We start from the raw sequence: 57,671 nt of genomic DNA, 5'->3' as shown, positions 1-57,671 counted from the left end.
AGGATCGTGCTTAAGATCGATACCTTGCTCTTTTTTGAACTCATCTGCTAAGTAGTTGATTAAACGTGTATCGAAGTCTTCACCACCAAGATGTGTATCACCATTAGTTGCTAGAACTTCAAATGTTTTCTCGCCTTCAACTTCATCGATTTCGATGATTGAGATATCAAAAGTACCGCCACCAAGGTCGTAAACAGCGATAGTACGGTCGCCGCCAGTCTTATCAAGACCGTAAGCTAGAGCTGCCGCTGTTGGTTCGTTGATGATACGTTTAACATCTAGACCTGCGATACGGCCAGCATCTTTTGTTGCTTGACGCTGTGCATCGTTAAAGTAAGCAGGTACTGTGATAACAGCGCCAGTAACTTCCTCACCAAGGAAATCTTCAGCTGTTTTCTTCATTTTCTTTAGGATTTCAGCAGATACTTGAGGAGCAGCCATTTTTTGGCCTTTCGCTTCTACCCATGCATCACCGTTGTCAGCCTTAACAATTTTGTAAGGCATGATTTCGATATCACGCTGAACTTCTTCGTCTTCAAAGCGACGACCAATTAGACGCTTGATAGCGAATAATGTGTTTTCAGGGTTAGTTACCGCCTGACGTTTTGCTGGTTGACCAACGAGTGTTTCACCATCTTGCGTGTATGCAACAACTGATGCTGTTGTACGCTCGCCTTCTGCGTTCTCAATTACACGTGGCTTGTCGCCGTCAAGTACTGCTACACAAGAGTTAGTTGTACCTAAGTCAATACCAATGATCTTACCCATCAGACAATCTCCGAAATTCGTTATATGTTCTTAACTACACCCAATATCAAATGGGTTAGCGGTTCGGGATAACCCCGTGACAAATACATTTAATGTCTTATGACTACTAGATAAGGCCGCCAGATTACTTTTCAAGGGGCGATCCCAAAAAAAATGCAAAAAAACAAAAAAACCCACCAAAGTAGGCCTTATTTTGCGTCATTATCAAGTAAGCCTTGAATCATTCGCTGTAAATTACGCTTGAGTATTCACGTTACCCGCAGCGGCTTTTGATACCATTACCATTGCAGGACGGATCACACGACCATTTAGCTCGTAACCTTTTTGCATTACAGCCATGACAGTATTAGGTTCAAAATCAGCACTTTCTTGCATAGCCATTGCTTGATGGAATTCAGGATTAAAAGCTTCACCTTGTGGATCAATCACTTTTAGACCAAATTTACCAACGGTTGTTGTCATTGTCATCAATGTCAATTCAACCCCTTCCATCATAGCTTTGGTTGCTTCGTTATTCTTGTCGGCCATTTCAATAGCACGCTCAAGGTTATCAATAACAGGCAGCAATTCTTCAGCAAATTTGTTTAATGCGTATTTACGTGCTTTATCAATTTCTTGCTCAGAACGACGACGAATATTCTCGCCTTCAGCACGTGCGCGTAATGCTGCATCTTTTACTTCATTAACTTCTGCATCTTTTGCTAATAAAGCAGCTTCAAGTTCTGCAATACGAGCTACGTATAACTCTTGCTCAGATTCAACAAACTCACCCTCGACAGCTTCGACTTCAGCAGCTTCAACTGCATCGTTTAGCTGCTCATCCTGTACATCGTGTTTTTTGTTAGTCATGCGTTGGTTCTCCGCCAAGATAAAAGGGTTTTATTCACTCAGTAGTCTTATTAGATAAGCACCACTTTTAAAATACTCTTGAGCATATTATGGGGATGAAGTTCAATGATTCAAGCCAATATTGACAACAAACCACGACAAGTTGTTTTTTCTAAGGCTATACTGAGCCACCATCATTTGTCGGAACAGGGACATGAAGCGTATTTTTGATACTATCGCGTTAATTGGCAAACCACGTAATCCTGAGGCATTACAAACTCACTCAAGCTTATATGAGTGGTTAACCGCGCAAGGCTATAACGTGTTAGTCGATCATCGATTAGCCAACGATATTGACGTACCTGAGCATTGTTTTTGTGATTTGCTCACCATTGGTGATAAAGCAGATCTCGCGGTTGTTGTTGGTGGTGACGGCAATATGCTCGGTGCCGCTCGCGTTTTATCACGGTTTGATATTTCAGTCATTGGCGTTAACCGTGGCAATCTTGGTTTCCTGACTGATCTTGATCCTGAAGATTTTGAGCAACAGCTTGCTCTCGTATTGGCTGGCGAATTTATCAAAGAAGATCGATTTTTACTTGAAGCTGAAGTGCATCGTCACGGGCAAATAAAAAGCCGTAATGCCGCCTTAAACGAAGCGGTGTTACATCCAGATAAAATTGCCCATATGATAGAATTTGAAGTTTATATTGATGATTGCTTTGCTTTCTCGCAACGTTCTGATGGCTTAATTATTGCGACCCCAACAGGTTCAACAGCCTATTCACTGTCAGGTGGTGGCCCAATTTTATCAACCAGTTTAAACGCTATTGCACTGGTGCCAATGTTTCCTCACACCCTGTCATCTCGCCCATTAGTCGTTGATGGCGATCGTTGTATTAAACTGCTGGTGTCCCCCAATAATGGCAGCACCCTAGAAGTCAGTTGTGATGGTCAAGTATCGCTTCCCGTAAGTCCTGGTGATGAAATTCATATTTATCAAAGTGAAGATCGCCTGCAACTGATCCACCCTAAGAATTACAGTTACTACAATGTCTTACGTGGAAAATTAGGCTGGTCGAGTCGACTATTTTAAAATAAATACCACTTTTTCCCCTCAAAACCAGCACACTTAAGCGGCTGGTTTTTTGTCATTACTCCAAAAGTTAATCTAAGTCACATTTTATCTGAATAATTATCTCCCCAGTCTTTACTGGTTATAAATACAGTATATACTGTATGAAAAAACAGGTGTTGATTTAAACAGGTGAACACAATGCTCGCGCATATGACGATCTCTAATTTTGCTATTGTCAAAACTCTTCAATTTGAACTAAAACCCGGCATGACCACTATTACAGGTGAAACCGGTGCAGGTAAATCTATTGCTATTGATGCCTTAGGTTTATGTTTAGGTGATCGCGCTGAAGCCTCTATGGTGCGACCAAATGAAGATAAAGCTGAAATTTCAGCCGCATTTTTATTGGCAAATAACCAAGCTGCTCGACGTTGGCTCGAAGATAATGAGCTCATTGATGGCGAAGAGTGTATTTTGCGCCGTGTGATCACCAAAGAAGGCCGCTCACGTGGTTTTATTAATGGCAGCCCTGTTCCCGCATCGCAGCAAAAAGCGTTAGGGCAACTGCTGATTAATATTCATGGCCAACACGCACACCAACAGCTAATGCGCCCTGAATATCAACAACACATGCTTGATCAATATGCAGGTCATCATCTCTTAATTGATCGTACTCGCAGTGCTTATCAACGCTGGCGTCAAGCACATAACGAGCTAAAACGCTTAACCCAAAGCCGTGATGAAAACGAAGCACAAAAACAACTCTTACAATACCAAGTTAAAGAGCTTGATGAATTAGCCCTTGGCGAAGAAGAATTCATTGAGATCGAAGAAGAACATAAGCGTCTATCAAATTCAGGTGAACTGGCTATTTCAAGTCAAACCGCCTTATCGATGCTTTATGACAACGATGATGGTAACGCGCTGCAACTGTTACAAATGGCTTGTCAGCAAGTGAACAATCTTGGTGAATATGACAGCAGTTTAAGTGCGATTCCGCAAATGCTGGAAGAAGCGATTATTCAAGTTCAAGAAGCAAGCCAAGAGCTACGTAGCTATCTTGATAACTTAGACATGGACCCACATCGGTTAATTTATCTTGAAGAGCGTTTAGCTAAAATCATGTCGATGGCACGTAAACATTATGTAATGCCAGCCGAGCTTTATCAAAAGCACCATGATTTACTAAAAGAACTTGATAACCTTGATTGTAGCGATGAACGCCTAGAAGACATGGCAGCTAACGTTGAAAATCTACGTCAACAATGCATTGAAGCGGCTGAAAAGCTAAGTAAAAGCCGCCAACGTTACGCCAAAGAGCTTGATCAAAAAATCACTGAAAGTATGCATATGTTAAGTATGGAACACGGTGAATTTGAAATTGCACTGACCAGTGATCCTGAGCGCATGTTAAGCCCATTAGGTTACGACAGCATTAATTTCTTAGTTTCAACCAACCCCGGCCAACCGTTACAACCATTAGGCAAAGTGGCCTCAGGTGGTGAGCTTTCCCGTATTTCACTTGCGATTCAAGTGATCACCGCTCAAAAAGTTGAAACTCCAAGTTTAATTTTCGATGAAGTCGATGTGGGTATCAGTGGTCCAACAGCCGCTATCGTCGGTAAAATGCTACGCAAACTAGGTAAATCAACCCAAGTTATGTGTGTGACTCACTTACCACAAGTTGCGGGGTGTGGTCATCAGCAAATGTTTGTCGCCAAGAAAACCACCGATGGTCAAACTGAAACACAGATGCGTCCATTAAGCACTGATGATCGTATTGCTGAGCTAGCACGTCTATTAGGCGGCAGTGAGATTACTGAGCGCACTCTCGCAAATGCGAAAGAACTGCTGGTTGCGGCATGATTTAATTTCGCATCTTGCGCGAATATGAAATAAACTAAAACCTTGATGCAACTATTGCGGCCAGCAGTAGTCGAATATCAAAATATATTACTTTTTTTCTTTACCGCTTTTTACTTCTGCCAAGACCTTGTTTATCATCGCAGCAGTTAAAGCTAAAAAGCCAGGATGCTATGAGTTGGAAAAACATTGCAGCCCTAACCTTAGTGTTGGGCTTACTTAGTGGCTGTTCGGTCACTGAACGTTTGGTTTATCGTATTGATATTGACCAAGGCAACTATGTAGAACAAAAAAGTGTTAATACCTTGCGTGTTGGCATGACGAAAACGCAAGTTCAATATGTGCTGGGTACACCTATGTTAGTTGACCCAAGTTACCCCAATACATGGAACTACATTTTCTACGAACAAAATGGTCATGATAAACCGGTTCAAAAGAACTTGTTCTTAACCTTCAACCAACAGGCACAGCTTGTTAGTATGAAAGGTGATTACAAGCAAGGCCCTAACTTCATGGATTCTATGAATTAATTCCATTCATAGAAAATGGTTGTTTTCAAAGTAATAAAAAAGCTCGCTATAATGGCGAGCTTTTTATTATCTGCAATAAAATAAGTATTACTTTTCAGCGTCTTTTTTAGCTTGTTCTGCACGCTTGCGGCGGATCTCTCGTGGATCTGCCACTAATGGACGATAAATTTCAATCCGATCGCCATCGCGCGCGGTCGCATCTAATTTCACATTACGACTGTAGATACCGACTTTATTGATGATTAGATCAATCTCAGGGTACATGGTTAATATCCCTGATTGTTCGATGATCGCTTGAATCGGGGTTTCAGCAACAACCGCCAGCTTTAACACCCGCTGCACGTTGGGCAGTGCAAAAACAACCTCAACATGAATTAAGGGTTGATCAGAATGCATACACTTCTCTTGCTCGCTGTGTGAACGCCTGCACCATATTACTGGTCAGATCGCGAAAAACTTTACCAAAAGCAACATCAATTAGCCCACTGGTAAATTCAAACTCTAAGTTTAATTCAATCTTACAAGCAGTGGCATCAAGCTCAGTAAATGTCCATCCGCCGACTAATTTTCGAAAAGGGCCATCCACCAGCTGCATTTGAATCTGGTTAAAATCGACCAATTTATTATGCGTCACAAATGTTTTGCGTATACCGGCTTTGGCAACATCAACCGACGCCATCATATGACTGGCAGAACTCTCAATGATCTTACTGCCCGCACAACCGGGTAAAAACATCGGGTAAGACTCAACATCATTCACCAAGTTAAACATTTGTTGGGCACTAAAAGGCACCAGTGCCGAACGACTAATTTGTGGCATAGCTTCTCCTTCATCGAACGCATCCTCACTCTGAAGATAAAATCTATTCGCTGCGTTTAGTCAATGATACCATTACTGGGCTATCGACCAAAATAACAGTTACCATCAAGCGGTATTATGGTAACGTCAATAGCTTATTCGACCAGAAAAATCACTGATATTAGATTTTGTTCTGGGACTGCAACAATGACTCTACGAGGTCAACATGGCTAAAAAACCAAAGCAAAGTAGCAATACTATTGCAAAAAATAAAAGCGCTCGTTTTGAATTTGCCATCGGCGACGAATACGAAGCAGGTATGGTATTACAGGGTTGGGAAGTAAAAGCTATCCGTGACGGTAAAGTAAACATGACTGAAAGCTATGTTTTCTTACGTAACGGTGAAGCATTCATTTCAGGCTTAACCATTGCGCCATTAAACGCGGCATCAACTCACGTTGTGGCTGATCCAACCCGTGTACGTAAGCTATTGCTTAACCGTCGTGAACTGAGAAAACTAGAAGATTCAGTGAACCGCGAAGGCGATACTATCGTGGCATTGGTGATGTACTGGAGCACTTCTTTCGTAAAAGTGAAGATCGGTACTGCACGCGGTAAGAAACTGCATGATAAACGCGCTGACAGCAAAGCCAAAGATTGGCAACGTGATAAAGCCCGTATCATGAAAGGCAATAACCGTTAAGACACCTATGCAACATGATGTTAGCATTTGAATAGTAATCAATCACTTGGTCAGTGAATAATAATAAAGCTATTGACCTAGTTAAATATTCTGCTAACATCAAACGCATCTGGGGCTGATTCAGGATTCGACAGGATCACGAAGGCTTGTGGAGCATGTCGAGGTGCGGTTTGCCTCGTTAAACAACCGCAAAAAAATAGTCGCAAACGACGAAAACTTCGCACTAGCAGCTTAATACCCTGCTAAGAGCGCTCCTGCCCTAGCTTCCGCTTGTAAGACGGGGAATAACAGGGGTTCAAACCCAAACGAGATAGCGAGGGATTCTTTGACTAGAGAGATGAACCGCGAAATAGAATTCTGGTATGTATTAGCATAGCGTGTCAATTCGCAGTGTGGATACGAGAATAAAGATTGACTAAGCATGTAGCGCCATCTGTTAGACTGATTTTGGACGCGGGTTCAAATCCCGCCAGCTCCACCAAACGTTTGGAAAGGGCCACTTCTTTGGAAGTGGCCTTTTTTAATGCCTAAAATTCAGTAAAATCATCACGTTAGCTTGTTTTATTTCCTTATATATCCTCAGTTAACTTACTTTAGCCCGTTGAACCGTACTAGGGTTGCATCCTACTTTCATGGCCACTTCTCGAACGGATAAGCCTTGTTCTAACAGTTCGATAATCTTTGCCTTACGTTCCATATTTGGTTTACGTCCTGAAAATTTTTCAGCCCATAACTTCGGATCTTTCTTAATTGCTTGGCGCCCAGCTTCAGCACTTGCTAAACGGTTCTTACGTTCTGCAGCAGCCATTGCGGTGATCATGGTTAATTGAATATTAGTTGTCATGTCTTGCATATCATTACCAGAGTAAGCAAAGGTCATATTCTGATTAATGGTTTTGATTGTGACACCACGTTTTAACAGCTCGCGGATAGTTGTTTCTGAATCGTGATAGTCACGGCCTAAGCGATCTATCCACCAAACGACCAGCACATCATCTTTTCTTAATTTATCGAGTAACCGGCTTAATTGTTCACGCTCTGTTGCGGGTACTGTTCCGCTACAAACATCAGTTGATATCTCGATGCCAGGATATGACTTTTGAATGTCGCTAACTTGGCTATCTGTTGTTTGTGTGGTTGTTGATACTCGGGCGTATGCAAATTCCATTTTATCTCCCCAGTTGTGTGCTTATGGTTGTCATGTGCTAAATATAGTGTGTGCATATCGAAAAGTAAACACCAAAAGCGTACGCGATAGGGGATGTTTACACGTATGCAGTAGGGCATGATTAAAAGCATACGGGGTTTTAAGGGAATACGGACTAGGGGCGTTTATTGTGTTGAAGTGGTGATTTATGAATTAGGTAACATGGTTAACAAAATAACAATGTGGATTTATCTTTGTTTTCACTAAGGAAAACCCATTAAAACACCGGCTATTCTGTTCGTTTTGAGTGAATAGCGATCACGTTGCTGCAACAACTTTAAGATGTCACATTTTGTTATGATTGGGTTCTAGCTTTTAACAGAACCCAATTTAAAATAGACATGCGCATTATAGATTATATCTTTTCTAAACTCATTATTTTGGCTGAACTCTCATAACCATCAACATTATGGTAAGTGCCTTTCTGATCAGTATATGTTTCAACTGTGGAATCTGTGAGTGTGCGAATAAGTGTGTATGTAAAATTCACATCAATAACCTTTCTAAGTACAACAACTTGCATTTTAATTCTGCTCTTTGCAGGAACGGTTACTTGTGTTGTGTCTGTAATAGTTTCCGTTGTGCTTTTGCTACCACCCCACACGTGTTTATAAGATAAATCAGTAGTAACTGTTATTTCCCCACCAATTATGGATGGAATGCCAGCGAAAAATTTAACTGCGGCACCTACGGAAACTCCAAACTCATTGTTCCATGTACCTACGGTTGACTTTTGGTATGAATATTCAAGCGTTTTAACAATATCCGTATCGAATGGATTTTCTACAGTGCATTCCAGCGTAACTAACGGCGTAGTATCTATAGCTTTAGCTGAAACCAAATCATATTCTACATTGGTAATTTCCTTACGTAGCAAATGCTCACCAATTATGAATTTTGAATAAGAATCAATTTCATTCTTTTCTACTTCTATATTGTCTTGTTTTCCTCGACGTATACGACTTAAAAACAATCCTGTATCACCTTTCAGTGCGATTGTATTATCATTAATATAGATATATTTGAATTTACAAAAAGCATCTAATTGATCTTTTGCAAACTCAACGTGATTAACACGACCTCTATTTATTCGACTAAGGTATTTGTTATTATCTCCCTTTAGAGCAATCATGTTATCTTCATTAGGAATTAATTCGACTTTAAAAGAGCAATATAGGTCGTCTGGATTTTTACTTGCTTCGCAGTTGTCCTGATTTCCTCGATTAATACGACTTAAAAACATCCCATTATCTGATTTAAGAGTTATAGATGGAGGCCAAGAGATTTGTTGGTTTTTTTTTGTAGCTGAACAAGATAGATTATCGTTAGAGGGCTTAGCCTCACAAAGATTTATTACATTAGGACGGATCGCATCGATTGTATTCATTATGTAATATCCATATATGGTGCATTAATAGATAATAGTATGTGAATATATTCAGATACTATTAATAATGGTTCAATCATACATTTACATAGTACTGGGATGCTTTCTGAAGCGTGGCTCACATATATAGATTGAGGATATTCGAAAACCTTAATTTTTCTTATGATTAAACATAATACCTGTAATGACTACCAAATTTGTAGCCCCTGTTGCAACCATTTAGAAATGTCACACAGTTCTGCAAGTTAGAAATGTCACTCTTGTTGCAACCATTTTTGGTAGCATGGGAGAGATCTCGTTCTGAGATTGTTAAGTAAAAAGTTAACCTCACTAAGGGTATATATGAGTAAATTTGTGGATTCGATAACTCTTTGGATTTGTGTATTGTTGCTGTTGTTCGTTGGAATGGGAGCTGGTTTCATGTTAAACGGCGCAGGGATCATGCCTGTTGCATCTTTTATTGCTTCCGTAGCAACTATTTTGGCGTTTTTACTCGCAGTTAAAGCCTATTTTCATTGGAAACTTACAGATACATTGTCTCAACAAATGCATATATATCGAGAAATTATCATGGAGTTAGCTGCATTTGATCTTATATTTGAATGTTTATTCTCTGAAACAATTCTCTATGAACACCAAAATAAAGTTGCAGAGTTTCCATCTATTGAACAACGAGCTAAATTTCAACGTGTAATATCTATTGTTGATAGGCTAGATGAACTAATTATTAAGTGCTACGCCATAGATCCTGAGCCTTGTTGTCATATTGAAAGTGTAAGCAAGTCTGAGTTGGCAACATTCACTTTTAATGGTGATTATCTGGGTAGACTAAAAGGGTTATTAGCTAGAGTTAGGCATTTAGAACGGCTTGTAAGAGAGCAGTATAAGATATTTTCAGTTGATGGTTATATCTTAAGTACTTTACCAGAAGAGAGAAATTATAATATTGGTGAATCGTTTGGTAGTGCTGAGTCTTTAGTTCAAGTCTATCAATATATAATAAAAGATATACGAGATATTGAATTGGATTTAAAACTTCGCATTAAGTAGTGCTAACGCACCTTATGGAAATATTGGTCGGTTCATCCATTAACGTTCTACAGTATGTTTTGAATGATGAGTACACATTGAACAAGTTAGGTGTTGATCAAGCTAAAATATTTATGAATATTTTAATTACTTCAGGTTTAGCTTTAGGAGCAGCTGCACTTTTCCCTGTTATTGCTTCAACTGCCGTATATTCGGGTGTAACACTTGTTGTATCTAGTTTTTCTGTGTGGGTATTAGACAAAACAACCGATTTTGAATCTAAGTTTATTAATAAGGTTTTGGAAGCTTTTGAATGAGATATAAAATAATTTGGAGCTTAACAGCACCTTTACTCTTGTGCGCTTATGGTTGGCTTTGTTGGCAGCTTGTAATGCCCTTATTCAAGGCAACTTCAGTTGTTTTATATGAACCTATTGGTTATATATTGGCAATATTATTTGCCGGCTTTGGGGGGGGGTTAGTTCTTTTTTATAACCGCTTTTTTGAATTGTTCTCAATTAAGAATAAAGAGTTACCTAAAATTAGTATGAGAATTATGTTTATAGGTGGTGGGGTTATAGGGCTAGTTCTTAATATTGCAATTTATAATGTTGTGATAAAACCTAACAACATGATTGAATGCCCCCTCCAGGTTGGCTACAAGAAAAACTTAATGCGTGAGTATGTTACTGATCTTTCCTTGTGCGAGAAGTTCTAGAGTCTTTCGATTTAGTGCGTATAAAATCAGTGATGTTAAATACAGCCATTTTGAGCAAATTATGGCCTAGACTTTTTATAGGGTAAGATAAATCTCTTATTTCACTAACTTATTTCACTAACTATGAATATAAAAAAAATAAAAATATTATTTTCAATAATAGGTATCTGCTTTCTCATAGGATCTGTATTCTCATCCATAATCACGTTCGATTTTATTAAAGCCACCGTTATAGGTAGTGGTGAAGTAATCGGATTGGCTGAATCTAGATCAGATAATTCTTCTAGTTATGCCCCCGTAGTGTACTTTTCCGATTCGAATGATATTGGTTATGAATTTACATCAAGCGTTAGTTCTAATCCTCCTTCCTATCAAGTAGGAGAGTTTGTGGAGGTCATGTATTTAGAATCAAATCCAAATGAAGCGAAGATCAATGAATTTTTCTCGCTATGGGGTCTGCCTTTAATACTGGCTTTTTTTGGAATGGTGTTTTCATCTATTGGTTTCGGTATGCTTGTGTTTGATCTCCTTAAAAATAGAAAAGGAAATTATCTTGTTGAGAATGGACTAAAGGTTGAAGCAAAATTTTCTAGTGTAGAGATTAATTATTCATTGCAAGTGAATGGTCGTAATCCATATCGCATAGTTGCAGAATGGTTAGATCCAGAATCAAACCATATTTATATATATAAAAGTAAAAATTTGTGGTTTGACCCGACTGATTATATTAGGAATGAGTACATCAGTGTATATGTGGACAAGGCAAAGCCGAAGAAGCATTACCTTGATGTTTCATTTTTACCAACTGTTGTTGAATAGGCATAATTAACACCCGTTATATGAATTTTAGAAGGTCGCTTAGGCGGCCTTTGTTGTATCTGGACGTTACCGCGAATCTGTCTGTCTGTTAGTGCGCGTTAGATGCATACTGTTAAATAGGGCTGTTTTTAGATAAAAGTCATAGTAGGTGTCGAGTGAACGATATTTATGGTCTTAAAATCGTTTCTAGGGGCTATTTGAGTCATGTCAGACTGATAAACGATTTATGCTGAGATGGTATTGTTAAATTTAGTTGGTTTAAATAAATCTAAGAATATTTTGAAGGTCACTACGAATCTAATAGCGATGGATTATTATATTTACAGATTTATCAATTTCACCAAGTTCATCTGCCATTTTATTAATTGAATTATTACTATAGAACAATCAAAAAAAACTTTGGTCACAATGGGTTTTTATTAGGAAAAACAATTACTTGTGATCAGCCCCTCTTTGTTCTATGATTTGGTTTTACATCTGATACTTGGAATATATTATGACCCTATGTTTCTATTTATTAACTTACTCCGTTAACCCATTCACTAACCTTGATAGTGATAAAGAGAAAGCAAATAAAGTACGAGCTAAGATTGCTGATATTTCACATAACGATTGGAATAAATCTAACAATGTAGAAACTACATTTAAAGGTAGTTTTATCGTTAATGGCATAACAAAAGAACAAAAAGAAGCAGCATCAAAGGATTTTGTTAAGGAACAATTTGTTCATATTTTACGTGAGTATGATGCTAATTGTTATGACGTAAAAATAGAGTGTGAAATGATGATAAGTGAAATTGATTTAAGTTTTTCTTTTGACGTTACGTGGTCTCGACCCATATAAAACGCATACTATTAAATACAGTAATTTTTATTTGTAACTTTAAAATAGATACTGACGAGGCATTGGGATTTTCGGGGAATAATATTGAGTTACGAAAACGATAATAGGGTTGATGTACACAAAATTTTCGCAGAACGTACAGAACAAATTGAACTGGATCGAGATAGGGAACAAGTGGAACAGAACGTTGCAGTTATAAAAGAAATAATCTCTCATACATACAGTAAAGCTAATTCATATAGTAACGTGATAATTGCAGCGGGTTATGTTGGTTTCTTCACATTATGGTCAGGTATAAAAAAAGATATACCTGATTGGGCTGTATTAACTTCAGGCGCATTAATCCTTTTGTCGTTAATGATTTTTATTGGTTTTGAATTGTATAAAATGATTAGCGGTGCTGTTCACATGAGAAAGATAACAAACAGAATTCGACAACCTACAATGGATACTTTGGCTGAAATTCAACATATTGAGCAGCAGACAAACTTGTGGAATGCTAGGATTTGGGTATTTACCTTAATTCCAACAGTGATTTCTGGATTATTAGCTGGCTTAGTATTACTAACTGGTTTTTTAATTAAATTTTCTGTTCAGTATACATAAGTAGATTTGACCTTAAATACCGCCCAATTTTAGGCGGTATTTTTATTTGATATAAAAGGTTGAAAATTGATAACTAAAAAAGTAATTGATAACTCAGAATATAGTAAAAATGGTTTTTATCAGTTGATATGGTTTAGAGGAGATGAGTTAAAGGTAGAAATCAATAGATATTATTGGTTTTATTTAACTTTAATTGAAATGCTTATTGGTTATGACTTGGTTGAAAATGTCATTCTCACCTCAAATGGAAATAATAATGAGATTGGGAAAGGGCTACATTTAAACATGATTATACCAAGTGGAATTATCAATAATTTTTTAAGGGAAAGAATTCTCGATATTTTGTATTTTAAATACTATTGTCGATATAAAATGTTATGTATATCTTCTGTTGTCGATAATGATTTAAATGAGATTAATTGTACGAGAAAAGTCTTTTTTGCTAAAAAGGGTAACTTTTATCAATTTATAGCATTTAGACGTTGTTATGATCTTTTTTGGTTAGTCCTAAATCTGTTTGTTGATATTATTGTTTATTTTTATACAAATGATATTTCAATAGTGTTAATTTCAGCAATATCGATCGAGGGAATCCGAAGGGTATTAAAAATATAACTAAATTTACCTTCCATGCAAGTACGCATAAATAGATTTGATGTTAAATGCTAACAATTTAAGAGGTCGCTTCGGTGGCCTTTTTCTTAACTACAGTCGTTTAATTTATATCACCCCCTCACTGATACAACCGTCCAAACATATGCATTTGCATGGTGACTGCTTTACCACTCTCTTTCTCAAACGTTAACCAATCTATGATTCCCTCTCCTGCATTGAATTTAGGGTGCCCATTCATGCTATCGATCTTAATCGTGGCGTAGTCTGTATGCCGTTTGATGTTTAATCCTTTGAGGCTATGTCCATCAACAATATAAAGGGTGTTGTCGTTGGTGGTGCAGCTGTTGGCCGTGGGTTCGGTGGTGGCGATAACGCACCAGTCATCGGTATAGGTTTTGGTGTCAGTGAGTCCTACTGTGTGCAGGTACACTTCTTTGTTGCGCATCACTGATTCTGACTTGGCGGCAATGAATAGGCCTTTGAGTTCGGTAACTGTTCGTTCCATCTTGTTACGTGCTATTAAGCCATGAAAGCTAGGTGCTGCGGCTGCGAGGACTATCGCTAAAATAGCGATAGTAAAAATCAACTCTAGTAATGTAAATCCATTTTTATTCAATTTATTACCTTTATTTATGTATTACATTTGTACTACATCATAAGAATTTGAAGCGGTTAGCTTTCCACTCTGAACCATCGATTAATCCCTTGTCGTAATAGCCAGCCCAATCGAAAAAAAACGGGCTAAAACTGCTCTCTCCAATCAAGTGACTGATGCCAACGCAGATGATGATCACTCCTGCTGATATGACATATTCTATGGGGTCGCCCGTCCTAAAGCGTCCTCCAAATAAGTGAAAGCGTCGGTCACTGTAGGGGGAAAACGGCACTCCACTTACTGTCATGGCGTCAGTTAAAATGTGGCTGACTCCGCCCCAGGCGAATGCCATAAAAATGCCGTGGTAATCCCAAATGAAAGTGAATGCAATTGCAGCTATTAACCAGTGGGTAAGAACGTGAGTCGGTCCTCGATGTTTGATTTTGCGGCCACAAATTTTGGCAACGTATTCCATCCAGTCGGGGGCTGTGGCTCCTGCTACACATACGGCAACGTGTGGTGGTGAAACTACGGCACACAGTGAACCGGCTATTAAGGTGTGGTTGAGCCATTTCATTGCGGTTCGTCAATGCTTGTACAAACGCGGCCACTTGGCTGGCGGTACCAACTCTGCGTTTATGCTCCCACTCGCGTTCGCGGGCTTGTTCTGTTGTGTCCTAGTTGTGATATACAAGGTTAAAATCGTTCATTATTCTTCCTTTTTTGATCAGCTTAATCATCGAAGTTAAGCTAAAGTCCAAGATCATTAGAGTCATCTTCTTAACTCGGTTTTTTACATTGCTATATGAGCAATGTTGCAATTTCATCAACAAACAACTCAAGAGTTGTACCGAACATTAAATACAACCTTTAAGTTGTATTATTAAGAGAATTGAGCGAATTAAAGTCAAAGGTTTAACTATTAAAATAAAAAAAAGCGCCAGCAAATCTACATTGCTAGCGCCTTAAATCAACCATCATGTTACGTATAGCGCACATGGTGGTTTAATGATTACATTGAGTGACTACTCATCAATGCCGCAATCAGTACAACTTTGTAATACGATTTCGTGTTCAAACACAGCAGTCTCGCTACCATCAGCTAGTAGCTCTGCGATTTCTTCCGCTACTTCTTGCTCATCTTCTGCTTTCACTTGATTTGCTAGTGCTTCTTCTGAGTAACCGTAAAAGTTTAGCAATAAGTAATCACGCGCTTCATCTTTAGTACAAGTCACGTTCACCAACAATTCTGGATCAACATTGCCTTGTGCGATCATCGCTGTTACTTGTGCGACAACCTCTTCTTTCATTGCTGGTGTTAACCAACCAAGATCTGCGTTTACTGTATTTTTGTTGCATTTATAACAAGGCAGTTTATGAAAGTAATATTGAAAGCTAGTCATGAGTCATTTCTTCTTTAAGTTTTGTATTACACGATTATGAGGTTTTTCTCAAAAAATACTATCTCAATAGCCATTGAAGATAAAAACTCTTGCTGAGAAGCAAATAACTATCATCACCGCATTCTTAGATAATACTTATGAGGCATTAATAACCCGCTCATTTAACTATAATTGGCATATAATATTAATAAATTGAACTAATAAGTAAGTATTACGAATGGATAATATGCAAAAGGGGATCCATTATAAGATCACCCACCCAGCTCATAAACTATGGATGATTGCGTTAGTTGCCGCAGCAGGATCTGCATTATGTATTGGTATTCTTGCCTTTGTCGATGGCGTTGCCAAGGGTGACTATCTATTAGTCGCACCGTTTGGCGCCACCATGGTATTGGTCTTTGGTTTACCACAAAGCCCTTTAGCCCACCCTAAAAATGTCGTATTCGGTCACTTAACAACAGCGATCATCGGCATTATCTTTGCCAATCTTTTACCGGTAACGTTTTGGTCTCTTGGGCTAGCTGTAGGTGTGGGGATTTTCATGATGATCATGCTTAACGTTACCCATCCACCCGCAGGCGGAAACCCGTTATTGATCATGTTAGGTGCCCATACCAGCATTCTGTTTGCGTTTTATCCCATTTTTGCAGGTAGCTGCATCATTGTTCTAATTGCACTGTTGTACCATGCATTAGTCTCTCGTCTAGAATATGCATGGGTTAATAAACCTAAAGAAGGCAAAGATGTATAAAAAAGTATTGTATGCGCTAGATATTGATTCTAAGCCCTATCTTCTCAAAGCGTTGGCTTTAGCTGATCAACTTAATGCAGAACTGTTTGTCGGTTATGCAACCAATCTTGATGAACAACTATTTTCTGATGATGCCTATTTAGGAAATAAAGTTGGGGATGGTATTGTTAATACAGAAAAAGCCGAGCTAGAAACAAAAATACAGGCGTTAATTACAGACACGGCCTTAAATAGAGATCATGTTTATATTGTTAATGGACCTGTTGGTATGGCTATTGAACGATTGGCGACAAATTTAGAGGTTGATTTAGTGGTGATGGCTAACTCTCACCATTATTTTAGTTTTTTATCTAAAAATGCGCTTCTCATAAAATTAGCGACTCATCATGATTTTTTAAGTTTGTCTTGATGGTAAGCGTGTTACCTCTATTAAAGGTCTTATTTGATTGTCAAATAGGACCTTTTCATTAACCGAATCACTTCATTTATTATTCATACCTACCGCTGTTACTAATCATCACCTCTCCTTTAAAACACACCTCTATCAATAATAGGTTTTGACTATTGAATGTATCGGCTTTAACGATTTCCTTAATATTCCCATTTTGACAATAATGGCTTCAGAGATTTGATTTGCACTACAGCATAAAAATTAAAATTATTTTCAAAAGGATTCCATATTATGATTAACACTGAAATCAAGCCATTTAGCGCTACAGCATACAAAGAAGGCAAATTCGTAGACATCACTGAAAAAGATGTTTTAGGTAAGTGGGCAGTATTCTTCTTCTACCCAGCTGACTTTACTTTCGTATGTCCAACTGAGCTTGGCGACCTAGCTGACCATTACGCAGATCTACAATCTCGCGGTGTTGAAGTATTCTCTGTATCAACTGATACTCACTTCACTCACAAAGCATGGCACGACAGCTCTGACACAATCGGTAAAATCAACTACTTCATGGTAGGCGACCAAACAGGTAACATCACTAATAACTTCAACGTTATGCGTGAAGGTCAAGGTCTTGCAGACCGCGCTACTTTCCTAATCGACCCACAAGGTGTTATCCAAGCAATGGAAATCACTGCAGAAGGTATTGGCCGTGAAGCTGAAGACCTAATGCGTAAAGTGAAAGCAGCACAATATGTTGCAGCACACCCAGGTGAAGTTTGTCCTGCAAAATGGAAAGAAGGCGAAGCAACACTAACACCTTCTCTAGACCTAGTTGGTAAGATCTAATCTTATTTAACCTTTGATGACAATATTCATTTTTGACGCCGAATCTGAAATAAATATGGCTCATCCTACTTTTAAATAATCCGTTTATTTAAAAGTAATAAGGCATCAAACATATATCACATGTTTGGTGCCTTATTAATTAGAAGACCTTCAAACATATTTACGCCTTTTTATATAGGCAATATGTCGTATTTCAGTAGACCCGCATTGATTATCTACTGTTAAGCCGTGAACAATTAAAAAGGCAAGATTATGTTAGACCAAAACATGAAGCAGCAGCTACAAGCGTATTTAGAAAATTTAAAAACTGATGTACAACTGGTATTAAGTTTAGATGATAGTGACACTGCAAAAAAACTGCATGAATTGGCTTACGAAATTGCAGAACTAAACGATAAAGTGAGTATTATTGAAGACAGTGATGCCAGCGTACGTAAACCTGTAATGCAAGTGGTTAACCCAACCAAACAGACCTCAATGAGCTTTGCTGGTCTGCCAATGGGACACGAATTTACTTCATTGGTATTAGCACTACTGCACAGCGGTGGTCACCCAATGAAACTAGAACAACCAGTTATCGATCAAATTGCAGCATTAGATCAAGACATAGTTGTTGAAACCTTCATTTCACTTTCTTGCCAAAACTGTCCTGACGTTGTGCAAGCATTTAACATGATGGCAGCGATTAACCCACGTATTAAAGCAAGCATGATTGATGGCGCAGCTTTCCAAGCTGAAGTGACTGAACGTAATATCATGGCGGTACCGACTGTTTATGTAAACGGTGAAGTCTTTGGTCAAGGCCGCATGTCGCTAACTGAAATTTTAAATAAGCTAGACACAGGCGCCGCTAAAAAAGCAGCAGCAAGCCTTAATGATAAAGCCCCATTTGACGTATTAGTCGTTGGTGGTGGTCCTGCTGGCGCATCCGCTGCTATCTATGCTGCACGTAAAGGTATTCGTACTGGTGTTGTTGCCGAGCGCTTTGGTGGCCAAGTAATGGATACCATGTCTATCGAGAACTTCATTTCTGTTCAAGAAACAACGGGCCCTCATTTAGCGGCAAGCTTAGAAGAGCATGTAAAACAATATAACGTTGATATCATGAGCGAACAACGTGTTAACAATATCGTTGCTGCAACAGATACTGATGATGGTTATGCTCATATTTACTTAGAAAGTGGCGCAATTTTAAAATCTCGCAGCGTGATCATCAGTACAGGTGCTCGCTGGCGTGAAATGAACGTCCCTGGAGAGCAAGAATACCGTAATAAAGGTGTGGCTTACTGTCCTCACTGTGATGGTCCATTATTTAAAGGCAAACGTACTGCGGTTATCGGTGGTGGTAACTCAGGTATTGAAGCGGCAATTGACCTTGCGGGTATTGTTGAGCATGTTACGGTGCTTGAATTTGCTGACACCCTACGTGCTGACCAAGTGTTGATCAACAAAGCAGAAAGCATGCCGAATATCGACATTATTAAAATGGCACAAACCACAGAAGTGGTTGGCGATGGTACTCGCGTAACGGGTATTAGCTACAAAGATCGTAACACTGATGAAATCAAACACATTGAACTTGCAGGTATCTTTGTTCAGATTGGTTTAGTGCCAAACACTGAATGGCTAAAAGAGTCAGCCGTTGCCTTAACACCACGTGGTGAAATCGAAGTTGGTGCTCACGGTAATACTAACGTTAATGGCATCTTTGCTGCAGGTGACGTGACAACTGTGCCTTTCAAGCAAATCATCATTGCGATGGGTGAAGGCGCGAAAGCAAGTTTAGGTGCATTTGATTACTTAATTCGTACTCCAGCACCAACTGCTAAATAATTCTTTTATTTATATAATAAGAAAATAATAGTAAAGGCCTGTTCTAAAGAATGGGCCTTTTTTCTCTAAGAAAAATAAACAAAGATAAAAGTACATTTCATTAGCAGACATTATGAATAGTTATCAATAAGTAAAACAATAAGGCACATAGTCTTTTCAAACTAAAATATTAAATACCTACTAAGCATACCAAGCAGTATTTAATATTTATCGAATTCGCATTATTCTTAAATGAATCAATAATAAAATTAATACCCATAAAAACTACTTCATTTTATTATTGTCTTAATTATCATTAAACCCCCTTACTTTACAAAATAAGCTCCGATTTACAAAAATAAAAAAACAAATGCCATCATAACATTTAACACTATCAAGTTTACTTTTTAGTTATTTAGAATCATAACGTTATAACCATATGTTATTTTTCCGCTTCATATTCTGATTACCACGCCCGAACATAATCACGGTATAAAGGTTAACCTTTCACTATCAAAACTTATTTCATTCTGCGTATTTTGTTCCCTTTTTTACCCATCTTTCCTGTGGGGTATATTCCTTTAACCAAATCAATCCCACTTTTTAAGTAACAATGATTCCTTTTCTACACTTTTAAGTAATATCTTTTATAACTATTGAGAATTCATATTATATTCACCCCCCTATTTGAAGCAGGAAGCTAGTTACATGGAATATTTAGAGAGAATTAAACGTTTAGCTAAAGTTCAAGGCATCAGCCAAAAGCAACTTGGTGAAGCATTAAACCTTCAACAAGGCACAATGAGCCGTAAGCTTTCAGGTAAATACGGTATTGAAGTTCGCGAATTAGAAAAAATCGCTGAAACACTTAATACATCAATTGGTTATATCCTAACTGGTCAAATTGATACCGGAACACAGGCAACGACAACTATCAGCACTGAACATGATAGCTCTGCAACGTGCACCTATATTCCGGTGATCCACCGTAAAGATTTTTCAGCTTACAATTTAGGTGATTCTGTTGAGGTGATCAGTAAACGTGCGATCCCCCAGCATTTAGAGCGTGATACATGCCTAGGCTTATTTATTGATAATGAAAATATTTCACACTGTGCGCCAGTAGGTAGCTATGCACTAGCAACCAAAGAAGCGGCTTATCGTCCTAAACAACCTGTATTTGCTTCTGTACGTGATAGTGAACCTGATTTTTACCACATGACACAACTGGCTGATGGTGTTGTATTCTCAACCTCACAACCTGATTTTCCAAATCTATTTGTAAATAACGGTGAGTTTCAAATTCACGGTTACATTATCCAATCAGACTGGGCTTACGATCGTTAATTACGACAGCCGGCTCAATTAGGGATTAAAGAAAGCTCATCTTTTAGATGGGCTTTTTATTACTGTTATTTCGTACATAAAGCGGTTATTTTTAAGTTATTCAATACTCTATTTAACCGAATATACCATTATGCCTACTATTATTGTTGCCTCAACCAATCCAGCCAAAATAACCGCCGTCACTGATGCATTCTCGGCAGCCTTTCCTCAACAAGTATTTTCCATAACAGGGGTAAGTACTGAAAGTGGCGTACGCGATCAACCATTAACTTGTGAAGAAACATTATTAGGGGCTAATAATCGTGTTATTTCATGTCGCAAACGTTACCCTAATGCCGATTACATTGTTGGCCTAGAAGCAGGACTCGATGATAATTTTACATTTGCGTGGATGGTGATTGAGTATCAAGGTAAACAATCTACAGCCCGTTCGGCTTCGTTACCTTTGCCGCTATTGGCATTAGAAAAAATAGCCCAAGGAATGGAGTTGGGGGATGTGATGGATGAGATGTTTACCCAGCAAAATATTAAACAAAAAGGTGGAGCTATTGCGATGCTAACCCACCATTTATTGAGCCGTAGCAGTGTTTATCAACAAGCTTTAATTCTCGCGTTAATCCCTTTTTTGCACCCTGAATTATACTAAAGATAATCTAAAGTGTATGACTAACGCGCGATATTTTAATAACGATTAATTAGTATTATTCTGAGGCTGATGGGACATTTTTGGCTAGAAAATTAGCTAACCATGCTTTGGTTGCATCATCTTGATGCTTAAGTTCATTTGAACCACGGGTAATTGTTGCTACCCCAACACCAAGTAACTCACTAATTTTACGCTGACTACGTTCACCATTTAGTAGCTCATGTACTATGTTCACTCGTGCGATTAAAGCCTCTCTTTCATCATGAGTTAATAATACTTTAAACAATAACTGTTCTCGTTGCTCCACAGAAGCTTGTTGAAGTAAATCTAGAATCTGTTGCCAATCAGTATACTTTGGTGAGTCTACAGCCATTTTCGTTTATCCCGTAAGGCATTATATACGCGATGCAGTGTACCCCGATTCCCACATCAGACCAAGTAACGGTTATAATCCTAATCTTTGCTGGCTAAATAATCTTCATATCAATCAGTATGATATTTAATATTAAAACGCTAACGCTTATAGAAATATCCTCTTATTAATAAATAACCGCCACTGTTATTTTTAACATAACAATAGCGGTTTATTTACAATACTCGAGTAATGGTTAATAACGGGCTTTTTGTTCTTGTGGACTAAATAATACCCCTTTACGTCCCATCAATTCATTATAATAAATATCAAACATCAATACATTTTGAACATAACCACGGGTTTCATTAAATGGAATTTGTTCAATAAAAGCATAAACGTCCAGTTTACCAGCCGTCACTTTCTTCCACTGCGAGACTCGACCAGGGCCGGCATTATAAGATGCAAAAGCATAGATACGATTACCATCATTACGCTCTAACATCATTTTTAAATATGCACTACCTAAGCGAATATTAACACTAGGATCAAATAAACTTTGTTTGCCTTTATATTTATAATTAAGTTTTTTCGCTGTCTCAGCTGCCGTTGCTGGCATAAGTTGCATTAATCCGCTTGCACCAACATGTGAGCCGGCATGAATATTTAACGCACTTTCTTGACGTGCTAATGCCATCATCGTCGAGGCTGGAATATTCTGCTGCTTACTGAAAGAATCAAATAACCATTTGTATGCCAATGGAAAGCGCAACGTCATATGATCCCATAACTTACCCGAAATCGTAGCTTGAATAGCAAGGTAATGCCATTGATGCTTGTCTGCATATACAGCGAGTTGACGCTTCGTTTGTACATCAGTAATTTTAGATAACAGATAACCCCATTGACGGTTAGCAGCAGTCACTTTATCAAGTGCCATCAATTCTTTAACAAGCGCTAAGCTCTTTTGATAAGGCTTTAATAAGGCGGTCGATGTCGGTGCTTTCGTTAGCGGATACACAATCGGTTTATGTAATATTGTTGCCGAGGCCGCACTGTAAAAATCACGCTCACCTAATAATGAAGTATAAATTTTATTCGCTTGTTTTTTATTACCGTTTTGCGCTAATAATTTTGCTTTCCAGAATTTCCAACGCGGTGTCTGTTGCGCCTCTTTGGGTAAGCGATTAATCCACAGTTGAGTTTGTTTCCAGTTTGCCTCACGAATAGCATTACGTACACGACGTTCTAGAAGGCTAGTATTATCACTCTGTGCTAACTTACTATCACGCCACTTTGCTAGTCTCGTATCTGTGGTTGACATTAAGCGTGAAGCGACAGCATCTGCCAATATTTGTTTGGTTGCTTTATCAAAATGTTGCGCACGTATAACTTGGTCATACACTGCAACCGCTTGTTTGCTATCAGTGCGAGCTAACTGTAAAAAAGCATTTTTAGTCAGAGCTTGACTAAAAGGCGTAACTTTACTTTTTTTAGCAAATATCGCCACATTTTGCGGCCGATCGTATAATGCTAATATTTTCTGACCTGTTGCTTGTGCGTTACCGGTTAAGAGCTTATCAAGATAAATTAATAAACTTTTATTGCCTTCAGCATATGCTAATACCATTCGATCCAACACCATAGTATTGGTACGTTTACCAGCCGCACTCCAACTATCTAATAAATTATCACACTCTTTTGGCAGTGAACTGCCTGTTTGCCACAATTTCTCAGCGCCTTGCCATGCTAATTGAGTATAACCCGTTTTTTCTTTAGCATAATAAAATGCACACTGAAGATCAGTACTATGTGGTACTGCAGGTTGTATTATTAAAAAATCACGCCATCGCCCAGTCTTAACCAACTGGTTTAAATAACGTTTCTTAACTATAACGCTAAATGGCAGCATATTATATTTATCAATAAAAACCTGAACTTGACTTGGTTTTTTCATTGCAAGCTGAGCATTAAATTCATTGTACTCCAAATAAGGGTAAAGTGAATATCCGCCTAATTGGGCTTTTTTTTGATTAAACACAGCCATATTATTAGCTGAAAACGCATTTTGCGCTTGTTTATACCATGTCCGTTGTTGCTCTAAAGAAGCCGCTTGGGCTGTTATTGTGCTCGTTAATCCGACCGTCAACAAAGCAAATGAAAAAACGCGAGAATAACTAAATAGACGTGCCACGATTAACTCCATATCAAAAAACACTAAAACACATGTACAATCCTTGCTCAAGAATAGCAAAAAAAAGCCACATTAATACAGAATCAAGTTATTACACAAGTTATTACGTAAGTTATTACATAAGCATTACATGCATTCACGAAATTGTGATTACGATGGAATCTGATTGTGGTAGCAACGATAACAACAAACAATCCCTTTCTATCGCTAAAATACCTTGCCCAGCCGCGAAATTAATAACAATTCAAATGAACTTTTAAAGATTATAGGTACTATATAAGCTTCATTTCAGATTAGAGATCACACACGGATATGGCTGATTACGTTTATACCATGTCGCGAGTGGGAAAAATCGTCCCACCTAAGCGTCAAATCTTAAAAGATATTTCACTAAGTTTTTTTCCTGGTGCCAAAATTGGTGTACTTGGTCTTAACGGTTCAGGTAAATCAACCTTACTGCGCATCATGGCAGGCATCGATACTGATATTGAAGGTGAAGCACGTCCTCAAGTTGGCCTTAAAGTCGGTTACCTACCTCAAGAACCGATATTGGATGAAACCAAAACGGTACGTGAAATTGTTGAAGAATCTGTTTCAGATGTTAAAGAGGCGCTCATTCGTCTCGATGAAGTCTATTCAGCCTACGCTGAACCTGATGCTGATTTTGATGCACTCGCAAAAGAACAAGGCGATTTGGAATCGTTAATTGAAACCAAAGATGGTCACAACCTTGGCATGCAACTTGAGCGTGCTGCCGATGCACTGCGTCTACCCGATTGGGATGCTGTGGTTAAAAATCTTTCTGGTGGTGAGCGCCGTCGTGTCGCTATTTGTCGTTTATTACTTGATAAGCCCGACATGCTGCTACTTGATGAACCTACTAACCACTTGGATGCTGAATCAGTGGCGTGGCTAGAGCACTTCTTGGTTGATTACAGTGGTACTGTTGTGGCAATTACCCACGACCGTTACTTCCTTGATAACGCTGCTGGCTGGATTCTAGAACTTGACCGTGGTGAAGGTATTCCATGGCAAGGTAACTATACTTCATGGCTTGAGCAAAAAGATGCCCGTCTAAAACAAGAATCATCTCAAGAACGTGCTTTACAAAAAACCATTGAGAAAGAACTTGAATGGGTGCGTCAAAACCCTAAAGGTCGTCAAGCTAAATCAAAAGCACGTATGGCGCGTTTTGAAGAACTAAATACTAGCGATCACCAAAAACGTAATGAAACCAATGAACTATTTATTCCGCCAGGTGAACGTTTAGGCGATAAAGTCATTGAAGTTAAAAACTTAACCAAATCGTTTGGTGATCGTGTATTAATTGATGATTTATCCTTCAGTATGCCTAAAGGTGCCATCGTCGGTATTATCGGTGCTAACGGTGCAGGTAAATCAACCTTATTTAAGATGTTAAGTGGCGCAGAACAACCAGATTCAGGCACCATTGAGTTAGGTGAAACGGTAAAACTCGCATCGGTTGATCAGTTCCGCGATAGCATGAACGACGATAACACGGTTTACCAAGAAATCTCTGAAGGCGCTGATATTCTCAAGATCAACAACTTTGAGATCCCAGCACGTGCATATGTATCACGCTTTAACTTTAAAGGCAGTGATCATCAAAAACGCATTGGTGATTTATCAGGTGGTGAACGTAACCGTGTTCACTTAGCGAAACTGCTAAAAGCGGGCGGTAACGTATTACTACTCGATGAACCAACCAACGACCTTGACGTGGAAACATTACGTGCGTTAGAAGAAGCGCTACTTGAGTTTCCTGGTTGTGCAATGGTTATCTCGCACGACCGTTGGTTCTTAGACCGTGTTGCAACGCATATTCTTGATTATCGCGATGAAGGTAAAGTGAGCTTCTTTGAAGGTAACTTTACTGAGTACACTGATTGGTTGAAGAAAACACTAGGGGCTGATGCCGCTGATCCTCACCGCATCAAATACAAACGTATTACCAAATAATTAGTGTTGCCCTATAAAAGAGCTGTTTAACCAGCTCTTTTTATCAAAATAAAATATTCTTTAAAACCAATAACTTTAATTAAGCATTAATCAATAGATACAATATCGCCTCATTTTTGTGACATGATAACTAGCAATAATGAAAATGAAGACATAGACTCAATAACTTATTATTTATCACTCGTTGGCACTTCTTACCCCAACAATGGCAAGCTTAAATTCGTTGTTGATTGTCGACTTTCTCTTATTTATCAATAATAAGCATAGATTATGTCTCATTTAGAACCACCAATGTCAACATCATCATCCAGCACTAAACCTTCACGTCCGCGACAGTATTATTACCGTGCAGTGATCATTCTTGCAGTATGCGGTCTGCTTAGTTATGGTGGCTATTCAATGTACCACCTTTACCAAAACGCTAAAATTTCACAGTTCAAAGCCCAAAAACTCAGTGCACAAGCATTATCATTGAGTGCCTCACTGTCAGAAGAAACGGCAATGAATCAAGATCTCAATCAAGCATTAGCCGCCAAGAAAAAATCATTAATTGCACTGAATCAGCGGATTGATGATATGGAAACTATATTGGGTATTGAACCACCAGCGGATAACCAAACCATCACCCAACGGGTCGATACCGCAGCCATTAACTCAGCCGTTAGAGCAACCTTGTTTCAATTGATTCCCAATGGTGCTCCAACCCCTAATGTTCAATTAACATCTGACTTTGGTACGCGTGTTCATCCGATCACTAAAAAACGCAAACGTCATGATGGCCTTGATTTTGCTGCTAAAATTGGTTCTCCAATTTATGCCCCTGCCGATGCGGTTATTGAACGCGCCCGTAGCAGTAATTATGGTTATGGTAATCAATTAACCCTTAATCATACGATGGGGTTTATTTCGACTTACTCACACCTCAATAAATTTAAAGTGAAACAAGGCGAGTTTGTTAAAAAAGGCCAACTTATTGGTTGGACTGGCAATTCAGGATTATCAACAGGCCCCCATTTACATTATGAAATTCGCTTTTTAGGCAAACCATTAAACCCACGACCATTTGTGAAATGGGATATTGAAAATTTTGATGCTTTATTTAAACAAGAAAAGAATGTCCAATGGGCATCACTGTTAAATACCATCAATAGTATGGTCGCAATGCAGGTGCAATTGACTGGGGATGAAAATCACGACCTTGGTATTACCACCGCAAGTCATACTGAACCATCACCAAACCAAGACGATCTATAAGCAAGAACAATTTCACCGACAACGAATAATAAAAAGGCCAACCACATTATCGTGATTGGCCTTTTTGTTGACCTTAATTGACGCTATTAATATTAATTAATCAGTTCAATCAATTCATGGATAGTTTTGACCGCTACAATTTTCGCGCCTAAACCTTCCATTGATTTATGGTAGTTACGATAAGGAATAAAGATTTCCGTAAAGCCATGTTGCGCCGCTTCTTTTACCCGTGGCACGCCACTGTCTATTGGGCGCACATCACCATTTAGACTTAGCTCACCCATAATGCAGGTTGTACGCGGTACCACAAACTCGTTTAAGCTACTTAATAATGCCGCCACCAATGCTAAATCGATACAAGTTTCTGACTCATCAATTTTTAAACCACCGACAATATTAAAAAAAGTATCATGGAAGATTTTAGTTTTCGCATGCTTACGTAAAATACCTGTTAGCATTTTAATGCGATTCATGTTTAAGCCAACACAAACCCGTTGAGGAAACTCCCCTTCTGTTTCAGTGGTTAAACATTGGATCTCAAGTAAAATATTCCGATTACCTTTACGAATGCAGGTAATTGCAGAGCCTGATGATTCAGTGGTTGATCCCGATAAGAAAATTTCACTAGGGTTATCAACACTAAGCATTCCGCGCTCGGTCATACGAAAAATACCAACCGTATCCACATCACCAAAACGGTTTTTATTGGCGCGTAATGTCCGGACTTGACCATCATTAGTATCGATATGCAATAACGCATCAACGATATGTACCAATGTCTGTGGACCTGCTATTTCGTTATTTTTATTAACGTGGGCAATCAAAAACATAGTAACGTTGTTTTGTTTGCAATATTGCGTCAATGATTGCGCCGCAGTTTTTACTTGTGACGGTGAACCTGGGCTACCATTGGCCAATTCGGTTGATACCGCTTGAATGGAGTCAATAACTGCAAACTTAATCTGTTTCGCATCTAATTCAGCGATGATCGCTTCAACACTGGTTTCTGCCATTAGATATAAGTTATCTTCATTGCAGCTTAGTTTGAGACGATTAACACGGTTTTTAAACTGTGATAATGATTCTTCCGCAGTACAGTACAATGATGGCATTAATTTCGACATTCTTGCCACTAAATCAGATAACAAGGTGGTTTTACCCGCTCCTGGATCACCTGAAATAATATTGACTGAGCCAGTGGTTAATCCACCGCACAACACGCGATCAAGCTCACCGATGCCTGTTAGCATTTTTTGGGCATCAACCGCTTCAACTTCATGTAATTTTTTAGAACCGCCGCCCGCAATACCTGCGTATCCAGACAGACTTGAACGAGCTGAGGTTGCGACGCCACTTTTGGTATTTGGAATAGTAAATTCAGTGATAGTGTTCCATGATTTACACCCTGAACATTGGCCTTGCCAACGCGCAAAATCCATTCCGCAATCACTACATACGTATGCTCGTTTTGCTGCTTTTGCCATTCTATATCCTACATCAGTTTATTATTCACAATCACAAACCATTTTAGCGTCAATAAACTATCGAATAACGACAACTATATGTCAGTTACCCCTAAATTTTTTACGCTGTTGGTCGATGATACAACTAGCCATTCATCAATAGATCCAAATCATGCATCTCGACAATTATAAAACATTGATTGAGCAATTATTGCCAATTTATAACCATCCCGATTTTGAGGTCGCGTTCAAATCATTAACTGACCACGAAACAGGTCCGGTGCGACTCCAAATAAAAATGGAAATCAATCGCTTAATGACCCCTTGCAATAAAATTATTGATCTGCGAGGACGGGTTAAAGGTCAATGTCGAGAATATATCTTTAGTGGTCATAGCCATTGGTTAGATGATGTGGCTATTAACATTTATCATCACCGTAAAGCAGTGTTTGCTGGACAATATTGCTATGGCTTGTATGAAGAATTAATTAATACTCACAATAATTTTCGTATTCTTCACCAGCAACAAAAAATGCCACCGATCTACACTACACCAGAAGATAATCCATGTAGCTTATTTCAAGCCCAGCTAATTCGATTTGGATACTATCTTAGCCGCGAAGAAAAGCGACTCAGTATTGCCACGCCAATCGCATTAACCTTGAGTAATGAGCAACAGGTGTTAGCCACCACGGTTGATCTGTCTTTTTCAGGCGCGAAGTGTAAGGTACCCGCCGCATTTGATTATCAATTAGGTCAAACCATTACGGCATCATTTCCCCAATTAGCACAACAATACCAAGATGCACGCCTCAATCAAAGCTACCATTACCGTATTTTAGGCATTGATGATATTCAAGATAACGACAATATAAAATGGTTACGTTTATTGGCATTAACAGACAATACTGCCTTACAAACGATTATTAAGCATGATCAGCACCAATCGTTAAGCCGTAACAACCACGATGACAAAATCATTCAATTGCGCACCCAAGGTTATGAGCATTGCTACCTTAAACATACCCTTACGATGCCATTATTTTTTGCAGGTGAGCATTTAAAATACAGTTTATTGACTGACCATAATCAACATCAATGGCAATACTGGCATGATGAACGCAATCAACCCGTGATCAATCACCTACTGTCAGCAACGCGAATCAATAACCTTGAACTAAGTGGCATCTCTCACACCAGCACTTTAATTTATAGCTTCTTTCATGAGCACCAAGGCCAACGCTATTTTTATTCGGCAGCCCTCCCTGAAATGACACGCCAACAACGGCTGTTATTTTGGCAGATAGGTGCTAAGCGTGATAGTTGGCGCGTTATGCGGTTAACCATGTACCCATTAGCCAAAAATGGCATACAAGCACTAGCACAACTGACACCTGAAATGATGACTTACTGTCAGGATTTATCGCATATAGGGACGTTAGAAGATTTAACCCATCAAGAGGTTCAGCCTGATTACCTGTGTGGTGTGACATCAACCTTAACCCCACAAGCGTTGAATCAATTTCGTCATCCGCGTAACCCAATCAGCCAAGCTGAAGCGATTCATTTTGATCCCAAACCGCTACGTAGCGAAAACCGATTTCGTTATAAAACAGCCATTACATTACAGCAAGATCATGAGACGCTCAGTGGTACTTCCATCGATTTTTCTAGTCGTGGACTGAATATCAATTTACATCAGCCATTACGATGCAAACAAGGTGACACGGTCCAAATTGAATTTACACAATTAGCTCGCAGCACTAAAAACGATATTCTAAAAAAAATGCCCTATCAGGTTATTCGCACAAGTCCTAGTGGTAAAAATATTCAGTTAATCACCATTGAAAATGAGGGAGGGTTATTAGGCGAGCAATTTCTTCGTTCTTTAATTGAGTCTAACCTTGAAAAATTAGCCCTGTGCAAGGAGCCACAACCATCAACAGCAATGTTGCTAACCATGCATCAAATGCTACTGACACGACTGCATAGCTTGCCATATTTTGCAGAAAAGATAGATCATAAAATAAAAGTTACAGCTGTCGGGTCCAATTTCCCATTATCGCCCCTAGCAAGCATGCTGCATCAGCTAAGTGACAATGATCGTTTAGATCTTGATGTGATTTTTAAGCAACGAGTTAAACAAATGCTCGCCGATCCCATGCGACCACGGGATAAACAACAGCAACAACAGCCGTTTATTCATGAGTTATATTTAGCGGTTGAGTATCGTGATAAGCAGATACATAGCATTGAGACTAAACAGCGCTGTGATTTCGATGATCTGGCCGCGCAACGGGATTATATTCAGTACGCTCGGCAACACGGCAATCTATTTGCAGTGCGTATTACAGCACTACCATTATTAAATCCACTGACGGCATTGATTGGTGAAAAACTCAGTAAATTAGCCCGTTTAACATTACACCGTGCACGTGCATTAGAAATGGAATTTACTTCATTAATTGGCTGTGGTGAAATTTTTGATATTACCGATGAAGTCTTAATTCGGCTTGAAATACATTAAGTCTAATCACCTTCCGCACCCTCTCAGGTGCGGAATGTTTGAGGGTAATTAACATACTCATTGTCTCACTATGCTAACCGCTACCATGCTAAGCGTTGTTCGGCTAACGACGCTGATAGAATACAAATAATCGCGCCTAAATTGGCATGTCGAACCGCCACATCTGCCTGCTGCTCAACATTGGGCTTCGCGTGATAAGCAATGCCTAATCCAGCAATATCCATCATCAACAAATCATTAGCACCGTCACCAACCGCCACCGTATTATGGGGCTCAATATCAAATTCTTCAGCCAGTGCCAGTAAAATTTCCGCTTTTGATTTCGCGTCAATGACTTTACCCTTCACCTTACCTGTGAGCTTACCATCAATAATTTCAAGGGTATTTGATGTCGCTGACACCAAGTTAAACTGTTGTTTAAGGTGATCAGAAAAATAGGTAAACCCACCCGATGCAATCGCAACTTGCCAGCCATAATGGTACAAAGTGGCAATAAGTTGTGGTAATTCTGGCATTAACGGCAACGTATCCCGCACTTGCGTTAGAATCGCTGCATCAGCTCCAGCTAACGTTGCGACCCGTTGACGTAAGCTTTGTTCAAAATCTAACTCGCCTAACATCGCCCGTTCAGTCACTGCGGCAACCTCTTCACCGACCCCTGCTAAGGTGGCGATTTCATCAATACATTCAATTTCAATCGCGGTCGAGTCCATATCTAACACCACAATCCCTGGCATTGATAAATCAGGAATATCACTGACATAAGCGACATCTAATTGCAGATCAATCACGATCTGTTGTTGGGCTGGTGTTAGCTCGCTGGCAATCAAAATCACATCATACGATCCCACTTTCCAAGCAGCGACAATCTCAATATTAGTGATGGCAACAGCATTAATAGCGTCAATATTATCGAGTGTGATATGGGAACCATATACCAACCAATTTGCTTGGCGTTTACTGGTATTAGTAACGGATAATATTTCTGGAAAGCGTTTATATAAGGTCGGGTGTTTATTGATTTTGAGTACGTTAGCAACATCCATTGCGTCATCCTTAACAATTTAATTACTATAAACCTAACGATTGTGCACATGAAGAGCAAGTTCAATTGTAAAGTTATTGTTATATCAATAACTAATAAACTTCAATTAACTTATTTTAAATCATAAACTTATATCTTATTTTATTTATTATCCATTTCACGGGGAAGTGTGTTAATAAACAGTAACAAATCCTTATCAGGGGGAAATAATCATCCGTTATTTTTTAGTGTAGAATAACCTTAATCAGAGTAATCGGGTGATATGAATGATTCAATGGAACACTAAGCGGTGGCAACGTCAGCGGCTACAAAAAGCCATGATCTTGTTTGTATGCCTATTAATATCTATTGGCATACTGCAATATGGCGCGATCCTTAGCCAACAAAATTACCAAATGCTCAGTGAGCAAACTCAAACCTTATCGCAAGTTATTGTTCGTCAAGCAGCTAAAAATGCCGCCACTGATATTAAAAATAAAGATCAACGCCAACTGCAATTATTAGTCAATAATTTAGCGGCTGAACCTCTCATCTTAGATGCGACTATCTATAATCTTGAAGGGGTAGCGCTTGCAAAAACAAAAACGGCCTTGCCATTAGAGCAACTGACAGGATTATCGACACCATTAGCCATCGCAAGTATTGGTCGCCAACAAATTGCAGAGCCAGTGTTGATGAATAACCATATTATTGGATTTATACGCATCACGCTGGAACGAGATAAATTACTCACGCATGCCATTGATCAAATGTCGACCATGACCGCAATTATTCGCGGGCTGATTATTGCTGCACTGATTATTGGAATCTTACTGACCGTCGTCTTTAGCCGTCAACGTTATCAAGGCAGTTTTCCTTTTCTGCGTAATCAGCATCAGTAATAGCATTTTACCTCCATAAAAAAGCGGCAACAGCCTGAACTGTTACCGCTTTTTTTAATACTTATGACGACTGATATACAGTATCAATCAAGCATTTGATTACTCAGCATCGCCAAGTAATACTGATTCTAGTGCAATTTCAATCATCTCGTTGAACGTTAATTGACGTTCTTCTGATGTTGTTGCTTCACCACGTAGAATATGATCAGAAACAGTACAGATAGTCAGTGCTTTAGCACCAAACTCTGCTGCAACACCGTAGATACCCGCCGCTTCCATTTCAACACCAACAATGCCGTATTTATCCATTGTTTTGAAGAAATCAAAATCAGGATTGTAGAACAAGTCAGCAGAAAAGATATTACCTACTTTCACAGGAATGCCTTTTGCTTTTGCTGCGTCGACTGCATTTTGTACCATACCGAAATCTGCAATTGCTGCGAAATCATGGCCACCAAAACGGATACGGTTTACTTTAGAATCGGTTGATGCGCCCATACCGATAACAACATCGCGTAATTTAACGTCATCACGTACCGCACCACAACTACCAACACGGATAATTTTCTTCACGCCAAAGTCTTTAATTAACTCTGTCGCATAAATAGAACAAGAAGGGATACCCATACCGTGGCCCATAACAGAGATCTTACGACCTTTGTAAGTACCAGTGAAACCAAGCATGCCGCGAACGTTACATACTTCTGTCACATTCTCTAAAAATGTTTCAGCGATGAACTTAGCACGTAGCGGATCACCCGGCATTAGTACTACGTCTGCAAAATCGCCCATTTCAGCATTAATATGTGGAGTAGCCATAGTTATATCCTTTCTGTTAATTGAATCAGCACTCAATGATGACAAGCTATGTTTATGCTTATCGGCTGTCTCTTGCTGATCATCGTTTAATAGCGATCTGATAACGATCGTTATCGTACAAATATGTCCATTTTTTACTACGCAAGGCGATTAATCTCATGATTAGTCGCCTTGATGTTCAAGATAACGTCACAGTATTACGTTTTATAAGAACGATTTACCGTAATCCATATCAGAAGTACCAAAATGTATTGCTAAGCTTTGACCGATATCAGCAAATGTTTCACGACGGCCTAATGAGCCCGCTTGAACTTTTGGTCCGGTTACGATCACTGGAATATGCTCACGTGTGTGATCAGTACCAGGCCATGTTGGATCACAACCATGGTCAGCGGTAATAATTAACACATCGTCTTCTTTTAGCAAGGCTAAAATTTCAGGTAAACGACGGTCAAAATACTCAAGTGCCGCAGCATAACCTGCAACATTACGACGGTGGCCGTAAGCTGAGTCAAAGTCAACAAAGTTAGTAAACACGATGCTGTTATCACCAGCGACTTCAATTTGTGCTAACGTTGCATCAAATAAAGCAGGAATACCGGTTGCTTTTACTTTGCGAGAAATACCACAGCCCGCATAGATATCAGAAATCTTACCGATAGAAATCACTTCGCCTTGCTTCTCTTCAACTAACTTTTGCAGAATAGTTGTTGCAGGTGGCTCAAGTGATAAATCTCGACGGTTACCCGTACGTTCAAATTGACCTTTACCAGCACCAATAAATGGACGCGCAATAACACGTCCAATATTATAATCTTCTAGCTCTTCACGCACGATATGACAAAGTTCCATCAACTTATCAAGACCGTAAGTCTCTTCGTGACATGCAATTTGGAATACAGAGTCAGCAGATGTATAGAAAATTGGTTTACCTGTTTGCATGTGCTCTTCGCCCAAATCATCCAGTACTTGTGTACCCGATGCATGGCAGTTACCTAAGTAACCGTCTAAGCCTGCACGCTCAAGGATGCGATCAGTTAGCTCTTTTGGAAAGCTATTGGTCTTATCGCTGAAATAACCCCAGTCAAATAATACCGGTACGCCTGCAATTTCCCAGTGGCCAGAAGGTGTATCTTTTCCTGATGAAATTTCTTTCGCATGGCCAAACGCACCTACGATTTCAACATCAGTGTCCATACCTTCAGGAAAATGACCACATGACTCTTCACATGCTTTTGCTAAACCTAATTTGGTTAGGTTAGGTAGATAAAGGGCACCACTACGATCACCATTATTAGCTTCACCACGTGCACATGCTTGGGCAATATGACCAAGGGTGTTTGCACCCACGTCACCAAAATCAACCGCATCTTCCGTCGCGCCGATACCAAAAGAATCTAAAACTAAAATAATTGAACGTTTCATGTTTGCTCCGTTATACGTCTTGTTCGCCAATACGACGGTATACTTCAGGGGTTGGCTCTGACTGTGTATCAGCAATACTGATATTGGCACGAACCGCTTTAGCTGCTTCTTGCCATTGTGCTTCAGTACGTGCGTGTACCATTGCTAATGGAGTATCTGCATATACTTCATCACCAAGGCGAATCATATTTGATAAACCAACAGCATAATCAATGCTATCGCTAGCAACACGACGACCACCACCCATGCCAACAACAGCTATACCTAAACCACGGGTATCCATCGCAGTTGCAAAACCGGTTGTTTCAGCAAATACAGGTTTAATGATCTCTGCTTTATCAAGATAGTTATCATAATTATCGATAAAATCAGTTGGACCACCAAGACCTGCCACCATTTTGCCAAAACGTTCTGCTGCTTGACCATTATCTAACACTGTTTGAAGTTTCGCACGTGCTTGCGGTAAATCTGATGCTAGTTTACTGATAACTAACATTTCAGCGCACAATGCCATAGTGACTTCATATAAACGAGGATTACGGTATTCGCCCGTTAAAAACTGTACCGCTTCACGCACTTCAAGTGCATTACCCGCGGTTGATGCTAACACTTGGTTCATATCAGTCAACAACGCAGATGTACAAGTTCCAGCACCATTTGCGACAGCAACAATAGATTTGGCTAATTCTTCTGATGCGGCGTAAGTTGGCATAAATGCACCTGAACCTACTTTGACATCCATCACCAAGTAATCCAGACCTGCGGCTAATTTCTTAGACAAAATAGAGGCTGTGATTAATGAGATATTATCCACTGTTGCTGTTACATCACGGGTCGCATAAACACGCTTATCTGCAGGAGCTAAATCACCCGTTTGACCAATAATCGCCACACCCGCGTCTTTAGTTACTTTACCGAACACTTCATTGCTTGGCGTAATGTTGTAACCAGGAATAGATTCCAGCTTATCTAACGTACCACCCGTATGACCAAGACCACGACCAGAGATCATTGGTACATAGCCACCACATGCCGCTACCATAGCGCCCAGCATTAAAGAGGTCACATCACCCACACCACCGGTTGAGTGCTTATCAACAATTGGGCCATCAAAATTCATGTGGCTCCAATCGATCACCATGCCTGAGTCACGCATTGCACATGTTAAAGCAACACGCTCATCCATGGTCATATCATTAAAATAAATCGCCATTGCAAAGGCTGCGATTTGACCTTCAGAAACAGTATTTTTAGCAACACCTTGAATGAAAAAATTAATTTCATCGGCAGTTAAAACAATATTGTCGCGTTTTTTACGAATAATTTCTTGAGGTAAGTACATGACGATCCTCTTACTGATATGGATTTTAATAGGAAAAATTAATTATTTATTTATAAAACCAAACTATTATTACGTTAAATTTTACGTGCACGAAACCTGTCAGTGATGGCAAAACATCATTGAAAAACACACTAAATAAAATAAATAATTACGGCTAATATATAACGATTAGCATCAATAATAAGCGTTGAAAATAATAAGGTGGCATGACACCACCTTATTTCTAAAGCTTAGTAACCGCCTTGTGCAGCTTGCTCGCCTTCACCTAATGTGTGAAGTAAGTTAGCAAGTAGGCTTGATGCACCAAAACGGTAATGACGGCTATCTGCCCACTCATCACCAAGAATAGTGTTTGCCATTGCTAAATATTGTTGTGCATCTTCAGCAGTACGCACGCCACCAGCAGGTTTAAAACCAACTGTTTTTGCTACGCCCATGTCTTTGATTACATTTAGCATGATTTCAGCGTATTCAGGTGTTGCGTTTACAGGCACTTTACCTGTTGATGTTTTAATAAAATCAGCGCCAGCATTAATACAAATTTCAGATGCTTGCTTAATAAGTGCTTCCGTTTTTAGCTCACCAGTTTCGATGATAACTTTAAGCAAGACATTGTCACCACACGCTGCTTTACATTGCTTCACAAGCTCAAAGCCTACTTCAGTATTACCAGCCATTAGTGCGCGGTATGGGAATACAACGTCTACTTCGTCTGCACCGTAAGCAACAGCCGCTTTTGTTTCAGCCACAGCGATCTCAATATCATCATTACCGTGTGGGAAGTTAGTGACTGTTGCAACACGTACATCTGGTGTACCTTGCTCACGTAGTTGCTTCTTAGCGACAGGAATAAAACGAGGGTAGATACATACTGCAGCAGTGTTACCAACAACTGTTTTTGCATTCTTACATAGCGCGATCACTTTTTCGTCAGTGTCGTCTTCATTTAATGTTGTAAGGTCCATTAGTTTTAATGCACGTAGTGCTGCAGCTTTTAAATCGCTCATGACTTTCTCCAGTCGTAATGTTTGATCGCGGTAGTATTAATATTACTACCTGAATACTCGATATGAATTCAGCAGTGACCTCATTAACTTCACTGCGATGCAACAGCATTCATTGCCATTGTTATCTATGAGCGGACGTTATTCCTTGAAGACCCAGAAGAGAATAAACCCCTTCTAGTTGCTATCCTTTTCACCGCGTAAACTACCCCAGACAAGATTAAGTCCCCTTAACCAGTTAAGGTTTTACTTCACTTATAATATCAATTCAACCACGACTCGACCATTAATCTCGTGTTTCCTGTGGTGGATAATATGTTTACTGAAATAAAAAGTGTTTTCGCAACTCATGCAACTTAAACATAAAAAAAGCCGTTTTTTGCATAACAGTTATTGGTGATGCAAATAACAGCAACAACGTTATCAATTACAACCGCGATACTGTTTCTATAAGAGAATAATAACAGAGTGAAAATTAAGAAAGGGGAACGCAATCGATTTTATTACATTAAACCAAACTTAAATTTCATGACTTTTGACGAATAAAAAAAACGCCACAGCATCAGCCATGGCGTTTCTTATCTGAGGTTAGTCTTTATTTATAACTATGATGCTAGTGTAATAAATAAACCTGCAATTGTTGCTGACATTAGGTTAGATAATGTACCTGCCGCAACAGCCTTCATACCAAAGCGAGCGATTTCAGCACGACGCGTTGGCGCTAGACCACCTAAACCACCCAGTAGAATGGCTACTGAAGATAGGTTTGCGAAACCACACAATGCAAATGAGATGATAGCTTTAGTCTTATCAGACATTTCAGCACCAGTTTGTGCTACTAACATGCCGCCATCAGCTACATCTTTTAGGTAAGGGGCAAAGTTTAGGTAAGCAACGAATTCGTTAACAACAATCTTCTGACCGATGAATGAACCGGCAACTTGTGCTTCACCCCATGGCACACCAATAAGGAATGCAAGTGGTGAGAATACGTAACCTAGAATCAGTTCTAGTGTTAGTTCAGGCATACCGAACCAACCACCGATACCACCAAGCATACCGTTAATGAGTGCAATTAGACCGATGAATGCAAGTAACATTGCGCCTACGTTTAGCGCTAATTGCATACCAGATGATGCACCAGCTGCTGCTGCATCAATAATGTTAGCGGGTTTTTCTTCACTTTCATCTTCATCGATACCCGCGATCTGCTCAATTGGCTGCTCGGTTTCAGGCTTAATGATTTTAGCAAATAGTAGACCACCCGGTGCTGCCATAAATGAAGCAGCAATCAAGTACTCTAGAGGCACACCCATTTGTGCGTAACCTGCAAGTACACCACCAGCCACTGATGCCAAACCACCACACATTACCGCAAACAGCTCAGATTGAGTCATCTTAGGTACGAACGGACGAATAACCAATGGTGCTTCCGTTTGACCTACAAAAATATTAGCTGTTGCAGACATTGATTCTGCATGAGAAGTACCAAGAACTTTACGTAAACCGCCACCTAGTACATTGATAACAATTTGCATAACGCCGATGTAGTACAACACACTGATAAGTGCAGAGAAGAAGACGATAACAGGCAGTACGCGTAATGCGAAAACAAAACCACCGCCGCCAAATAATTCAAACATCTTGTTTGATGTTAAGCCACCAAATAAGAAGTTAATACCGTCATTACCATAACCAATAACGTTAGCTACTGCTTGCGACATGCCATACAGCACATCACGGCCTACAGGCACATAAAGAACAAAGGCACCTAAAAGAAATTGGATAGCAAATGCACCACCAACAGTACGTAAGTTGATCGCTTTACGGTTATCAGATAGAAGTACGGCAAGTAATAGCAGTACCACCATCCCAACTAGGCTCATTAGCAGGCTCATGATTTATGGAATCCTATAGTTAATTTTTGGCGTATTGACAGTTAGGCTCTTTTATAGAGTCGGCGCATTATACTCATGGAGTTCCTGATGATGTAATGCAAAGATCACAGTTTATGAGGAAATTTGATGTACCATAATCAGCTATTGTGACTCGTATCACATAACCCTTATTTAAAGAGCCTTGCGATCAACGCAAACGTTTGGCTTTGGCAGCAAAATCACACCTTTATTTGAAATAATTCAGTACATGTTAAGGTTGTTGCTTGTGCTATTTGTGTATAGGTGTCCCCTCTTATATCCGCTAATGTTGTAACAATATCGACTAAACGCTCAGGTCGATTTGGCTGACCTTGATAGCCTGACACCGGCATATCAGGAGAATCGGTCTCTAATAACAGTGCTGATAATGGTAATTTCGCGATAGTAGCGCGGGTTTTTTGAGCGCGACTATAAGTAATGGTGCCACCCACACCGATTTTGATACCGAGATCAACAAGCTGAGTTGCCTGTTGGTAACTGCCACTAAATCCATGATAAACACCGCCCATTTTAGGTAGCTGCTGACGCAATAATGTAACCAATTCAGGAAAGGCTTTACGGCAATGTAGTATCACAGGTAAATCATGCTCATTGGCTAATTGAAGTTGCGCTTGTAACCACTGTAATTGTTGGTCTCGATTAACATTCGCTACAGCAAAATCTAACCCACATTCTCCCACCGCCACACACAGCTCATCATTCTTGGCGTTAGTGAGCAGACGCGCTAATTCATCCACCACATCTGCTGTATGTTGATGACTAAAAAAAGGGTGAATACCTAATCCATAATATAAGCCTGAAAATTGCTGACATAAAGTTGCAACTGTGTGCCAATTACTGCTACCGACTGTTGGAATAACCAACGCTTTCACTCCCGCTTGCTGTGCTTGTGTCCATGCTTGAGCGGGATCGGCTGCAAATGGCACAAAGTCAAAATGACAATGGCTATCTATCACAACTGGTTGTTTTGTGGTTACTGCCATAATTTGAGTCTCTATATTAAGAAGGTGATGCATATTATGCCGTGAATTAACCATCAAACGGGTCATTATTTACCTTTGTGAGTAATTCTCGCTGCGGCTAGATTGAGTATAAGGATAAAATCAGCGACAATAGTGAATAACGCACTCCATTCAAAAAGAACATGCTAATGTCGCAAACACTGTTTCAAGGCGAAGTATCGAAACGTCGTACTTTCGCTATTATCTCCCACCCCGATGCGGGTAAAACCACCATTACTGAAAAGGTATTGTTGTTCGGAAACGCGATCCAAAAAGCGGGTACCGTAAAAGGTCGTGGCTCTAACCAGCATGCAAAATCTGACTGGATGGAGATGGAAAAAGAACGTGGTATCTCAGTAACCACTTCTGTAATGCAGTTTCCTTACAATGCTTGTTTAGTTAACTTACTTGATACTCCTGGACACGAAGACTTCTCAGAAGATACTTACCGTACTCTAACTGCGGTTGACTCTTGCCTAATGGTTATCGATGCTGCAAAAGGTGTCGAAGATCGTACCCGTAAGCTAATGGAAGTAACTCGTCTACGTGACACACCTATTGTTACCTTCATGAACAAATTGGACCGTGAAACACGTGATCCAATGGAATTACTTGATGAGGTTGAAGTTGAACTAGGTATGGCATGTGCGCCAATTTCATGGCCTATCGGCTGTGGTAAAGAGTTCAAAGGTGTTTACCATATTCACCGTGATGAAACGATTCTTTACAGCACAGGTCAAGGTCACACCATTCAAGAGCAACGCATTATTAAAGGCTTAGATAACCCTGAGCTAGATGTTGCTATTGGTAGCGACCTTGCAGCTAACTTGCGTGAAGAACTAGAACTCGTTATTGGCGCATCAAATGAATTTGATCGTGAACTCTTTCTCGCAGGTGAACTAACACCAGTCTTCTTTGGTACAGCATTGGGTAACTTTGGTGTTGACCATATGCTTGACGGCTTAACCGAGTGGGCACCAGCGCCATTACCTCGCCAAGCCAATACCCGTGAAGTTGAAGCAACGGAAGAGAAATTCTCAGGCTTTGTGTTTAAAATCCAAGCAAACATGGATCCTAAACACCGTGACCGTATTGCTTTTATGCGTATTGTATCAGGAACTTACGAGCAAGGTATGAAGATGAACCATGTTCGTACCGGTAAAAACGTCAGCATTTCTGATGCCGTAACCTTTATGGCCGGTGACCGTTCACGCGCAGAAACAGCTTATGCTGGTGATATTATTGGTTTACACAACCACGGTACGATTCAGATTGGTGATACCTTTACTCAAGGTGAAGAACTGAAGTTTGCTGGTATTCCAAACTTTGCCCCTGAGCTTTTCCGTCGTATTCGTCTAAAAGATCCACTAAAGCAAAAGCAATTGCTAAAAGGCTTAGTACAGCTTTCAGAAGAAGGGGCGGTGCAGGTATTCCGTCCACTACAAAACAACGATCTTATCGTGGGTGCAGTAGGTGTACTTCAGTTTGATGTGGTTGTGGCACGTCTTAAAGCTGAATACAACGTTGAAGCGATTTATGAAGGCGTTAACGTAGCAACTGCACGTTGGGTTGAATGTGATGACGCGAAGAAACTTGAAGAATTCAAGCGTAAGAACCAATCTCACCTAGCACTCGATGGCGGTGATAACTTATCTTACATCGCACCAACCATGGTTAACCTAAACCTTGCTAAAGAACGTTTCCCTGAAGGTGATTTCCGCGCCACTCGCGAACACTAATCCCCTCACAGGTTACTAATACCAAAAAGGCCGTATTCATCTGAATATGGCCTTTTTATTGGTCTTTATTTATAGGTACTTTATAAGTAAATCAGCTAAAAGGCATAAACATATACGCCATGATCAACGCATCTTCACGACCATCAACCGCAGGATAATAACCAACACGACGATTGGTTTCATTAAATCCTGTTGCTTCATAAAGCTTATACGCACCAATGTTACTCTCACGTACTTCAAGCCAAATTTCTTCCGCTTGTTTTGCTTCTAACGCATCAATAAAACCATTAAGTAATAACTTACCGTAGCCTTTACGTTGCTGAGCCGGATCAATGGCAATATTCAATAAAGTACCTTCACCTGCGACAACTTGGCCAAAGCAATACCCGACCACTTGCTCATCAACCACTAATACATAGTTGGCCGCAATTCGGTTAGGCTCTTTGCGAATCATTGATTCTGCCCACGGAAAGGTATTAGCTGCTTGTTCTATACGCCAAACATCATCGGTATGGTGTGCTTCTAATGGAATAATTTTTTTATGAGTCATAACTACAAATCTGTTGCCATAATGCTTTCTTAGATGAAGGATCATTATGCATAAGTTTTAATGAGGCCGAATTCAGAACCTGACAACCCGTTGGGTATATTCCTTGGCAACCCGCAAACCAACACCAAGTTAAATGGTGCGCTGCGATTTGATCAAGTGCCGATAGCGGCAAGGATAATGCTTGCTCTGGCGTCAATTTCATACTTGATAAAATACGTCCAAACAACCAAGCATCATGCTCATTCAATTCCTCAGCCGAAATAAAAAGCAGCTTACACTCAGCGGGCAGATTGATCACAGGTAGCACTTGGTTAGGAAAAAGCTCAGGCTTTCGCACTTGCCAATAAGTGATCCCCATTTCCTGTAACACCTGAATATCGCGTTGCTTCATACCCTACCTGCTATGGAATATAAATGGAGGCTGATCCTAGCAAATCCGCACTGCTTTGTACTCATAAACTATCATCTTCTGTCTCTAATAGTTTAAAAACAACAATGCCGACATGATGTCGGCATTGATTATTATTATTTAACCATTATCAGCATGACATTTTAGTCATGGTAACGTTGTGCTAATGCATCAGCAGCAACCATTGCTTGGTAGACGCGGTCAGCATTGACCTTAACCGCCATATTACACATAGTGTCACCTTCAGCGCAGGCAATCTCAGCCACTTGACGCCATTCAGATTCCACCATTTCTTCAATACCGAAATCAGCTAAAGTTAATGGTAAACCAGCTGTTTTCATTACATAAATAACATTTTCAATTTCTTCAGAATCGGCTTTTTCAAGCACTAATTGAGTTAGCAAACCAAACGCTACTTTCTCACCATGCTGAATATGGTGTAATTGTGGTAATGAAGACATACCGTTGCTAACAGCGTGCGCTGCCGCTAAACCACCAGATTCAGCACCGATACCACTGAGGTAAATCGTTGCTTCAATCATTTCTTCTAATGCTGGTGTAACCACATGGCGACGCGCGGCATCCATTGCCATTTCTACGTTTTCAACAATCAACTCATAGCACATCAGTGCCATGCCAAGACCAGTACGTGATACGCGTTTTTGTACTAGGTTTAAACCGTCAGCATAACAACACGCACGTGCTTCAAAGAAGGTTGCTAGCGCATCACCAATACCTGCAGCAAAGAACTTAATTGGTGCCGCAGCAATAATACCCGTATCAGCAATAACAGCATCTGGGTTTTGAGGTAGGAATAAGTAACGGTCAAACTCACCGTCATCTTTGTACACCACAGATAACGCAGTACAAGGTGCATCTGTTGACGCAATAGTTGGAAAAATAATCACCGGAATGTGAGCAAAATGCGCAACCGCTTTAGCCACATCCATGGTTTTACCGCCACCAATACCCACGACAACATTTGCGCCACAATGTTTTACGATCTCATGGATACGACCAATTTCAGTATCAGTACATTCATATTGAAATTGTTCTGCATGAGCAGTAATGCCCGCTTGTTGTAACGCTGGTAGTGCTTCCTCTTTAACTTTATTAAGAATAAATTCATCACAAATCAATACAGCATTATTACCAATAATCTTTAATAAAACCGCCAAGTTGTGGCAATAGGTTTTGACCAATAATGAATTTTTTTGGTGAGGTAATACTACGAGGGATCATGAATGTCATTCCTTAATGATTTATTATTAGCAATAAAATACCACCACCAAATATTAAGCTAAATGACAAATAAAGAGTTCTTACTTCTCAATATTAACTTTATTGCAGTGCAATATTAATAGGTTATTAATGGATATAAAAAACCACGCTCCTCCTCGCAGATAGTGATAAAACTATCGTATTAAAAGGAAGATCGTGGCTTATTAGTTACTGCCGAAAGGTCAGTACTTCATTGATTATGCTAAAGCATTAAACTCTTCGCAGTATTCAACCAATCCTTGATGTTGCTGTACACTACCCGGCGTAATTTCTAATACCATAAAGGCAGCTTCTGTTCCCGGCCAACGGCAAGTTAAACCATGTACTAAAGCAGCTTCATAGCCAGCACGATGGTAATAATTAGGATCACCTAATACCACCACCGCTGGGTAATCAAAATCAGCTAATGTTGCTTGCGCTTCTGCTAATAATGCTAAACCCACCCCTTGATTACGGTGATCTTCGCGAATAGATAACGGCGCAAGCCCTTGCCAATTTGTTTCTTGTCCTGCCACCGTTACTGGACTAAAAAAAGCATGCCCAATCACTTCACCTTCATCAGTACAAGCGACTAATGATAAGGTTCGGCAACCATTTTCGCGCAAGCGCATCACTAAGTTCGCTTCGGCATCGGTGTCAAACACTGATTTTAATAATGCATCGATCAATAAAATATCAGCGGGTGCTTCAGATCTAATGAGCATGTGTAACCTCTTTATCAATCACGTTAGCCTGCATTCCCTGATGAATAAAATCAGCTGATTGCTGTAACACAAATTTTACGGGAGAAGGCAAAGAATCAAGATCAATACTATCCATCAAGTTCTTCACTTCCAAGCCCAATTCGGTATCACCTTCAATACGAAGGCGACGTTGGAAAAACAGTGTATCAGGATCTTCTTTACGTGCCGCAATTAACACTAAATCATTACACTCGCCACTAAAGCTCACATCATGGTGTTCACAGTGCTCTGCTACTACTAATGCTTCATCTTGATAACTAATGAACCACTGTAATCCTAAATCACGCACTTCAACTTTTAACCAGCGATCCTCAAGAAATTCAAAATCGCCATCGGCCAATGCTTCTTTGAAAACCATCGCAAGGCTATCTAACATGATCTTTTTTTGAATAGAGAACGGTGTCAATTTTACAGGGACACGCAATAATGCTGGACCATGTTGAACCAATTGTCTTCTAAGTTGAGCAATCACTATTTGTATTCCTGTTTAAAGTCGAACGCTAAAAATGAATTGTATGGCAATCTTAACCATTTGTTTTATGCCTTAAGTCAAAAAAAATCAATTGTCTCACTAAAACAAGTCATTATTTTGTTAATACGCGTTATATTTACGCCCACTAACATTTACACTAGTTATCAATTAATCGCACCTTATTATTAATATTCAACTCATAGAGCCAAGGATTAAACATTAATGCAGATAGAGCAACTTGACTATTGGTTTCCTCTTTTAACAAATAATAGTCCTTTCCTGTTTGCGATTATTGACGATCAACACTGTTACCATCGAGTAAATAATCGTTATAGTGATATTAGTGGTAAATCACAGCATCAATTAATTGGCAGTAATGATACTGATACCCTTGGTCACTATTATTACCAATGTTTAAAACCGTATTATGAGCGAGCGTTTAATGGTGAAGTCATTGAAGCGGAAGTGACCATCAATGACACGCCACATCACACCTGTTTACACATCAGCTTAGCGCCTCTGACAAATACTTCAGGTAAAATCAGCCATATTATTTCGCATTCTATTGATACATCAGAACGGCATATTTTGATAAATTCATTACAAGAATCGGAACATCAGTTAATCCAACTTCAAAACCTAATGACCGATGGTATCTGCATTGTAGAAAAAAATATCATCAAAAACGCCAATCAACACGCTATCGATCTATTAGGCATGACATCTAAGCCAGCTTTAGTTGGACAACAACTTGAGCACTTATTGTTAGATAATAACCACCAACCTTGCCACAGTAAAAAATTCATCTCAGCATTCCAGGATACTAAACAGCATTATTATGCCATTAATAATATTGAACGTACGCCATTAACCATAGCCACCACCCCAATAAAAATCCTTGGTGAATCAGCGTTATTAATCAAACTAACTCCCGTAGTCTGTAGCAATGATCAACAATATAAAATAGAGCAGCTCACTCAACTTGATCCCTTAACTGGACTTTATAACCGCTATGGTTTTAGCCGCCAACTGGATCAATTAATGAAAGCCAATACACCGCTATTCATGCTCTATATCGACATTGATAACTTTAAAAATATTAATGATTCATTAGGCCATCATATTGGTGACAAAGTATTACAAGAAATAGCCCAACGGTTACAACAACGCTTACCTAAAGATTCGATTATTGGTCATCTAAGTGGCGATGAGTTTGCGGTTATATTAACCAACCCAGAACATGAAAACAGTGGCGAAATAATCGCTGAGCAGATTATCGCACTGATTAATTTACCGTTTGATCTACGTTATTTCAGTAAGCACCTTTCTTGCTCAATAGGCATGGTCAAATCACCAGGCAATGGTCACGATGCTCGAATGATGTTACAAAATGCTGATACCGCCATGTATGAAGCAAAAAATCGTGGTCGTAATCGACTCGTCATTTTTAGTGAGGTAATGAGTAAAGAAGTAAGAATGCGCTTATGGCTTGAAATAGAACTTCAAAAAGCATTGCAAAACAATTCTTTAGAGGTATGGTACCAACCTAAAGTCAATACCAAAAACTTTGAGATTGACGGTGCGGAAGCATTAGTACGCTGGAAACACCCCGTTGAAGGTTATATTAGCCCGGCACAATTTATTCCCATTGCTGAACGGGCAGGATTGATCGAACAACTTGGTCGTGTTGTTATGCGAGAAGTATTTACTACTGTTAATCACTGGAAAAAACAGCAGTTACTCAGAGGTCGTGTCGCGATAAATCTATCATCACAACAGTTTGAGAATCCAAATCTCATTAGTTTTGTTGATAAATTACGCCAATCAACTGGAATCAATGCTGACGATTTTACCTTTGAGCTCACCGAAAGTACTGTCATGAGTGATGGTGAACATACCATCCAAATGCTTAATGCGATTAAACAACAAGGGTTTGCATTATCTATTGATGATTTTGGTACTGGCTATTCATCATTATCTTATTTAGCGCGCTTTCCCCTTGATGAACTTAAAATTGATCGCGCGTTTATTAAAGATATCGACACCATTCCTAAACAAATTATTCTGATTGAAAATATCATTAATATCGGTAAATCACTTAATATGAGTGTTGTCGCTGAAGGCATTGAGACCCATCAACAAGCCACCTTACTTTCAAACCTCAATTGTGATTATATTCAAGGGTTTCATTTCCATCGCCCAATGCCAAAACAAGAATTAGAAAGCTTATTATTAAAAGAAAAAATTTATCTCAACGGTTGATATAAGTCTAAAAACACTATTATTTAGTAACAATTTTATTGTTTAATATCAACAAAACCTGCCTCGCATCAAGATTCGAATTCCTAAACACTTCTACTATGAAGCTATTGTTTTTACGCAAAGATTGGATAATTAAATAACATGGAGCTTCTTTGCCCTGCTGGTAATCTTCCAGCATTAAAAACCGCCATTGATAATGGTGCGGATGCGGTTTATATCGGTTTTAAAGACGATACTAACGCCCGCCACTTTGCTGGTTTAAACTTCACTGAGCGCAAACTAGAAAAAGCAGTGCAGTATGTTAAAGATCATGATCGTAAATTGCATGTTGCTTTAAATACCTTTGCTCATCCTGATGGCTTTAATCGTTGGGCAAAAGCGGTTGATAATGCGGCGGCAATGGGTGTTGATGCGCTGATTGTGGCTGACATTGGCGTACTTGAATATGCCGCAACAACTTACCCTGATTTAGAATTACACCTCTCTGTTCAAGCATCAGCGACTAACACTGCCGCGATTGATTACTATAAACAGAATTTCAATATTAAACGCGTGGTGTTACCGCGAGTATTGTCCATGCATCAGGTAAAACAATTAGCGCGTAATACCGACATGCAGTTAGAAGTGTTTGCGTTTGGTAGCTTATGTATTATGTCAGAAGGCCGCTGTTATTTATCCTCATACATGACAGGTGAATCGCCAAATACTGTTGGGGCTTGTTCACCCGCAAAGTATGTACGCTGGCAAGAAACGCCACAAGGGTTAGAATCGCGCTTAAATGAAATATTAATTGATCGCTATACTCAAGGCGAAAACGCCGGTTATCCGACGCTCTGTAAAGGCCGTTTTGATATTAATATCGATGGTGAACAAAAGCGTTATCATGCGCTTGAAGAACCAACTAGTCTTAACACGCTTGATATTTTACCTGAACTATTTAAAGCCAATATCGCCTCAGTCAAAATTGAAGGTCGCCAACGTAGCCCCGCGTATGTTGAACAAGTGACTAGAACTTGGCGCGCGGCGATTGATCACTATTTGGCTAATCCTGAAGGTTACAGTGTTAATCCAGCATGGAATGCATGTTTAGGTAATCTGTCAGAAGGCAAACAAACAACATTAGGTGCATACCACCGTAAATGGCAATAAGGGATCATTATGAAATATTCACTTGGGCCATTGCTTTACTTCTGGCCTCAGCATGATGTTGAAACCTTCTATCAACAAGCAAAGCATAGCAACGTTGATATTATTTATTTAGGGGAAACAGTATGCTCTAAGCGTCGCGCACTTAAAGCGGCACAATGGATTGATATTGCAAAAGATCTTGCCACCAATGGTAAGCAAGTCGTGCTATCAACCATGGCATTGCTAGAAGCCCCTAGCGAAGTTAACATCATGAAAAAATATATCGATAATGGCGACTTTATTGTAGAAGCTAACGATGTATCTGCTATTCAGTTAGCTTCACAAAACAAAGTTCCGTTTGTGGTTGGACCCGCCGTTAATTGCTATAACGCCCAAACGCTACAACTGTTTGTTAAACAAGGCATGACTCGCTGGTGTATGCCGGTAGAACTGTCTCGTGATTGGTTAAGTAATACGCTAACCGAATGTGAAAAACTGGGGATCCGCCAACAATTTGAAACCGAGGTCTTTAGTTATGGCTATCTACCATTAGCTTATTCTGCCCGCTGCTTTACTGCTCGTGCTGAAAATAAAGCCAAAGATGATTGCGAAACTTGCTGTATTAAATACCCGCGAGGGATCACAGTTAATAGCCAAGAAGATCAAAAAATCTTTACGCTTAATGGCATTCAAACTCAATCGGGTTACTGTTATAACTTGATTAATGATTTGAAAGGTATGAAAGACATGGTCGATGTGGTGCGATTAAGCCCAATGGGGTTAGACACGCTGACATTGATTGATGACTTCCGTGCTAATGAACAAGGTACGATTCGTCATCCGCTTACGGATGGGCATCAATGTAATGGCTATTGGCATAATCTAGCCGGATTGGATATTCGCTAAAGGTTCGAGGTTCGAGGTTCGAGGTTCGAGGTTCGAGGTTCGAAAAGAATAAAAAATAGCCGCTGATGATAGCGGCTATTTTTATCGACATTATTTCACTGATGCACTTGGCGAAGAAGACGCCGCGGCTGCATTTTCTTCTGCTGTAAAAATACGATTTAGCTCTAATATAGAGAATCGATGTTCAACAAATTCATACACATTTCCCGCTAAAGCAAGCTTATATAACATCACCGCCGTTGGATAATCTTGTTTATTTTGATAGGTCTGTGCTAAATAAAAATACCCTTCCGTCAGTCGCAGTGCTAATTGTTGATTATCTTTACTCTGCTCGGCAATCTCGGTTAAGAACTGCTCTTCAGTGATCTCACCAAGATACATTCTAACGATCTGCCAACCCCAATCTCTTTTATCACTGACCGCATAACGTTGTTGAAGTAAGGTTCTAGCTTGCTCTGGCGTATATTTCAAATCATTAATGTATAACCAAATAACACGGTAAGGATCATTTATATTAAGCAGGTAATGAGGTAATAAATCTTCATTTGCAAGTGTATAACGTTCGCCATAATAAAGCGCTATACCACGATTTCGGTGGGCGTAAGGATGCTCAGGGGCTAAATCTAACGTTGAATCAAACGATTCATAAGCAGAATCAAACATGCCCATTTGAGTAAAAAGCACTCCTGCCACATTAAATAAATCCGGCTGGTTTGGATTAATCGTGAGTGACTTATTAAAATCAAGTCGCGCCAAATCACGTAGACCTAAACTGTCATGCAACAAACCACGATCATAATAAATAGTGGCTAGTGTTGTTGGCGGAATATTGGGTTGTTGTAATATTTGTTCAATCCGTGCCAACTGAATCTGTTGTTGAAAAGTAGCTTGATAAGGGACAGCCATCGGAGGCTGAGTCCATTGGGTTGGTGCTGTTGAACATCCACTGATAACCAGTGCAGTAGCAATTACAGCATATCGAATATGACGTATTATCAACTCAGTTCTCCCTGTGACATTAATGACGATCCAGCGTCTATGACAATATTTAGATCAAAAAAAAGGGGCTATTAAGCCCCTTTATATCATGATATTAGCAAAACGCTTAGCCTTGTGGCTGTTCGTCTTGTGCAGGAGCTGCGGCTGGCGCTTCTACTGCTTCTTTCATGCTTAGACGGATACGGCCTTGACGGTCAATTTCAAGTACTTTAACTTGAACTTCTTGACCCATCTGTAGGTAATCAGACACTTTCTCTACACGATCTTGTGAGATTTGAGAAATGTGAACTAGACCTTCTTTAGTACCGATAACTGATACAAACGCACCGAAATCAACGATACGCATTACTTTACCAGTGTAAACACGGCCAACTTCAACGTCAGCAGTGATTTCTTCGATACGACGGATTGCTTCTTGTGCAGCAGTACCTTCAGTCGCAGCGATCTTCACTGTACCATCATCTTCGATTTCGATAGTAGTACCAGTTTCTTCAGTAAGTGCGCGGATAACTGCACCACCTTTACCGATAACATCTTTGATCTTCTCAGGGTTGATCTTCATCATGTGAATGCGAGGAGCAAACTGAGAGATATCTTCACGAGGAGCATTGATTGCATTATCCATTACGCTAAGGATGTGCTTACGCGCGCCTTTAGCTTGGTTAAGTGCAATTTCCATGATCTCTTTAGTGATACCTTCGATCTTGATATCCATCTGAAGTGCTGTGATACCGTCGTCAGTACCCGCTACTTTAAAGTCCATGTCACCTAGGTGATCTTCGTCACCAAGGATGTCAGAAAGAACAACGAAATCATCGCCTTCTTTCACAAGACCCATTGCGATACCCGCAACAGATGATTTGATTGGCACACCAGCATCCATAAGTGCTAGTGAAGTACCACATACAGAAGCCATTGAAGATGAACCGTTAGATTCAGTGATTTCTGATACTACACGTACTGTGTATGGGAATTCGTCAACAGATGGCATTACTGCAGCAATACCACGCTTCGCCAACTTACCGTGACCAATTTCACGACGCTTAGGCGAACCAACGAAACCAGTTTCACCTACACAGTATGGAGGGAAGTTGTAGTGAAGAAGGAAGTGATCTTTCTTCTCACCCATGATGCTATCAATGATTTGAGCATCACGTTGTGTACCAAGCGTTGCCGTAACAAGTGCTTGTGTTTCACCACGAGTAAACAGTGAAGAACCGTGCGTACGTGGAAGTACACCAGTACGTACGTCTAGCGCACGAACCATGTCTTTTTCACGACCATCGATACGTGGAAGACCTGCAATGATGCGGCCACGTACAACTGTCTTCTCTAGATCGTGGAAGATAGTGTGGATTTCTTTTGCGTTTGCATCAACATCTTCAGCAAAAATCGCGTCGTTTACTTCAGCAGCAATCTCGTGGATGCGATCGTAACGCGCCATTTTTTCAGTGATTTGGTAAGCTTCAACCAGCTTAGCTTCAGCTAACTCAGCGATCTTAGTTTTAAGTACTGTGTTTTCTGCAGGCGCAGCCCAATCCCAAGCAGGAGTTGCAACTTCAGCAGCAAACTCGTTGATTGCATTGATAACAACTTGTTGTTGGTCATGACCAAATACAACAGCTTGTAACATTTGCTCTTCAGATAGACGATCAGCTTCTGATTCAACCATTAGCACAGCGTCTTTAGTACCAGCAACAACAAGATCAAGACGGCTTGCTTCTAGCTCTTCATTGCTTGGGTTAAGAACGAATTGATCGTTAATGTAACCAACACGTGCCGCACCGATAGGACCATTGAATGGAATACCAGAAATAGCAAGAGCTGCAGAAGTACCAATCATTGTAACCATATCAGGGTTAACAGCAGGGTTTACAGAAACCACTGTTGCAATAACTTGAACTTCGTTTTTAAAATCATCAGGGAATAACGGACGGATTGGACGGTCGATTAGACGTGCAGTCAGTGTTTCGCCTTCAGAAGGACGGCCTTCACGCTTGAAGAAACCACCAGGGATTTTACCTGCAGCGTATGTACGCTCTTGGTAGTTTACTGTTAGCGGGAAGAAGTCTTGGCCTTCTACTGCTGTTTTCTTACCAACAACAGAAACGAACACTGAAGTGTCGTCCATGCTAACCATTACTGCAGCAGTCGCTTGACGTGCTATAACACCAGTCTCTAGAGTAACCGTGTGGTTACCGTACTGGAAAGTCTTTACGATAGGATTCACGTGAATTTCCTTAAATATATTCCACTTTCTATTTGCAGGCTAATTATAACCAACACAAACATAAGCGTCATGTAATGATGTCCACTTTTGTAATGATTTACGTATCGCGACTAATGAAAGTTCTTATAATAAAGAAAAACTTTTATTAGCCGCGACCTGAAGGTCGAGGAAAACGACTCGCAAAGTCATAACAAGTGGAAATATGCAGTTATTTACTCGACACCCATCATATCTCTGCGTAAGCATTCATACAACAAACTTGAGCTTAACTCCGGTACAGATAGTAGACGAAATTACGAAAGATGACAGGGGGACGTATCAATAATAGCGGTATCTATAATAAAAAGAGCAGATAAAAAGAAAGGAGCCTAGGGCTCCTTTCTTAAAGCAATCTTAGCGACGTAGGCCTAGACGCTTGATCAAGTCTTGGTAACGATCTAGGTTTTTACCTTTTAGGTAATCTAGAAGCTTACGACGACGAGAAACCATGCGTAGTAAACCGCGACGGCTGTGGTGGTCATGTTTGTGGTTAGCAAAGTGACCTTGAAGGTGGTTGATTTGCGCTGTTAAAAGTGCAACCTGAACTTCAGGAGAACCAGTATCATTTTCACATTGTGCGTAATCTGCAACGATTGCTGCTTTAGTTTCTGCATTCAGAGACATAACTCATTCCTAATACAAGATGTTTTAATTTGTGCCGCCAATCTCTGATTCAGCCGACACCCAAGCCGCGGATTATACTGATCAGCGGAACTAACTACAAGCGAATAATTAACCAGTTTTATTTTTAATCTCAAGCAACTCACACACAATAATCATGATGATTTCGTGTGCATAATAACGAGCGATCGGCTGGTATCATTATTGTTCTTGTTCGTTTGCCATTACTCGTTTTGGTGCCAACATGCCTTTTGCATCAATGGTACCAACACCAATAAACTCAGCAGTACCCCCAACGGTAATACGCACTAAAGTGCCTTCAGCGGGAACAACCTCGGCAGCAACAGGATTACCATGTAGTACATGCACAGCCGCTTCTGCTGTAATATTTACTGCTGGTAAATCTTGTACCGCAGTATCAGTTGGCAATAATAATGCATCTAATACTGTACCGGGTTCAATTTCATCCGCTATAGCTTGGTCAAGCATCGCCTGTAGCTGCTCAATCGTTACCATACGCTCATAAGGAAAGTTAGATACGCCTGTACGACGTAAGTAAGTCACATGAGCGCCACAACCTAGCATTTCACCAAGATCATCAACAATAGTACGAATGTATGTGCCTTTTGACACATGCAGTTCCATTTCAACTTCGTTGTTATCAAAGCGCAGTAACTCAACTGAATACACGGTAATCTTACGCGATTCACGAGGAATAGAAATTCCTTCACGCGCGTATTCATATAATTTACGACCTTGATACTTTAATGCTGAGTACATCGATGGAATTTGATCAGTCGTACCACGAAAGCTATCGATACACGCTTCAAGCTGATCGCGTTCAACATTAACAGCACGGGTTTCAACCACTTCACCATCAGAATCAGAGGTATCAGTACGCTCGCCTAATTTGGCGATCACACGATAACGCTTATCTGAATCTAATAAAAATTGTGAAAACTTGGTCGCTTCACCAAAACAAAGCGGTAACATGCCCGTCGCTAAAGGATCAAGCGCACCAGTATGGCCCGCTTTTTGTGCAAAAAAGATACGTTTCACTTTTTGCAGGGTATCGTTAGAACTAATGCCTGTTGGTTTATCAACCAAGATCACACCGTTAATTGGACGACCTTTACGACGACGTGCCATGTTTACTCCTCGCCTTTTTCTACTTCGTCTTCATCACCACGACGATCTTCATCGTCACGTACCGCTTTAGATACTAGGTTTGAAATACGCATACCTTCAGTTAACGATTGATCGAAAATGAAGTTAAGTTCAGGTGTTACACGTAGGCGAATTTCTTTACCTAGTAGTGAACGGATGTAAGGTGCCATTTCACGTAATGCTTCTAAACTACCTTCAGCAGTTTGCTCACCAATTGGGAAAAACGTTACATAAATTTTGGCGTAGTTCATATCACGCGACACATCAACACTTGAAATAGTAGTCATTGCAATCGCAGGATCTTTGATCTCACGCTGTAAAATTACAGCTAATTCTTTTTGTAGCTGTTGTGCTACACGTTGGGTACGGCTAAATTCTTTTGCCATTTTCTTGCTCTCTCTAAGAATAATGCTCTTGAAAGAATGGGGAGCCGAAGCTCCCCATTATCATTATCATGTTGAAAAACAACTAGCTACACTGACTATTAGTCAAGTGTACGTTGGATTTCAATAATTTCGAATACTTCGATCTGGTCACCAACGCGAACGTCGTTGTAGTTCTTAACGCCGATACCACACTCGTAACCGTTCTTAACTTCAGGCACGTCATCTTTAAAGCGACGTAGTGACTCAAGCTCACCTTCGTAGATAACTACGTTTTCACGTAGAACACGAATAGGGTTGTTACGCTTGATAGTACCTTCAGTAACCATACAACCAGCGATTGCGCCGATCTTAGGTGACTTAAATACGTCACGTACTTCAGCAAGACCAATGATCTCTTGCTTAAACTCAGGAGCCAACATACCGCCCATCGCCGCTTTAACTTCGTCGATTAGTTGGTAGATGATTGAGTAGTAACGTAAGTCTAGGTTTTCATTTTCGATTGTCTGACGCGCAGACGTATCAGCACGAACGTTGAAACCAAGTACGATAGCGTTAGAAGCTGCTGCAAGTACTGCATCAGTTTCAGTGATTGCACCAACACCTGAACCTACAATGTTAACTTTAACTTCATCAGTTGAAAGTTTACGTAGTGAGTCAGCAATTGCTTCAACAGAACCTTGAACGTCAGCTTTAAGCACAACGTTTAGCTCAGCAACTTCACCAGCTTCCATGTTAGCAAACATGTTTTCTAGTTTAGATTTTTGTTGACGCGCTAGTTTAATATCACGGAATTTACCTTGACGGTAAAGTGCAACTTCACGTGCTTTACGCTCATCACGTACAACAGTCGCTTCGTCACCTGATGATGGAACACCAGAAAGACCAAGGATCTCAACAGGAATAGATGGACCTGCTGATTCAATTTCTTGACCTTGCTCGTTGCGCATTGCACGAATACGACCATGCATTAGGCCACAAAGAACGATATCGCCTTTACGCAATGTACCTTCTTGAACAAGTACGGTTGCTACTGGACCACGGCCTTTATCAAGACGTGATTCGATAACTACGCCAGATGCCATGCCTTCTTCAACTGCTGTTAGCTCAAGAATTTCTGACTGAAGTAGAATTGCTTCTAGTAGACCATCGATGTTAGTACCTTGTTTCGCAGAGATGTGAACAAACATGTTCTCACCGCCCCACTCTTCAGGCATAACGTCGTATTGAGCTAACTCATTCTTCACGTTGTCTGGGTTTGCGTCTTCTTTATCGATCTTGTTTACCGCAACGATCAAAGGTACGCCAGCTGCTTTTGCGTGCTGAATAGCTTCGATTGTTTGTGGCATTACGCCATCGTCTGCTGCAACTACAAGTACAACGATATCAGTCGCTTGAGCACCACGAGCACGCATAGCAGTAAACGCTGCGTGTCCAGGAGTATCAAGGAACGTGATCATGCCGTTTTCAGTTTCAACATGGTAAGCACCGATATGCTGTGTAATACCACCAGCTTCGCCTGAAGCTACGTGTGCTTTACGAATGTAATCAAGTGTTGATGTTTTACCGTGGTCAACGTGACCCATGATAGTAACAACAGGTGCACGAGAAACTTTCAGTAGGTCGTCTGCATTACGGTCAGAAAGCACAGCTTCTTCAAGCTCGTTTTCTTTACGTAGAATAACTTTGTGACCCATTTCTTCAGCAACAAGTGATGCTGTTTCTTGGTCGATAACTTGATTGATAGTCGCCATAGCGCCCATCTTCATCATTACCTTAATAACTTCAACGCCTTTAACAGACATTTTGTTCGCTAGCTCAGCAACGGTAATCGTTTCACCGATAACAACATCTTGCTTAGCAACAAGTGCTGTTTTATCAAAGCCATGTTGCATTGAAGCAGGTTTGTTCATTTGTGGCTTACCGC

55 protein-coding genes and 1 other RNA gene (2 of these 56 running past the window's edge) are annotated in these 57,671 nt (G+C 39.9%); 26 read left to right on the top strand and 30 right to left on the bottom strand.

Translation table 11 applies throughout. The features are described from left to right. Window positions 1-768 carry the 5' end (the start) of a molecular chaperone DnaK gene (gene dnaK, locus Q0V26_RS00720; protein ID WP_297474830.1) on the bottom strand. Its footprint begins 1,149 nt before the window's first position, so only the first 768 of its 1,917 coding nucleotides appear in the window; the start codon lies at window positions 766-768; its stop codon lies beyond the left edge, outside the window. A gap of 234 nt (window positions 769-1,002) precedes the next feature. Continuing rightward, window positions 1,003-1,617, bottom strand: a complete 615-nt coding sequence (gene grpE / locus Q0V26_RS00715; protein WP_297474828.1) for a nucleotide exchange factor GrpE — start codon at window positions 1,615-1,617, stop codon at window positions 1,003-1,005. A 193-nt stretch (window positions 1,618-1,810) separates the two neighbouring features. Between grpE and nadK the strand changes: the two genes are divergently transcribed. The 3 genes from nadK (at window position 1,811) to bamE (ending at window position 5,067) form a co-directional block, all read left to right on the top strand. Continuing rightward, window positions 1,811-2,692, top strand: coding sequence for an NAD(+) kinase (nadK, locus tag Q0V26_RS00710; RefSeq protein ID WP_045032489.1), 882 nt, complete (start codon window positions 1,811-1,813; stop codon window positions 2,690-2,692). Window positions 2,693-2,872: 180 nt separating this feature from the next. Next, complete coding sequence (gene recN, locus Q0V26_RS00705) at window positions 2,873-4,540, top strand: DNA repair protein RecN (RefSeq protein WP_297474819.1); 1,668 nt, start codon at window positions 2,873-2,875, stop codon at window positions 4,538-4,540. Window positions 4,541-4,710: 170 nt separating this feature from the next. Continuing rightward, window positions 4,711-5,067, top strand: coding sequence for an outer membrane protein assembly factor BamE (gene bamE, locus Q0V26_RS00700; protein ID WP_297474817.1), 357 nt, complete (start codon window positions 4,711-4,713; stop codon window positions 5,065-5,067). Between the two features lie 87 nt (window positions 5,068-5,154). Here the strand turns inward: bamE and Q0V26_RS00695 are convergent, their stop codons facing one another. Together Q0V26_RS00695 and Q0V26_RS00690 are read right to left on the bottom strand one after the other, a co-directional pair. Then, window positions 5,155-5,463 (bottom strand): RnfH family protein, encoded by a 309-nt coding sequence (locus tag Q0V26_RS00695; protein WP_297474815.1) that lies wholly within the window; start codon window positions 5,461-5,463, stop codon window positions 5,155-5,157. Then, window positions 5,453-5,887 carry an SRPBCC family protein gene (locus tag Q0V26_RS00690; RefSeq protein ID WP_080158413.1) on the bottom strand — a complete coding sequence of 145 codons (435 nt, stop codon included), beginning with the start codon at window positions 5,885-5,887 and terminating at the stop codon, window positions 5,453-5,455. The genes Q0V26_RS00695 and Q0V26_RS00690 overlap by 11 nt, the downstream gene beginning before the upstream one ends. Window positions 5,888-6,092: 205 nt before the next feature. Here Q0V26_RS00690 and smpB point away from each other — a divergent pair, with 205 nt between their 5' ends. Together smpB and ssrA are read left to right on the top strand one after the other, a co-directional pair. Then, window positions 6,093-6,569, top strand: coding sequence for an SsrA-binding protein SmpB (gene smpB, locus Q0V26_RS00685; RefSeq protein WP_036795915.1), 477 nt, complete (start codon window positions 6,093-6,095; stop codon window positions 6,567-6,569). Between the two features lie 111 nt (window positions 6,570-6,680). Next, window positions 6,681-7,050, top strand: a transfer-messenger RNA (tmRNA) gene (gene ssrA, locus Q0V26_RS00680). A gap of 102 nt (window positions 7,051-7,152) precedes the next feature. Here the strand turns inward: ssrA and Q0V26_RS00675 are convergent. Together Q0V26_RS00675 and Q0V26_RS00670 are read right to left on the bottom strand one after the other, a co-directional pair. Continuing rightward, complete coding sequence (locus Q0V26_RS00675; RefSeq protein WP_297474805.1) at window positions 7,153-7,737, bottom strand: recombinase family protein; 585 nt, start codon at window positions 7,735-7,737, stop codon at window positions 7,153-7,155. Window positions 7,738-8,131: 394 nt separating this feature from the next. Continuing rightward, complete coding sequence (locus Q0V26_RS00670) at window positions 8,132-9,163, bottom strand: hypothetical protein (protein ID WP_297474803.1); 1,032 nt, start codon at window positions 9,161-9,163, stop codon at window positions 8,132-8,134. Between the two features lie 342 nt (window positions 9,164-9,505). Between Q0V26_RS00670 and Q0V26_RS00665 the strand changes: the two genes are divergently transcribed. The 7 genes from Q0V26_RS00665 to Q0V26_RS00635 all read left to right on the top strand — a co-directional run bounded on the left by Q0V26_RS00665 (window position 9,506) and on the right by Q0V26_RS00635 (window position 13,794). After that, complete coding sequence (locus Q0V26_RS00665) at window positions 9,506-10,213, top strand: hypothetical protein (RefSeq protein WP_297474800.1); 708 nt, start codon at window positions 9,506-9,508, stop codon at window positions 10,211-10,213. 77 nt (window positions 10,214-10,290) lie between these two features. Beyond that, complete coding sequence (locus tag Q0V26_RS00660) at window positions 10,291-10,509, top strand: hypothetical protein (RefSeq protein ID WP_297474798.1); 219 nt, start codon at window positions 10,291-10,293, stop codon at window positions 10,507-10,509. Beyond that, entirely contained in the window at window positions 10,506-10,910 is a 405-nt protein-coding gene (locus Q0V26_RS00655) for a hypothetical protein (RefSeq protein ID WP_297474796.1), read from the top strand. The genes Q0V26_RS00660 and Q0V26_RS00655 overlap by 4 nt, the downstream gene beginning before the upstream one ends. Window positions 10,911-11,033: 123 nt before the next feature. After that, window positions 11,034-11,729 carry a DUF3592 domain-containing protein gene (locus Q0V26_RS00650; protein ID WP_297474794.1) on the top strand — a complete coding sequence of 232 codons (696 nt, stop codon included), beginning with the start codon at window positions 11,034-11,036 and terminating at the stop codon, window positions 11,727-11,729. 496 nt (window positions 11,730-12,225) lie between these two features. Further along, window positions 12,226-12,573 (top strand): hypothetical protein, encoded by a 348-nt coding sequence (locus Q0V26_RS00645; RefSeq protein ID WP_297474792.1) that lies wholly within the window; start codon window positions 12,226-12,228, stop codon window positions 12,571-12,573. 84 nt (window positions 12,574-12,657) lie between these two features. Further along, window positions 12,658-13,179, top strand: a complete 522-nt coding sequence (locus Q0V26_RS00640; RefSeq protein ID WP_297474790.1) for a hypothetical protein — start codon at window positions 12,658-12,660, stop codon at window positions 13,177-13,179. A gap of 66 nt (window positions 13,180-13,245) precedes the next feature. Then, a complete protein-coding gene (locus Q0V26_RS00635; protein WP_297474788.1) occupies window positions 13,246-13,794 on the top strand; it encodes a hypothetical protein in 549 nt (182 codons plus the stop codon). A 118-nt stretch (window positions 13,795-13,912) separates the two neighbouring features. Here the strand turns inward: Q0V26_RS00635 and Q0V26_RS00630 are convergent, their stop codons facing one another. From Q0V26_RS00630 to Q0V26_RS00620, 3 genes are all read right to left on the bottom strand, one after another. Then, complete coding sequence (locus Q0V26_RS00630) at window positions 13,913-14,410, bottom strand: GspH/FimT family pseudopilin (RefSeq protein WP_297474785.1); 498 nt, start codon at window positions 14,408-14,410, stop codon at window positions 13,913-13,915. Window positions 14,411-14,447: 37 nt separating this feature from the next. Further along, window positions 14,448-14,966, bottom strand: a complete 519-nt coding sequence (locus Q0V26_RS00625) for a metal-dependent hydrolase (protein ID WP_297474783.1) — start codon at window positions 14,964-14,966, stop codon at window positions 14,448-14,450. A gap of 448 nt (window positions 14,967-15,414) precedes the next feature. Continuing rightward, the gene (locus Q0V26_RS00620) at window positions 15,415-15,792 is read right to left on the bottom strand and encodes a hypothetical protein (RefSeq protein ID WP_080158418.1); all 378 of its coding nucleotides are present in this window, start codon (window positions 15,790-15,792) and stop codon (window positions 15,415-15,417) included. Between the two features lie 217 nt (window positions 15,793-16,009). Here Q0V26_RS00620 and Q0V26_RS00615 point away from each other — a divergent pair, with 217 nt between their 5' ends. The 6 genes from Q0V26_RS00615 (at window position 16,010) to yjjX (ending at window position 21,591) form a co-directional block, all read left to right on the top strand. Then, entirely contained in the window at window positions 16,010-16,546 is a 537-nt protein-coding gene (locus Q0V26_RS00615; RefSeq protein ID WP_080158419.1) for an HPP family protein, read from the top strand. Next, on the top strand, window positions 16,539-16,955 hold the full coding sequence (locus tag Q0V26_RS00610) for a universal stress protein (protein ID WP_297474779.1): 417 nt from the start codon (window positions 16,539-16,541) through the stop codon (window positions 16,953-16,955). The genes Q0V26_RS00615 and Q0V26_RS00610 overlap by 8 nt, the downstream gene beginning before the upstream one ends. Window positions 16,956-17,228: 273 nt before the next feature. Continuing rightward, window positions 17,229-17,786 carry an alkyl hydroperoxide reductase subunit C gene (ahpC, locus tag Q0V26_RS00605; RefSeq protein WP_080158421.1) on the top strand — a complete coding sequence of 186 codons (558 nt, stop codon included), beginning with the start codon at window positions 17,229-17,231 and terminating at the stop codon, window positions 17,784-17,786. A gap of 252 nt (window positions 17,787-18,038) precedes the next feature. Next, window positions 18,039-19,619 (top strand): alkyl hydroperoxide reductase subunit F, encoded by a 1,581-nt coding sequence (ahpF, locus tag Q0V26_RS00600; protein WP_297474776.1) that lies wholly within the window; start codon window positions 18,039-18,041, stop codon window positions 19,617-19,619. A gap of 687 nt (window positions 19,620-20,306) precedes the next feature. Further along, window positions 20,307-20,945: a helix-turn-helix transcriptional regulator gene (locus Q0V26_RS00595; protein WP_297474774.1), complete on the top strand. Its 639-nt coding sequence runs from the start codon at window positions 20,307-20,309 to the stop codon at window positions 20,943-20,945. Between the two features lie 130 nt (window positions 20,946-21,075). Then, window positions 21,076-21,591, top strand: coding sequence for an inosine/xanthosine triphosphatase (gene yjjX, locus Q0V26_RS00590; RefSeq protein WP_297474772.1), 516 nt, complete (start codon window positions 21,076-21,078; stop codon window positions 21,589-21,591). Between the two features lie 55 nt (window positions 21,592-21,646). Here the strand turns inward: yjjX and trpR are convergent, their stop codons facing one another. Then, window positions 21,647-21,964, bottom strand: a complete 318-nt coding sequence (trpR, locus tag Q0V26_RS00585) for a trp operon repressor (protein ID WP_297474770.1) — start codon at window positions 21,962-21,964, stop codon at window positions 21,647-21,649. Between the two features lie 235 nt (window positions 21,965-22,199). Next, on the bottom strand, window positions 22,200-24,137 hold the full coding sequence (gene sltY, locus Q0V26_RS00580; protein WP_297474768.1) for a murein transglycosylase: 1,938 nt from the start codon (window positions 24,135-24,137) through the stop codon (window positions 22,200-22,202). A gap of 312 nt (window positions 24,138-24,449) precedes the next feature. On the opposite strand from sltY, the gene ettA reads away from it, so the two are divergent. Both ettA and Q0V26_RS00570 read left to right on the top strand, forming a co-directional pair. Further along, complete coding sequence (gene ettA / locus Q0V26_RS00575) at window positions 24,450-26,117, top strand: energy-dependent translational throttle protein EttA (RefSeq protein ID WP_297474766.1); 1,668 nt, start codon at window positions 24,450-24,452, stop codon at window positions 26,115-26,117. Between the two features lie 270 nt (window positions 26,118-26,387). Next, window positions 26,388-27,371, top strand: coding sequence for a M23 family metallopeptidase (locus Q0V26_RS00570; RefSeq protein ID WP_297474764.1), 984 nt, complete (start codon window positions 26,388-26,390; stop codon window positions 27,369-27,371). 92 nt (window positions 27,372-27,463) lie between these two features. Here the strand turns inward: Q0V26_RS00570 and radA are convergent, their stop codons facing one another. Then, entirely contained in the window at window positions 27,464-28,855 is a 1,392-nt protein-coding gene (gene radA / locus Q0V26_RS00565; RefSeq protein ID WP_080158430.1) for a DNA repair protein RadA, read from the bottom strand. Between the two features lie 151 nt (window positions 28,856-29,006). Between radA and Q0V26_RS00560 the strand changes: the two genes are divergently transcribed. Beyond that, the gene (locus tag Q0V26_RS00560; protein WP_297474761.1) at window positions 29,007-31,361 is read left to right on the top strand and encodes a PilZ domain-containing protein; all 2,355 of its coding nucleotides are present in this window, start codon (window positions 29,007-29,009) and stop codon (window positions 31,359-31,361) included. Window positions 31,362-31,441: 80 nt separating this feature from the next. On the opposite strand, the gene serB is transcribed toward Q0V26_RS00560, so the two are convergent. Beyond that, window positions 31,442-32,407 (bottom strand): phosphoserine phosphatase, encoded by a 966-nt coding sequence (gene serB / locus Q0V26_RS00555; protein ID WP_297474758.1) that lies wholly within the window; start codon window positions 32,405-32,407, stop codon window positions 31,442-31,444. A gap of 265 nt (window positions 32,408-32,672) precedes the next feature. On the opposite strand from serB, the gene Q0V26_RS00550 reads away from it, so the two are divergent. Then, entirely contained in the window at window positions 32,673-33,287 is a 615-nt protein-coding gene (locus Q0V26_RS00550) for an AhpA/YtjB family protein (RefSeq protein WP_297474756.1), read from the top strand. A 99-nt stretch (window positions 33,288-33,386) separates the two neighbouring features. On the opposite strand, the gene deoD is transcribed toward Q0V26_RS00550, so the two are convergent. The 6 genes from deoD to Q0V26_RS00520 all read right to left on the bottom strand — a co-directional run bounded on the left by deoD (window position 33,387) and on the right by Q0V26_RS00520 (window position 40,797). Next, window positions 33,387-34,106 carry a purine-nucleoside phosphorylase gene (gene deoD, locus Q0V26_RS00545; protein WP_080175075.1) on the bottom strand — a complete coding sequence of 240 codons (720 nt, stop codon included), beginning with the start codon at window positions 34,104-34,106 and terminating at the stop codon, window positions 33,387-33,389. A 204-nt stretch (window positions 34,107-34,310) separates the two neighbouring features. Next, window positions 34,311-35,531, bottom strand: coding sequence for a phosphopentomutase (locus Q0V26_RS00540; protein ID WP_297474726.1), 1,221 nt, complete (start codon window positions 35,529-35,531; stop codon window positions 34,311-34,313). A 10-nt stretch (window positions 35,532-35,541) separates the two neighbouring features. Then, window positions 35,542-36,873 carry a thymidine phosphorylase gene (deoA, locus tag Q0V26_RS00535; RefSeq protein WP_297474724.1) on the bottom strand — a complete coding sequence of 444 codons (1,332 nt, stop codon included), beginning with the start codon at window positions 36,871-36,873 and terminating at the stop codon, window positions 35,542-35,544. A gap of 230 nt (window positions 36,874-37,103) precedes the next feature. Continuing rightward, window positions 37,104-37,880, bottom strand: a complete 777-nt coding sequence (gene deoC, locus Q0V26_RS00530; protein ID WP_297474722.1) for a deoxyribose-phosphate aldolase — start codon at window positions 37,878-37,880, stop codon at window positions 37,104-37,106. Between the two features lie 602 nt (window positions 37,881-38,482). Then, window positions 38,483-39,775 (bottom strand): NupC/NupG family nucleoside CNT transporter, encoded by a 1,293-nt coding sequence (locus tag Q0V26_RS00525; protein ID WP_297474720.1) that lies wholly within the window; start codon window positions 39,773-39,775, stop codon window positions 38,483-38,485. A 218-nt stretch (window positions 39,776-39,993) separates the two neighbouring features. Then, window positions 39,994-40,797: a TatD family hydrolase gene (locus Q0V26_RS00520; RefSeq protein ID WP_297474717.1), complete on the bottom strand. Its 804-nt coding sequence runs from the start codon at window positions 40,795-40,797 to the stop codon at window positions 39,994-39,996. Between the two features lie 167 nt (window positions 40,798-40,964). Here Q0V26_RS00520 and prfC point away from each other — a divergent pair, with 167 nt between their 5' ends. Next, on the top strand, window positions 40,965-42,554 hold the full coding sequence (gene prfC, locus Q0V26_RS00515; protein WP_297474715.1) for a peptide chain release factor 3: 1,590 nt from the start codon (window positions 40,965-40,967) through the stop codon (window positions 42,552-42,554). A 91-nt stretch (window positions 42,555-42,645) separates the two neighbouring features. Here prfC and rimI read toward each other — a convergent pair whose 3' ends face one another. The 5 genes from rimI to Q0V26_RS00490 all read right to left on the bottom strand — a co-directional run bounded on the left by rimI (window position 42,646) and on the right by Q0V26_RS00490 (window position 46,009). Beyond that, window positions 42,646-43,104: a ribosomal protein S18-alanine N-acetyltransferase gene (rimI, locus tag Q0V26_RS00510; protein WP_297474714.1), complete on the bottom strand. Its 459-nt coding sequence runs from the start codon at window positions 43,102-43,104 to the stop codon at window positions 42,646-42,648. Next, window positions 43,094-43,495, bottom strand: a complete 402-nt coding sequence (locus Q0V26_RS00505) for a DNA polymerase III subunit psi (protein ID WP_297474711.1) — start codon at window positions 43,493-43,495, stop codon at window positions 43,094-43,096. The genes rimI and Q0V26_RS00505 overlap by 11 nt, the downstream gene beginning before the upstream one ends. Window positions 43,496-43,656: 161 nt before the next feature. Beyond that, on the bottom strand, window positions 43,657-44,691 hold the full coding sequence (locus tag Q0V26_RS00500) for a glycerol dehydrogenase (RefSeq protein WP_297474710.1): 1,035 nt from the start codon (window positions 44,689-44,691) through the stop codon (window positions 43,657-43,659). Window positions 44,692-44,991: 300 nt separating this feature from the next. Beyond that, window positions 44,992-45,498 carry an N-acetyltransferase gene (locus tag Q0V26_RS00495; protein ID WP_297474708.1) on the bottom strand — a complete coding sequence of 169 codons (507 nt, stop codon included), beginning with the start codon at window positions 45,496-45,498 and terminating at the stop codon, window positions 44,992-44,994. Beyond that, the gene (locus tag Q0V26_RS00490) at window positions 45,488-46,009 is read right to left on the bottom strand and encodes an SCP2 domain-containing protein (RefSeq protein ID WP_297474706.1); all 522 of its coding nucleotides are present in this window, start codon (window positions 46,007-46,009) and stop codon (window positions 45,488-45,490) included. The genes Q0V26_RS00495 and Q0V26_RS00490 overlap by 11 nt, the downstream gene beginning before the upstream one ends. Before the next feature lie 222 nt (window positions 46,010-46,231). Between Q0V26_RS00490 and Q0V26_RS00485 the strand changes: the two genes are divergently transcribed. From Q0V26_RS00485 to Q0V26_RS00475, 3 genes are all read left to right on the top strand, one after another. Continuing rightward, window positions 46,232-48,271, top strand: a complete 2,040-nt coding sequence (locus Q0V26_RS00485; RefSeq protein WP_297474704.1) for an EAL domain-containing protein — start codon at window positions 46,232-46,234, stop codon at window positions 48,269-48,271. Between the two features lie 141 nt (window positions 48,272-48,412). Continuing rightward, window positions 48,413-49,420 carry a peptidase U32 family protein gene (locus tag Q0V26_RS00480; RefSeq protein WP_297474702.1) on the top strand — a complete coding sequence of 336 codons (1,008 nt, stop codon included), beginning with the start codon at window positions 48,413-48,415 and terminating at the stop codon, window positions 49,418-49,420. A gap of 9 nt (window positions 49,421-49,429) precedes the next feature. Next, the gene (locus Q0V26_RS00475) at window positions 49,430-50,305 is read left to right on the top strand and encodes a U32 family peptidase (protein ID WP_297474700.1); all 876 of its coding nucleotides are present in this window, start codon (window positions 49,430-49,432) and stop codon (window positions 50,303-50,305) included. Window positions 50,306-50,395: 90 nt separating this feature from the next. Here Q0V26_RS00475 and nlpI read toward each other — a convergent pair whose 3' ends face one another. The 6 genes from nlpI to infB all read right to left on the bottom strand — a co-directional run. Next, window positions 50,396-51,304, bottom strand: a complete 909-nt coding sequence (nlpI, locus tag Q0V26_RS00470) for a lipoprotein NlpI (protein ID WP_297474699.1) — start codon at window positions 51,302-51,304, stop codon at window positions 50,396-50,398. A 106-nt stretch (window positions 51,305-51,410) separates the two neighbouring features. Next, complete coding sequence (pnp, locus tag Q0V26_RS00465) at window positions 51,411-53,540, bottom strand: polyribonucleotide nucleotidyltransferase (protein WP_297474851.1); 2,130 nt, start codon at window positions 53,538-53,540, stop codon at window positions 51,411-51,413. 387 nt (window positions 53,541-53,927) lie between these two features. Continuing rightward, window positions 53,928-54,197, bottom strand: a complete 270-nt coding sequence (gene rpsO / locus Q0V26_RS00460) for a 30S ribosomal protein S15 (RefSeq protein ID WP_006646210.1) — start codon at window positions 54,195-54,197, stop codon at window positions 53,928-53,930. A gap of 198 nt (window positions 54,198-54,395) precedes the next feature. Then, window positions 54,396-55,343, bottom strand: coding sequence for a tRNA pseudouridine(55) synthase TruB (truB, locus tag Q0V26_RS00455; RefSeq protein WP_297474692.1), 948 nt, complete (start codon window positions 55,341-55,343; stop codon window positions 54,396-54,398). Between the two features lie 2 nt (window positions 55,344-55,345). Further along, window positions 55,346-55,747, bottom strand: a complete 402-nt coding sequence (gene rbfA, locus Q0V26_RS00450) for a 30S ribosome-binding factor RbfA (protein ID WP_045027569.1) — start codon at window positions 55,745-55,747, stop codon at window positions 55,346-55,348. A gap of 98 nt (window positions 55,748-55,845) precedes the next feature. Then, window positions 55,846-57,671 carry the 3' portion of a translation initiation factor IF-2 gene (gene infB, locus Q0V26_RS00445; protein ID WP_297474685.1) on the bottom strand. Its footprint extends 907 nt past the window's final position, so only the last 1,826 of its 2,733 coding nucleotides appear in the window; the start codon falls outside the window, past its right edge — the gene reads right to left on this strand; the stop codon is at window positions 55,846-55,848.

The sequence above is a fragment of the uncultured Photobacterium sp. genome, assembly GCF_947039875.1.
Classification (GTDB): domain Bacteria; phylum Pseudomonadota; class Gammaproteobacteria; order Enterobacterales; family Vibrionaceae; genus Photobacterium.
Note: the sequence above shows the minus strand (reverse complement) of the source record. Positions and strands in the feature narration are given on the sequence as shown.

What these genes read in the sequence shown, in the direction of transcription:
- grpE (WP_297474828.1), bottom strand. Translation starts at nt 1,617, where the DNA reads ATGACTAACAAAAAACACGATGTACAGGATGAGCAGCTAAACGATGCA.
- nadK (WP_045032489.1), top strand. Translation starts at nt 1,811, where the DNA reads ATGAAGCGTATTTTTGATACTATCGCGTTAATTGGCAAACCACGTAAT.
- recN (WP_297474819.1), top strand. Translation starts at nt 2,873, where the DNA reads ATGCTCGCGCATATGACGATCTCTAATTTTGCTATTGTCAAAACTCTT.
- bamE (WP_297474817.1), top strand. Translation starts at nt 4,711, where the DNA reads ATGAGTTGGAAAAACATTGCAGCCCTAACCTTAGTGTTGGGCTTACTT.
- Q0V26_RS00695 (WP_297474815.1), bottom strand. Translation starts at nt 5,463, where the DNA reads ATGCATTCTGATCAACCCTTAATTCATGTTGAGGTTGTTTTTGCACTG.
- Q0V26_RS00690 (WP_080158413.1), bottom strand. Translation starts at nt 5,887, where the DNA reads ATGCCACAAATTAGTCGTTCGGCACTGGTGCCTTTTAGTGCCCAACAA.
- smpB (WP_036795915.1), top strand. Translation starts at nt 6,093, where the DNA reads ATGGCTAAAAAACCAAAGCAAAGTAGCAATACTATTGCAAAAAATAAA.
- Q0V26_RS00675 (WP_297474805.1), bottom strand. Translation starts at nt 7,737, where the DNA reads ATGGAATTTGCATACGCCCGAGTATCAACAACCACACAAACAACAGAT.
- Q0V26_RS00670 (WP_297474803.1), bottom strand. Translation starts at nt 9,163, where the DNA reads ATGAATACAATCGATGCGATCCGTCCTAATGTAATAAATCTTTGTGAG.
- Q0V26_RS00665 (WP_297474800.1), top strand. Translation starts at nt 9,506, where the DNA reads ATGAGTAAATTTGTGGATTCGATAACTCTTTGGATTTGTGTATTGTTG.
- Q0V26_RS00655 (WP_297474796.1), top strand. Translation starts at nt 10,506, where the DNA reads ATGAGATATAAAATAATTTGGAGCTTAACAGCACCTTTACTCTTGTGC.
- Q0V26_RS00650 (WP_297474794.1), top strand. Translation starts at nt 11,034, where the DNA reads ATGAATATAAAAAAAATAAAAATATTATTTTCAATAATAGGTATCTGC.
- Q0V26_RS00645 (WP_297474792.1), top strand. Translation starts at nt 12,226, where the DNA reads ATGACCCTATGTTTCTATTTATTAACTTACTCCGTTAACCCATTCACT.
- Q0V26_RS00625 (WP_297474783.1), bottom strand. Translation starts at nt 14,966, where the DNA reads ATGAAATGGCTCAACCACACCTTAATAGCCGGTTCACTGTGTGCCGTA.
- Q0V26_RS00620 (WP_080158418.1), bottom strand. Translation starts at nt 15,792, where the DNA reads ATGACTAGCTTTCAATATTACTTTCATAAACTGCCTTGTTATAAATGC.
- Q0V26_RS00615 (WP_080158419.1), top strand. Translation starts at nt 16,010, where the DNA reads ATGGATAATATGCAAAAGGGGATCCATTATAAGATCACCCACCCAGCT.
- Q0V26_RS00610 (WP_297474779.1), top strand. Translation starts at nt 16,539, where the DNA reads ATGTATAAAAAAGTATTGTATGCGCTAGATATTGATTCTAAGCCCTAT.
- ahpC (WP_080158421.1), top strand. Translation starts at nt 17,229, where the DNA reads ATGATTAACACTGAAATCAAGCCATTTAGCGCTACAGCATACAAAGAA.
- ahpF (WP_297474776.1), top strand. Translation starts at nt 18,039, where the DNA reads ATGTTAGACCAAAACATGAAGCAGCAGCTACAAGCGTATTTAGAAAAT.
- Q0V26_RS00595 (WP_297474774.1), top strand. Translation starts at nt 20,307, where the DNA reads ATGGAATATTTAGAGAGAATTAAACGTTTAGCTAAAGTTCAAGGCATC.
- yjjX (WP_297474772.1), top strand. Translation starts at nt 21,076, where the DNA reads ATGCCTACTATTATTGTTGCCTCAACCAATCCAGCCAAAATAACCGCC.
- trpR (WP_297474770.1), bottom strand. Translation starts at nt 21,964, where the DNA reads ATGGCTGTAGACTCACCAAAGTATACTGATTGGCAACAGATTCTAGAT.
- ettA (WP_297474766.1), top strand. Translation starts at nt 24,450, where the DNA reads ATGGCTGATTACGTTTATACCATGTCGCGAGTGGGAAAAATCGTCCCA.
- Q0V26_RS00570 (WP_297474764.1), top strand. Translation starts at nt 26,388, where the DNA reads ATGTCTCATTTAGAACCACCAATGTCAACATCATCATCCAGCACTAAA.
- radA (WP_080158430.1), bottom strand. Translation starts at nt 28,855, where the DNA reads ATGGCAAAAGCAGCAAAACGAGCATACGTATGTAGTGATTGCGGAATG.
- Q0V26_RS00560 (WP_297474761.1), top strand. Translation starts at nt 29,007, where the DNA reads ATGCATCTCGACAATTATAAAACATTGATTGAGCAATTATTGCCAATT.
- serB (WP_297474758.1), bottom strand. Translation starts at nt 32,407, where the DNA reads ATGGATGTTGCTAACGTACTCAAAATCAATAAACACCCGACCTTATAT.
- Q0V26_RS00550 (WP_297474756.1), top strand. Translation starts at nt 32,673, where the DNA reads ATGATTCAATGGAACACTAAGCGGTGGCAACGTCAGCGGCTACAAAAA.
- deoD (WP_080175075.1), bottom strand. Translation starts at nt 34,106, where the DNA reads ATGGCTACTCCACATATTAATGCTGAAATGGGCGATTTTGCAGACGTA.
- Q0V26_RS00540 (WP_297474726.1), bottom strand. Translation starts at nt 35,531, where the DNA reads ATGAAACGTTCAATTATTTTAGTTTTAGATTCTTTTGGTATCGGCGCG.
- deoA (WP_297474724.1), bottom strand. Translation starts at nt 36,873, where the DNA reads ATGTACTTACCTCAAGAAATTATTCGTAAAAAACGCGACAATATTGTT.
- deoC (WP_297474722.1), bottom strand. Translation starts at nt 37,880, where the DNA reads ATGAGCGATTTAAAAGCTGCAGCACTACGTGCATTAAAACTAATGGAC.
- Q0V26_RS00525 (WP_297474720.1), bottom strand. Translation starts at nt 39,775, where the DNA reads ATGAGCCTGCTAATGAGCCTAGTTGGGATGGTGGTACTGCTATTACTT.
- Q0V26_RS00520 (WP_297474717.1), bottom strand. Translation starts at nt 40,797, where the DNA reads ATGGCAGTAACCACAAAACAACCAGTTGTGATAGATAGCCATTGTCAT.
- prfC (WP_297474715.1), top strand. Translation starts at nt 40,965, where the DNA reads ATGTCGCAAACACTGTTTCAAGGCGAAGTATCGAAACGTCGTACTTTC.
- rimI (WP_297474714.1), bottom strand. Translation starts at nt 43,104, where the DNA reads ATGACTCATAAAAAAATTATTCCATTAGAAGCACACCATACCGATGAT.
- Q0V26_RS00505 (WP_297474711.1), bottom strand. Translation starts at nt 43,495, where the DNA reads ATGAAGCAACGCGATATTCAGGTGTTACAGGAAATGGGGATCACTTAT.
- Q0V26_RS00495 (WP_297474708.1), bottom strand. Translation starts at nt 45,498, where the DNA reads ATGCTCATTAGATCTGAAGCACCCGCTGATATTTTATTGATCGATGCA.
- Q0V26_RS00485 (WP_297474704.1), top strand. Translation starts at nt 46,232, where the DNA reads ATGCAGATAGAGCAACTTGACTATTGGTTTCCTCTTTTAACAAATAAT.
- Q0V26_RS00480 (WP_297474702.1), top strand. Translation starts at nt 48,413, where the DNA reads ATGGAGCTTCTTTGCCCTGCTGGTAATCTTCCAGCATTAAAAACCGCC.
- Q0V26_RS00475 (WP_297474700.1), top strand. Translation starts at nt 49,430, where the DNA reads ATGAAATATTCACTTGGGCCATTGCTTTACTTCTGGCCTCAGCATGAT.
- rpsO (WP_006646210.1), bottom strand. Translation starts at nt 54,197, where the DNA reads ATGTCTCTGAATGCAGAAACTAAAGCAGCAATCGTTGCAGATTACGCA.
- truB (WP_297474692.1), bottom strand. Translation starts at nt 55,343, where the DNA reads ATGGCACGTCGTCGTAAAGGTCGTCCAATTAACGGTGTGATCTTGGTT.
- rbfA (WP_045027569.1), bottom strand. Translation starts at nt 55,747, where the DNA reads ATGGCAAAAGAATTTAGCCGTACCCAACGTGTAGCACAACAGCTACAA.